Here is a 57671-nt window from a genome sequence, read left to right as displayed (position 1 = left end):
ATTTATCTTGCTCATCTTTGCAGCAGTCATTGCTGTTGCCTCCTTGGTGTACACCAATTACCTCGTTCGAAATCTTGCTCACGCCGAACGTTCAAAGGCCGAGGTATGGGCCATGAGTACTAAAAATATCATGACCATGCCCGACGTAGACGATGAGTTCATTACATTTATTTACGCTGTGAGAGACAGCTTAAATTTACCAGCGATTATTACTGACGATAAAGAAGATATCATTTTTTGGCGGAACCTCGATTCTACGAAGACCAATATTAAGCCCGGACAAAACGACAGTGTTACAAAGCATCTAAATTACGACCCGGCTTATTTTCAGAAACAGCTGGCATTTATGAAAAAAAGCCATCCCCCCATTACTCTGGAATTAGAGAACGGGCAAAAATGGCATGTATACTACAAGGATTCTTGGTTTTTGCAACAGCTAAGGGTGTTTCCGTACGTACAACTATCGCTCATTGCGCTCTTCCTGATCATTGCGTATACCGTTTTCAACTCTATCCGAAAATCTGAACAAAATCTTGTTTGGGTAGGCCTCACCAAAGAAGCTGCCCATCAATTGGGCACCCCCATTTCGTCGTTGATGGGTTGGCTAGAACTGATTCGTATAAAATTTGATGCCGAAGAAGATGATACCCTAAATGAAATGGAAAACGACATAAAGCGGCTTGAAATCGTCGCTGACCGCTTTTCAAAAATAGGGTCTACTCCCGTACTGACCAATCACAACCTCTACGAGGTCATTAAAAATTACATGGATTATTTCCGTATACGGACTAGCAATAAAATTACTTTCGAATTAAAAGGAGACAAACATCTTGAAGCAAAGCTCAATATTCCGCTCTTCGACTGGATTATAGAAAATTTATTGAAAAATGGAGTAAATGCCATTGGTACAGAAGGAAAGATAACTGTTAATATTTCAGAAAATATTGCGAAAGAAGAAATTTTTATAGACATTAGCGATACGGGCAAAGGAATTCCGAGATCTAATTTTGAATCAGTTTTCCAGCCGGGCTTCACAACAAGAAAGAGAGGCTGGGGGCTTGGGCTTAGTCTGACAAAAAGAATGGTACGGTATCACCAAGGACAAATTTTTGTAAAAGAATCTGAATTAGGTAAAGGAACAACATTTCGAATAATCTTAAAAAGCAATTTAAAATATGAAGCCACTCAAATCTGACGAATATCCAGCAGTCTATGCGCCATATATTGAGACTGTCGTCGATAACGTGTTTGATGCACTCGAAGAACAAACGCTCTCCTTTCCAGCATTTCTGGACACGATTCCTGAGGAAAGAGGCAATTTTAAATACGCCGAGGATAAATGGACCATCAAAGAAGTCGTTGGCCACGTCATCGATAATGAACGAATCATGGCCTATCGTGCGTTGCGCTTCTCCCGTAATGACCTGAAGGAGCTAGCCGGTTATGACCAAGACTACCTCATTCAGTATTCACGCTATAATGATCGTACGTTAGAAAGCTTGAGCAAAGAATTCACCTTTCTTCGCAAAGCCAATATGATGCTTTTCAACAGTTTCAATGACGCTGAATTGGAGCGTAAAGGAATGGCATCTGAGCGACTCACAAGTGTAAAGGCACTGTTATATGTTATTGCGGGACACCTCAATCATCACCGCATTATTATCCAAGAACGCTATTTAAACTCAGACGATGTCAAAAATTTGGTTTCAGCATTACAGCATTGAGGAAATAAATGTATTTTTTAACAAATACCTGTCAGGTCTCCTGGAAATTCAGGCGACAGAAATAGATGACAACACCATTACAGCGACTATGCCTGTAACAGATAAAGTCAAGCAACCCCACGGAATATTACATGGTGGAGCCTCGGTAGTGCTGGCAGAGTCTCTAGGCAGCATTGCCTCTAACCTGGTGGTTGATCCAGATAAATATCGCGGCGTTGGACTTGAAGTGAACGCAAACCATATACGTCCCGTAAGCAGCGGAATAATTACAGCGAAATGCAGTCCAATACATATTGGCCGTTCCACACATATCTGGGAAATAAAGATGTATGACCGGTTCAATAAATTAAATTGTATTTCCAGACTTACAGTAGCGATCGTTCCAAAATAATACAATTTATAGGGCTTTTGGCAACTCGAATTCCAAAACCATCAAATTTTAATCTGACAGATTAAAATTTAAAGGAGGATAAATTACAATTTATCCTCCTTTTTTTCTACGAATTAATTCCCAAAACCGCGCAAAAATATGCCTCTATTTATTTCCTATATTCAATAAATTTAAGTAGTCTTGTACGTTGGATAGTTTAAAAATCAACAAAATAGCATGCAATCGATTGCTTAACGCTACTTTTTCGACAGATTTCTACTGCGTGAACGATAACTTAACTAAATATAATTAAAAAAATGACCACTAATCCTAATTCGGGTAAAACAGCAATAGTCCCTATGCTCATTTGCTGTGCATTATTTTTTATTCTTGGATATATCACTTGGGCCAATGGCGCATTGATCCCTTTTGTACGCTTAGCATTTAATTTAGAGACCGACACACAAGCATTTTTAATTCTGTTCGCGTCGTATATTGCCTATTTTTTTCTCGCATTACCCAGTTCATGGATTTTAGGGAAAACAGGCTTCAAAAATGGATTAGTGGCCAGTCTGGTGTTAATTATTTTAGGCGCCCTTATCATTATTCCTGCCGCATCAAACCTGAGCTACCAACTCTTCTTGGTTGCTATATTTGTGCAAGCTTCAGGCATGGCGCTTTTACAGACAGCAATTAACCCTTATTTAAGTATAATCGGCCCCATAGAAAGTGCCGCCCAAAGGATCTCCATCGTAGGGATTTTCAATAAAACAGCTGGCATGATTGTTCCAGTAGTCTTGGGGAGCATCCTATTAAAAGATTACGACAGCATTTCCAGTAGAATCAAAGAACTCAAAGCAGGTGCAGAACACGATGCACTGTTAGCGGAATTATCTGAAAGGCTTCATGGACCCTACATTGGAGTTGCTATCGGGGTTGCGATTTTAGCGATTGTCGTATTTGTTGTAAAAATGCCCGAAGTTGATGTCAATAAGGAAGAAGAAGCAACAGATGACGCTGCTGTCACAAGTACTAAAAAGACAAGTATCTTTCAGTTTCCACATTTATTTTTAGGATTTCTCGCTATTTTCTTCTGCGTTGCAGTAGAAGTAATGGCAGGCGACATCATCGGAACTTATGGAAGATTATTATCTCTGCCGCCATTTTTTGTTAAGTATGGCACTACATTTACACTAGTATGTATGCTAGTTGGCTATTTCATTGGTATTATCTCTATTCCGAGGTTTGTATCGCAGCAAACCGCTTTACGTATCTGTACAATTGTTGGGATAACATTCACGGCAATTTCAGCATTTTCTACAGGACTGACGTCTTATATTTTTGTGGCCCTATTGGGTGTCGCGAATGCATTGATGTGGCCAGCAATTTTCCCGCTGGGTATAAAAGGACTAGGACGCTTTACGAAAACAGGATCAGGCATTATGATTATGGGTATTGCCGGAGGAGCAATCTGGCCTTTGATATATGGTTATTTAAAGGACACTTTACATGTTGACTTCCAACATGCATTTCTCTTTGCGATGGTTCCGGCCTACCTGTATATCTTATTTTTTGCCACTAAAGGGCATAAAATTGGAAAAGAAAACGCCTAATAGAACACCTTAGTGCAACTAGCGAAAGGGCATCTAAAAATAGATGCCCTTTTCTGTGAAATTCTTCCTATTTTTAGAAGATAGATAGAGGTGTGAAACTGTCCAAAACGCGTATACAACAAAACAAACAATGATACAGATGAAAAAAAATCTTTTTGCAATTGCCATTGCCGCAACCATGATGTTTACGGCTGGAGAATCTTTTGCTCAAATTAAGCTTCCTGCAGCCAGCAGCTCACAAACGATTACACAAGGATTAGGTATTGAAAATGTAACACTAAACTATAGCAGACCAAGTATGAATGGACGTAAGATCTTTGGTGATCTCGTTCCTTATAATCAGGTGTGGCGTACAGGAGCAAATACCAATACCACATTAACTTTTGAAGGAGATGTTACATTAAATGGCAATAAGCTTTCAGCAGGAACCTATTCGCTTTTTACTATCCCAAACAAATCGGAGTGGACCATCATCATCAGTAAAAACACAAAACAATGGGGCGCATACACGTATAAACAAACCGAAGACGCTTTACGCTTCAATGTTAAACCACAGACATTAGCCAATCCGGTGGAAACTTTTACCATCGCTTTTGACAATGTTACGCCAACGGATGCGGTTTTAAGTTTGGCTTGGGAAAAAACTGCTGTAAAAATTGCCCTTAAAGTAAACCAGCAGGATAAAATATTAGCTTCAATCGACGAGGCTATGAAAGGGGAGAAAAAACCATATTTTGCAGCCGCTCAATATTACTTTACTAATAATTTGGATCTGAATAAAGCTTTAAACTGGTTCGATGAAGCTGCTAAAGCCCAACCCAAAGCTGCACATGTTCTTTATTGGAAAGCAAAAGCTCAATTGAAAGCAGGAGATAAAAAAGGAGCGGTGGAAACTGCAACGAAAGGTCTTGAAGTGGCCACAGCTGACAAGAATGCTGAGTACATCAAGTTGAATACACAAGTGATCAATGCTGCGAAAAAATAGCGGTCTATATATAACAATGCCCCAAAAAGCAACTAACTTTTTGGGGCATTGCATTCAATGATCACTTTTTACAACTCATCTTTCAGTAGCTGCTCAAGTTCTTCCGGCGAAACGTTCATATTGACATTTCCATCTTTCGCAAAAGAGATCTCGCCAGTCTCTTCTGAAACAATAACAGCAATAGCGTCGGAGACTTCCGTTACTCCAATTGCCGCGCGATGCCTTAATCCAAATTGCAAGGGCAGATCCTCACTATCCGACAAAGGCAATACACATGATGCTGTCATAATCTTAAAATCGACAATAACGACCGCACCATCATGCAAGGGACTATTTTTATGAAAAATACTTTCAATTAAACGCTTGGAAATATGAGCATCGATATATTCACCACTACTCTGGTAATACTCCTCATCAAAATATTTTGAAAAAACCAACAATGCCCCGGTGCGCGTACGCGACATACTTCTGCAGGCTTCAATTACAGGTCTTAAATCATCCGTCAAATCCTTTTGTATAGCCTTCTTATTCCCGATAAACGACCAAAAAACCTTTTTTCGCTTCATCGATATATTCTTCCCAACATGCAGCAAAAACCGCCTGATTTCCTGCTGGAATACGACAATCAACGCAATCGAACCCACCGATATAAAACCGCCGAATATTTCTGTCAGCAAACGCATATGCATCTGCTTGACGACAATATAAACGCCATAAAACAATGCGACACCAATTAGGATATTAACAGCAATGGTCCCCCTAATCAAACTATAAATATAGTAGATAATAATCGCTACCAATATAATATCAATAACGTCCAAGAGGCGAAAGCCGCTAAATAGGCTATAGTCGATTCCATCCATACATGCAAGTTAAAAAAAAATAGATATTATTCGTATTTTTACAACACAACATACAGCAAAATGACCAGACTTTCAGTAAATATCAATAAAATCGCAACGCTCAGAAATTCTAGAGGTGGGAATAATCCTAATCTAGTCTCAGCAGCATTAGCCTGTGAACGTTTTGGGGCTCAGGGTATCACTGTTCACCCCAGACCAGATGAAAGACATATCCGCTATCAGGATGTATTTGACTTAAAAGCAGCAATTCAGACTGAGCTGAATATTGAAGGAAATTGCCAGGAGCAGAAATTTATAGACCTTGTATTGGCCAATAAACCAGCACAGGTCACATTAGTGCCAGATACCGAAGGTCAATTGACCTCCAATCATGGCTGGGATACCATTAAGAACAAAGCTTACCTACAAGATATGTGCAAATTGTTCAAAGATGCCGGGATACGTGTTTCTATTTTTGTTGATCCTGTCGAAGAAATGGTAGAAGCTGCCGCAGAAACAGGAACAGATCGTATTGAACTTTATACAGAAGGATTTGCAACGGAGTATGGTTTCGATAAAGAAACTGCTATAAAGCCCTATTTCAAAGCAGCCTTAAAGGCGCGTGAAGTTGGATTAGGACTCAATGCAGGCCATGACCTGGACCTCAACAATCTGCAATATTTCAATCAGCATATTCCGGAATTGCTGGAAGTAAGCATAGGCCACGCACTTATCTCTGATGCGCTGTATTTAGGATTAGAGGAAACGATCAAACGTTACCTCGCCTGTTTGAAGTAGTACAACTTTCGGCGAAGACCGAAACCTATAATCAGTAAACTCAAGTTATTTCAATAAAAAGGGCTTTCGTTAAGAAAGCCCTTTTTATTGCATTCAGACCATAAGGCTAGCATGTTGATTTGCTCCGATTAATGAATGCCCTTAAAGATTCGATTCCAGCGAATTTTCGAAAGTCCCGTACCAATATCATCCCAGCTCATCCAGGTAAATAAAGCCTTTCCAACAATATGATCCTCGGGAACAAATCCCCATCCCCTTGAATCTAGCGAATTATGCCGATTGTCACCCATCATCCAAAAGTAATCCATTTTAAATGTATAGTGATCTGCTTTAACATCATTGATATAGATTCCATCCGACCGCTTTTCAAGCTTATTATTCTCATACACGCGGATAGCTCTTTCATAGATGGGTAAAGTCTGCTCATTTAAAGCAACTGACCAACCTTTTTTCGGAATTAAAATCGGTCCAAAATTATCAAAATTCCATTTATATTGCGCATCATATGGATAAGCACCTTCTCCAACGGGGCTCCTTCTGATTTCTTTGACATTCGACCAGGACTTTACAATGGCCAGCTCATCTTGAGTCATGAACAACTGATAGACCCCAGGCTGCTGATCGCCACCTACTGCTTCAATTCTCAACTCCTTTAACCTTTCCATATTTAAGGGTGTACCATCCGTTAATACCAGATAGTCCAATTGACTTTCAGGAGGATCAAATCCCGGTTGATCATTTACAAAAAGCTTGGCATCTTTCATGGAAATCTTATCCCCTGGCAATCCCACACAACGTTTAATATAGTTCTCACGCTTATCAATCGGCCTTGCCTGAATCGTAAACTGCGAATTCACGGTCTGCCAGCCATACGCTCGAACAAGATCATAATAACTTGCATTTTGGTTTTCGAGGGCGACAGTATCACCAGCGGGAAAATTAAAGACGACCACATCATTGCGCTCAATCTTTTGAAATCCAGGTAGACGTTTATAAGGGAGTTCGATCAATTCAGAATATGCTTTCCCTCCTGTAATGGGCATGGTATGATGGGCAAAAGGAAAAGCAATCGGCGTATTAGGAATACGTGGCCCATAATTCAACTTGCTGACGAATAAGAAATCGCCAACCAACAAGGTACGTTCCATAGATCCTGTCGGAATCATATAAGCTTCGATCAGAAAACCACGAATAAGGGAAGCTGCGACAGTGGCAAATACGATAGCATCAGCCCATTCGCGTACCATAGACTTTTTGTATGGATATTTAATTTTATACTCTTTATAGGATTCAAGGGCTATTTCAGCACGCTTCTCTTCAGTCATTACAATGCCTTCCTGACTAGCAGCTTTCAGATTCTTAGCGTACAGGCCGTTCAAAAAACGCACATTATTATCCTTTGCCCACATGGGCAGCACGATAAAAGGGACTAAAACCGCAGCCGCATTCTCCCAAAAACGACGCTTCCCAAAACAATGGATAAAATCAAGATAAAGATTATAGAAAATAAAGACATTGACAATTGGAACGAGCAATAATATTACCCACCATAGCGGTCTCCCCATCAATTTTGCCTGAATATACTGGCTGTAAAAAGGAACGATCGCTTCCCAGCCATTTCTGCCAGCTTTAACAAACAATTGCCACAACCCATATCCCGATATTGCTGTTAAAACCGCAAATATAATTAAGCCCATAAACTACTAATTAGTACTATTTATTAAAATCAAAAATCTCTGTAACTTGATAAAAGCCTTTTTTACCATTTAACCATTCCGCAGCAACAACAGCACCCAAAGCAAAGCCATCACGGCTATGTGCAGTATGCTTAAATTCTATCTGGTCAACCTCCGAACTATAAAGTACCGTATGTGTTCCCGGAACCTCTTCAATGCGATGACTTTCGATCAAAAGTTCTTGGGGCTTTGGAATAATTTCATCTTGCTCGCCAACGACAGTATTCACCCAGTTGGTCTTCACATCACTATTCTCCAATATCCCTTCAGCAATAGTAATTGCCGTACCGCTTGGCGCATCCAGTTTGTGAATATGGTGAATTTCCTCGACTTGAACATCATATTGCTTGTAGGGTTGTAATGCCTTTGCCAACATGCGATTGATATGAAAAAAAACGTTCACACCGATAGAAAAGTTAGACCCATACAAAATCGAACCTCCAAACGCCAGACACTTCGCCTTAACATCTTCCAATTGATCATACCAGCCCGTTGTCCCTACCACAATAGGTACACCTGCTTCCAGACAAAGATTCATATTATCCAATGCTGCAGAAGGCACACTAAAGTCTATCGCGACATCAGCTCCTCTTATATCATCAGCAGTCAGGTTAGGACGATTATGTTCATCCACAACTAAAAAAATTTGATGGCCTCTTTTTAGTGCGTATCTTTCGATAATCTGCCCCATTTTGCCATATCCCAAGAGAATGATGTTCATATATTCAGAAAAAAGTATAGTTTATTTTTAAAATTAAAAAATTTCAATGAAATACCCCTATTTAAAAAACCATAATCCCTGATCTTAGAGACCGTGTAAAACTAATATTACTGAAATTCAAATTATACAATCCGTCATCAACAGTCACTTTCGATCGAAATATGAGGTCGAAGAAATCAGATTTTAATTGAATTTCATGGTCAATTTAAGTCCAACAGTGGGTTTAAACGAATAAGCTCCCGACGCGAGACTGGCATCCATTAGAGTCGGTCCAATTAAGAAAGCAGTCTTTTTAGGCTTATCATCACCAATGCTCCAACGATATTTAAGCATCGAGTCGATATAGGCTTCGGCGACGTTAAGGCCATACACTCCCAAAGTAAGAAGCACCATGAGATCGCGATCTCGCCGCGCATTATCTTTTGCACGAATGATAGACTGCTCGGAAACGTTGAGATAATATGGATCGATTGGCCTTCCAAGAGCCTTGTCTTGCAATACCCCCAACAATTCTTTATAATAGCGGTTATTAAAATCAAAGACAAGCACCGTTGTCAATAGCCCCCCATAAATTGCAGGGACCTTTATCCACCAAACGCCTCCATTTGTATATTGCCCCCATCCAGGAAGAATCAAAGAACGTTTCCAGGCTTGCTTATTTTTTGCTTCAATCGCCAGGCGGGTTGAATCTTTGAACACCACCTTCTCCTTTGCCTTAGCTTCCTCTTTCTCCCGCTTTTTACGTTCTTTCCTAGATTCTTTCTTTACAGTATCCTGTACCGATTTTTGCTTTATGCTATCTATTTTTACAGGTGTCACTTGTTTCTTCGCAATGGAATCCACCTTCTGCCCATGTACTATTGATAGCACAAACATGGCAACGATCAAGCTTATTAACTTGGCCATATTACCAATCTAATAATTCTAGAATGCGACTTAAATCATCCTCCGATTCAAAAGGGATCTCGATAGCACCTTTCCCTTTGGTACTTTTGAGATTCAATTTGACACGCGAAGAAAATTTAGATGCCAGGTCGTCTTCAATTTTCTGCAGTTGAAAAGACATCGGAGCCTTATCCTTTGCAGCCTTTTTCTTACCACCTTTTTGTAGTTCACGAACCAATTCCTCGGCCTTACGAACAGATAAACCTTGATCAATAATCAACTTAAAAATATAAAGCTGCTTATCAACTTCAGGAATATTAATCAATGCGCGAGCATGTCCCATGGTCAATGCTCCATCCCGTATTGCTGCTTGAATGACAGGCGGAAGTTTCAATAAACGAAGATAATTTGTGACAGTAGACCGGTTTTTACTCACACGCTCTCCCAGCTCTTCCTGCTTTAAATTACACTCCTCAATCATGCGCTGAAAACTCAAGGCGACTTCAATCGCATTTAAGTTCTCCCGCTGGATATTCTCAATCAAAGCCATTTCCAGCATCTGCTGGTCGTTGGCTGTACGGATATATGCTGGAATTTCGGTAATGCCAGCCAAACGTGAAGCACGGAGACGACGTTCGCCGGAAATCAATTGATAATTACCATCCGAAATTTTACGTACGGTGATGGGTTGAATTAACCCCTGTAGACGAATAGATTCCGACAGTTCCTGTAAGGCAACCGGGTCAAATTCTGTTCTCGGTTGAAAAGGATTGACAGCTATTTCTTCTACACGGACATGGCTAATACTGCCATTCTCATTCGTTGTTTTTACAGCTGTGGTTGTAACTTGAGGAGCTTCTTCCACTTGCTGATTACTTTTAGCAGGAACTTCTACACTATCGTTTAATAGCGCACCTAAACCTCTTCCCAGTCCTGTTTTACGCTGATGTGCTGCCATATTATGCGGTTACTGTTTTATTCATTTCACTAAGATGCCCGTTTTTCTGTAAGATCTCACGCGCCAAATTCAAATAATTGATTGCCCCTTTACAGGACGCATCATGCATGATAACAGAAATTCCAAAACTTGGAGCTTCGCTCAAACGGGTATTCCGCTGAATAATCGTATCAAAAACTAAATCCGTGAAATGTGTTTTCACTTCCTCGACCACCTGATTAGACAGCCTCAAACGGACATCGTACATGGTTAACAAAATACCTTCAATCTCCAAGCTCGTATTTAAACGATTTTGAACGATCTTAATCGTGTTTAATAATTTACCAAGACCCTCTAAAGCAAAGTATTCGCACTGTACAGGAATGATGACGGAGTCCGAAGCAGACAGTGCATTGATTGTAATTAAGCCCAAAGAAGGCGAACAGTCAATGATAATAAAATCATAATCATGTTTCACCTGATCCAAGATTTTTTTCATCTTGTACTCCCTTTCATGCATATTGATCATCTCAATTTCTGCCCCAACCAAATCGATATGAGCAGGCAAAAGGTCTAGATTTGGCGTTTCTGTCGATTGGATAGCCTCCCGGGGATCCAAATCATTTACCAAACATTCATATACACTTGCGGTGATTGTACGCGGGTCAAAGCCAATCCCAGAAGTAGAGTTTGCTTGAGGATCTGCATCCACTAACAATGTTTTATATTCTAAAACCGCCAAACTAGCCGCCAAATTAATTGACGTTGTGGTTTTTCCGACCCCACCCTTTTGATTTGCGATTGCAATTACTTTTCCCATCTGAATGAAAATCTTTCTTAATTAAAATGTCATTTTATCCCACATGTCACTTTTTTGAAGATCAATTTGCCAAAATCTCTATCCGCAACTCAAATTAACAGAACAAGTTCAGCATATTTCGTACTTTTGACGAAGCAAAAGCACATATCCTCAGGATGCTAAGATACAAAAAATCGAGATATGTATCCACTTTGAAATTGCGCTTTTTATAAGTACCAACAACACAATGATTTTAATAATATCCGGAACAAACCGCCCCAATAGCAAGACGTTAAAAATAGCAAAGTGCTACAAGCAAATACTTGATCGTAAGTCAATTGAAAGTGACATTTTTTCTTTGGAAGATCTACCAGCAAACATTTTAGAGACAGATCTTTATGGCAAAAGAAGCACAGCATTCGAACCTATCCAAGAAAAGGTCAGTAAAGCGGAACTGTTTATCTTCATCGCCCCAGAATACAACGGAAGTATACCCGGAGCACTCAAGCTTTTTATTGACTGCTGCACATTTCCGATCAGCTTTTACCACAAGAAAGTTGCATTGGTCGGACTATCTTCTGGACGCTATGGCAACCTCCGTGGAATCGATCATCTCACTGGGATATGCCACTATTTAAGAATGCATGTACTTCCACTCAAGATTTTTATACCCGGCGTTCAGAATGAATTGAATGATGACGGAGAGTTATTTAAGGAAGATACACTGCACTTCATCAATGAGCAGATTGATGAAATTATCCGATTCTAATAACCCCATACCAAAAGAAGCCTTCAGTATCACTGAAGGCTTCTCTCAGGTGTATAAATGCTACGCTAATAGCGGCTGAGCTAATACCCAAAAATCTCTTTTAGATCCAGCTTCTTAACTTCGCCTAATTTGGCGAGATCAGCTGGCTTAAGACTGTCTTCTTTCGCTACGATACAATAAACATAGGGCTTTTGACTCATTTCCTTTTTATGAAAAGCATGCAGATTGTCATACGTTAATTTCGGTGCTTCTTCGTAGACGACTTTACGAATATCAGTTGTATTTCCCAAGCGTTGTGCTGCCAAATAACTCCCTAAAATAGCAGCATTCAACACACGCTCACTGGCAATTGACTTTTCTAGACTAACTTTCGCGATATCCAGTCCTTTAGCACTTTCAGGCAATACATCCAACAACTCGTTCATGCCTTTAATCGCATCGTTAAACTTATCTGCCTGTGTGCCGACATAAGCTCCTACCGTATACCGATTGCCTTTTTTATACGGTTGGCCATAATAAGCATAAGTGGAATATGCCAACGCCTTTGACTCACGGATAGTCTGAAAAACAATACTTCCCATGCCGCCGCCAAAATAATTATTAAATAACGAAACTGTAGGCGTCAGGGCACTGTCGTAAGCTTCTGAACTTCTATACCAAAACACCTCAGCTTGCTTCATATCAAAATCAGCAAAAAGCACCTGATTATTGGTTGTTGGTAACTCTTCAAACACAACCGCCTTTTTTGCCGCTACGTAGGCTCCGGTACTTTGTTTTAAAGGCTTCGCTTTCGCCACAAATTCCGTAGCCGATAACGGACCAAAATAAAGCATTGTATGCTTCATATTAACCAAATCGTGCAACACCTTCACCAAGTCTTCCGCTTTTAAAGCATCCAATTCAGGATCTGTAAACACATTATTAAATGGATTTTTAGCGCCATATTTTGCATAGGATTTCAAGCCCTCCATGATTGCAGTCTTGCTTTCTTTCGCATTTGCTCTCGCTTTTTTTGCACGGGCAATATACATTTTGAAAGCTTCCTGGTCAGCAACACAATTGCGCAACAAATCTTGGATCAAGTTCAATGTGGCTGTGAAGTTTGAATTTAAACCCGAGATCGACACCATGGTCTCTTCGTTACCGGCAGACACCGAAAAATCAGAAGCTAATTGATAAAAATCTTTGCTAAACTGTTCACTTGACTTATCCTTTGTACCCAAAAATTCAAGATAACCAGCAGCTAAAGCCAATAACTTATTACCCCATTTTCCACCATCAAAACGATAAGACAGGGAAAACAGCTCATTATCTGAGTTCTTTACAGCCAGCACAGGCAGTCCATTTGCAGTAGCTTTCTGAATAGCTTTATCATAATTTACCCATACCGGCTGGATTCTATCCTCCGGCATTGCTTCAACCCGCTTTAGGAAATCAGACTGGTCGTCACGATTGACCGTTACAGGCGTAATCTCTGGTTTAACAACCTTAACCACACTGTTGTCCACCCCCTTACGTTTATAAACGACAACATAATTATTGTCGTTCAGGTATTTGTTTGCAAAGTCCACCACATCTTGCTTGGTAATCTTATTTAACTCATCCGAATACCCCACAACAGATGCCCAATCTTGACCAGAAGTAAAGGCATCCATCAATGATTCAGCGCGGTCGCCATAGCTTTCGTTCTGTTTAATTTCATCTTTCTTTGCATTATTGACAATTGCCGTTATCAGATCATCCGAGAAATCGCCTTTTCTCAATTTCGCCAATTCTTGCAACAGTAGCTGCTTTACCTCTTCCAAGCGCTGTCCCTGACCAGGATTACCTTGTAGTAGCAGCAAGGAATAATCTTTTAATACGTAAGGAAAAGCACCAGCGCCCAACAATTTTTGGTTCTTCACCAAATCCAGATCAATCAGACCCGCAGATCCGTTCGTCAAGATCTGACTCATCAAATTGAGCATGCGGGCATCCTTCGTTGCAGCACCGGGAAAACGGAATCCCATCAGCATAAACTCTGCATCCGGACCTTTGACCTCACGGACAATAGGTGTCAAAATTGGTTTTTCAGCATCAAAAGTGTAGGCAGGAATCTCTTTGGGCTGCATAAAAGCAAAGCTCTCATCCACTTTTTTAACGACCTCAGTAGGATCAAAATCACCCGACATAATAACACCCATATTATTAGGGACATAATACGTATGAAAATACTCCCGAATTGCCTTCAACGACGGATTTTTAAGATGCTCAACAGTCCCAATTGTGGTCTGCTTTCCATAATTATTATCAGGAAAAGCCGCTGAAAACATCGATTCCACTGCCTTACGATTATCTTTATCGAGACTTATATTTTTCTCTTCATAAACAGCTTCAAGCTCGGTATGAAACAAGCGCAATACCGGATTTCTAAACCTTTCCGCCTGCACTGCCAGATATTTATCCAGCACATTGCTAGGAATTTGCTCCTGATAAACAGTCTGTTCAAATGAAGTGAAAGCATTCGTTCCTTCGGCCCCCATCGACGCCATCAATTTATCGTACTCATTGGCTATTGCATATTTAGCAGCCTCTCCAGACACTTGATCAATCTCCTTATAAATTGCTTTCCGTTCGGTTTCGTCTGTTGTACTATTGTATTTCTCATAGAGCGCATCAATCTGGTCCAGCAGCGGCTTTTCTTTGTTCCAGTCTTTCGACCCAAATTGATCTGTTCCTTTGAATAGCATATGCTCCAGATAATGCGCTAAACCAGTATGATCTTTCGGATCTGTTTTACTACCCGCCTTTGTAGCGATGTACGTTTGAATACGGGGTTCCTTTTTGGTGGGACTCAATATTACAGTTAAGCCATTTTTTAACTTATAGAACCGCGAACGAGTAGGATCGTTGGTTACGTACTTGTAGGTATACCCCCCTTCAGATGCTTCTTTCCAATTAAATTTGGCGTGCTGAGCAAACAAAGCACCCCCCGCTGTTGTTAGTACAAACGTAACAGCAGTAATTCTAAATAGGTTTTTAATCATATTTCCTTTTTCTTTTCAGCTCAAACTTAGATAAATTGCTTTTTATATGCAATATAATTAAAGGCATAACCCACAATTATTTATCCATTTGATACCGTGACAAACGAAGGGAACATTTACCCTGTGTCGGATTAAAAAGCTGTAGCTAAAAACGGACAGTTTTGATACCTTTATATCCCATCCGTTTAAATACTTTTGTTACAATAGTATATCATGCTTACTTTTGCAAAAAATTTAAAAAACGCTAACGTTTTATTTCATGACATCAAGAATACTTGCTTTTGTAACCTTGGCACTGCTTTCCTTTCGTACCACAGCCCAGGTTACACCTCGAATAGAAACTTCAACAGACACTTTACAAAGCCTTATCCCAGCCAAGAAAAGACTTATATTTCAACTTGAACATGAAAGCGGCGGCGAACTTAAATTCAATGAACGCTCGAAAGAAACACTAGCTGATTCTTACTATAATGGGTTAAATTTCAGAGTAGGTTTTCAAACCCAGTTTCAAGATTCAATAAAAAGCATCTACAATGAACTGTACAACTATCCGATCTACGGTATCGGTATCTATAGCAGTACCTTTGGACAGGAACATCTGGGCCAGCCTTTTGCTGCATACGGCTTTGTGGCTATCCCCATTCGACCAAAAGTAAATTCGAGATGGAATTTCAATTATCGGATTGCCCTCGGTCTCTCCGGCAGATTCAACCCCTATAACGAAGAAGATAACCCTTTCAATCTCCTTATCGGCAGTAAAAACAACGTTTTTATTGATTTCGGAATTCAGGCCAACTATCGGTTAAACAAACATTTTCAGGTTGGTGCCGGCGCGGCATTTCACCACTTCAGCAATGGAGCACTGGCATTACCCAATACAGGGATAAATCTCGTCCCTTTGAGTTTATCCGTTTCGTATACACCAACAGACAAGCCATTTGACTACAGAAAAACGCATATTCCCCCGATGGAGAAAACCGAAGAACTACATTTCAATTATGCCTTTGGTTTCAAGCAGATCGACCGGGAGCATGATAGCCAATATTTTAAATCGATGTTGGGAGCTTACTATAGCAGACATTTGGGCTACAAATGGCGCCTCGGCGCTGGGATTGATGCATTCTATTCTGCCAGCGGGAATGACGAAAAGGTGGCAGGCGACAAAGCCGGCAAATTTTCAGCCTTATTTTCGTACGGACCAGCGTTCTACATCGACCATGTTTTAAACTCTAGATTGTATATCAACGGAAATGTAGGGGCCTACCTGCATCGCAACAAATTTAATGGCGAGAGCATGCCCGTGTACCTTAGAGTAGGTGTACGCTATAAAGTCTACAAAGATATCTTTGCTGGCGTTTCTATTAAAGCCCATGGAGGTAAAGCCGACTTTATTGAATGGACGACAGGTTACGGCATTAAGCTAGGTAAAAAGAAGAACTAACAATAAAATAACCACAAGAAATGCCCAAAGCAGACTAACTACCTGAAAGGGAATTTCGAAATCTACAGGCAATTCAATGCATAAAAAAAAGCGTTCATGATGAACGCTTTTTTTATTGTGGGGATTACTGGGTTCGAACCAGTGACCCCTACCTTGTCGAGGTAGTGCTCTAAACCAGCTGAGCTAAACCCCCTAACGAAAAAAAAGCACCATTTGATGATGCTTTGTGGAGGCTACAGGATTCGAACCTGTGACCCTCTGCTTGTAAGGCAGATGCTCTGAACCAGCTGAGCTAAGCCTCCGTTTTGGATTGGTGGAGAATACTGGATTCGAACCAGTGACCCTCTGCTTGTAAGGCAGATGCTCTGAACCAGCTGAGCTAATTCTCCGACTTTGTATGGTGGAGGCTACAGGATTCGAACCTGTGACCCTCTGCTTGTAAGGCAGATGCTCTGAACCAGCTGAGCTAAGCCTCCATACTTTTTTAAAGAACGCCGTTCCCTAATTGCGTGTGCAAATATAGCTTAAAAATTCTATTCTCAAAATTATTTTATAAGATTTTATGCCTTAACGATCACAACAAGCTAAGAAACACCGAAATAATTTTTAGTCATAGAACTTCCACGAAATTCCAAACCTAAAGTTGGCGGTATTCATCGGATAGCGCCGAACCGTGTAGTATCCGTGTGGATAGAAGTTCTGGTTTAAAAAATTATAGCTCAAAAACATGTTTACCCGTTGTATGTTTGCTGTAATCCACAAATCCATAATTGGATAAGTCGAAAACTCGATTTGCTTATATGCATTGTAAAATTGCCCTGTACCAACCGAATAATTTGGATTTGCATAAGGTGTATTAAACTTCGCATCCAAACCAATACTGTAATCAATCACTTTATAGAAAAGATTGCTGTAGTACAAACTATGCCAGGTATACAATTCGGGAACCGCCAATACGTCTTGTTGATCTGTCTTTTGATAGACAACCAGGTTGTCTAAAGTAAAATGGTTCAATTTAAATTTTTGTCCGACCGTTACCTTCAATAAATTGGCCTTATCCAATTGGGTCGGAACAATCCATTTGTCATTTTTAGGATCGTCCTGCGGATTGGGCCGCTCTGCAAAATACGTATAATTATTCATCAGGAAATATTCAACCTTACCATGAAAACCAAGCATCGGATTAGCATATTGAAAACCGAGATTCTGAATTTTAGTCTTTTTAAGATCCAAATCATTCCATTTTGCATACGTATAATTTAAATTCTCAAAAACCATCTCAGGGGACTTATTCTGTGAATACGCAGATAGCGTTACCTTTCCGATTTTATCGCCCATAGCGATATCCGCTTTGGCATCATATAAAAAATCTCCAAAATTGTGACCGAATACAATCTGATTCGCCTTCAAACTAAAATCAAGACGGTCGGAAAACTGATAGCCCAATTCGCCCTTTACGATGCCATTTTGATAAAAGCGATCAAACGTGGTGCTATCTGGCAATTTATTAATCGCCTGCGGATAAGCCGCGCGGTTATTATAATAGCGATTGGAATCGAGCTGGTTTTGCTCCACCCAGTTCATATCGTGCTGAAACGCCAGGTTTAATTTTGCCTCATTCTTAAATACCGACTTCCCACGGAGGAAAAAGTTGTATTCAAACTCATTCGAAACATTTGTAATCAGGGTCTTATCATTATTTAATGCCAAGGCTTTGTTGTTGTAGGGCAACACTGCATTCTGATCATCCGTATTCTTGAAGAAGTTATAGGTTTGTCTTCTAATACGCGTATTGTGCGCCATACTATTGGTAGGCCGAATCTCCATGGTGGGCTTACCTTTATCGATGGTATCCAATCGCCCCACGTAAAGCGACTGTCTTAGAAAAAATGATTTATCCCACCATCTGGATCGTGGAATCACATTCTTGTCAGAATTGCTAAATTTAGGGTTAAAACGATTTGGAGCCTGTCTGTTTTCAGGCGCAAACGGGCGATCTTCGGTAATAGAGCCATTTTCCATGGCATCCAACCGGTTAAATACCGCATTGATCAACAGGTTATACCGATTATTTTTTGATTCGTACCACGAGGCAATTGAAGCCTTTAAGTCGGAGTAATTCTGATTCAGGTAATAACCATCCGTTTTAGTCGAATGGAAATCCACATTCATATTCCATTGGGAATTGATATTTTGCGCTACCCGAGCCCTAAAAACCTGATCATTAAAGAAAAACCCCACCGCTGACAACTCAGAGTATCTGGCCCGTGCCCTAAAATATTGAACCGAATCAGGATTTAGTAAATAACGCTCCAATGCGGTAAAACCAGACTGAAATCCAATGTTTTTTTTAGGCTGAAACAGCAGGTCGCGCGTAGCCAGACCATAAGAACCGAGATTTACACTGGGATTCCAAGGTAAATTCTGTGGATTATAATATTGATAATTATGATGTGACGTATCAATCTGCCGTGTATAAGTGCCTTTTTTTAGCATATCCAATGTTGCATATCGGATATACTTTGCCGATAGGATAACAGAATCCTTCTTTCCATCCTCCTTGGCTCTCGCCGAATCCAATGCACTGCTCCAATCCTCTTTGCTCTGCGCAATGACATCCACGGAATAAATAAATAAAACACACCATGCGGCAAGTATGCGTACGATCAACTTCATCTAAAATTATATAAAAACCAAAAAAGCTAAATTCACCTGAATGAACCAATTACCCTTCACCCTACACAAATCCGACAACCTTCTCCCTCACCGGTGTTACATGAAGATGCAATTTATTGCAAAGCTATTAATTCTTTCAAAATTAATGTCATTTTAGGTTCCGCTTTCTCCGCAACCGCAACAATTTCCCGCAGGGATACAGGTTTAAGCTGTTCATGAAAGCCTTCATCCGTAACAACTGAAATGGCAAATACCGGCAGCCCCATATGATTGGCAACAATAACTTCCGGAACAGTACTCATACCGACCACATCCCCACCGATCAAACGCATATAGCGATACTCCGCTTTGGTTTCCAAATTGGGGCCCGCAGAAGAAACATAAACAACTTTTCGTGCAGTAATCGTATGTTGGCTCGCAATTTCAAGAGCCTGCGCGATCATCTCTTGGTTATACGGCTCACTCATATCCGGAAATCGTGGGCCAAACTCAGCCAGATTTTGTCCGCGAAGTGGATTGTCGGGCAATAAGTTGATGTGGTCTTCAATAATGCCGAGGTCACCCTTTTTTACCGCAGGGTTTAGCGATCCGGCAGCATTTGAAACAAACAATTTTTTTATCCCCAACACCTTCATAATACGGATCGGAAATGTAATCTGCTGCATATCGTAACCTTCATAGTAATGTAGCCTTCCTTGCATGGCGACCACATTACGGCCACTCAGCTTGCCAAAAATAAGCTTACCAGAATGAAATTCAACAGTTGAAATAGGGAAATTAGGAATATTGGAATACATCAGCTGATACTCGACTTCAATCTCATCAACCAATTTACCTAAACCGGTACCTAGGATGATACCGAACTCTGGAGTAAAATCTCCAATTTTTCTACGGATAAATTCCGTAGTCTCATTTATGCTATGATACATACGTACAGAAAAACTAAGTATATCAAACTTAACTTAATTTTTCTGTACGTACAAATCAAATCAATACTTGTATTTACATCTTCTCACCAATGGCGAAACTTTTTATAGCCAAAATGTATTAGTTGTGGGACAACGCGCTTTCGCTAGCTTTACCCGGCGTACTGATCAAAAGCATCACAAATGTAATAAAGCCATTTATGATAATTAGGTCCAATCCGATAACATAAGGTGTATACACCTCGATAATATAGGTCTTAAGCAAAAATAATATAGTTGGCGAAAGGATACAGATGTAAGGTACAGCCTTATCCCGCACCGCATATTTTGTAAAAATCCCAAAAACAAATAAGCCCAATAAAGGTCCATAGGTATAGCTCGCCGCGGTAAAAATTGCATTGACGACCGAATCGTCATTGATGAGCTTAAAGACCAGAATAACCAATAACATCACAATAGAAAAGCCAAAATGCACATAGTTACGCTGTTTGATCAAAGCTGGATCATTGGGGTTTTCCTTTTTATTGAAGTTCAAAAAGTCTACACAGAAAGAAGTCGTTAAGGCCGTTAGCGCACTATCCGTCGTTGCAAAAGTAGCAGCTGTCAAACCCATCATAAAAATAATGGCAGGAACGATGGTCAAATGGTTCAATGCAATTTCCGGATACAAATAATCACGCGTGGCCAACTGGGTGACATCAATACCGTTTTTAGCCGCATAGATATACAACAGAGCGCCTACAGCCAAAAAGAAAATATTAATGACCACAAAAACGCTTGTAAAAGTGATCATATTCTTTTGCGCCTCTTTAATGGTCCCCATCGATAAGTTCTTCTGCATCAAATCCTGATCGAGCCCTGTCATCGCAATGGTCACAAAAATTCCTCCCAAGAATTGTTTCCAAAAATTTGCTTTACTGCTCACAAAATCATCCCAGAAAAAGATCTTGGAGTAGCTACTTTCTTTCACGGCCTCAAAAGTATCCACAATACCAAAATCCAATCCTTTTGCCATAAAATAAATGGAAAGAATGACAGCAGTCACTAAGAAGGTAGTCTGTAGGGTATCTGTTACGATAATCGTTTTTAAACCGCCCTTATTGGTATACATCCAGATTAACACCAAACATATAACGACCGTAATCGCGAAAGGCACATTCCAGGCATCAAAAATAAAATGCTGTAATACAATGGCGACCAAATATAGACGAAATGCGGAACCTATCGTTCGGGAAACCAAAAAAATAGCGGCACCAGTTTTATAAGTGGTGTGCCCAAAACGCTCTTCCAAATAGGTATAGATAGAGGTCAGATTCATTCGGTAATAGAGCGGAAGCAATACGTAGGCAATAATGACAAACCCCACTGCATTGCCAAGAACGAATTGGAAATAGCTGAATTCCGAAGCACCGACGGCACCGGGAACTGAAATAAAAGTTACGCCGGAGAGTGCGGTACCGATCATCCCAAAGGCGACCATATACCATTTAGAATTACGGTTTGCAACAAAAAAAGTAGAGTTATCAGAAGCTCCCTTTGAGGTAAAGTGTGCAACTGCGAGCAAAACCACAAAATAGATTATTATAAAAGATAATAATATTACTGGTGACATAGTTTGTTTTTAAAATAGGTGATTAGTAGTTGGTTATAGTCAATGCGCAGCCTGATAGGATTCTATCGCCTGTCTCACATTCCCGAACTGCTCAAGCAAAGCAGCAGCTTCATCCTCGGGCGCCCCTGTTTGATCCATAATAATACGCACACCACGACCCACCAGCTTATGGTTTGACAATTGCATATCGACCATCTTATTCCCTTTGACCCTACCCAATTGGATCATCACGGCGGTGCTGAACATATTTAATACCAGCTTCTGTGCTGTACCCGATTTCATGCGGGTAGATCCAGTGACGAATTCTGGTCCCACAATTACTTCAACAGGATATTGCGCTATCTCCGCAATCGGAGAGCCACCATTGCAGACGATACATCCTGTCACAAGTCCTTTTTCATTTGCGGTTTTCAATCCACCAATCACATAAGGAGTCGTACCAGAAGCCGCAATACCCACCACAACATCGTTCTCATCGATATCATAGGCTTCCATATCCTTCCAGGCCTGCTCCAGATCATCTTCTGCAAATTCAACCGCTTTCCGAATTGCGGTATCGCCACCGGCGATCAAGCCGATGATCCATTCAAATGGCACACCGTAAGTTGGAGGTAATTCAGATGCATCTAACACGCCTAGACGGCCACTCGTACCAGCGCCGATATAAAAAGTTCGACCACCAGCCTTCATTTTCTCCACAGTGACCTTAACCAATGCTTCAATCTGAGGGATAGCCTGCTCTACAGCAAGTGGCACAGATTTATCCTCATTATTGATATTAGTCAATAATTCATGCACAGACATCTTGTCCAAATCCTGATAATTCGAATCTTTCTCCGTTGTATTTACCATTATTAGTATGTATTGTATTTCTTTATTTCAATAAATCGGGCACATCTACAAATTGATACCCTTTTCCCTTTAATATGCGAATGATATCATCCAAATGATGATACAGTTTATCTTTACGCCGGTCATCCGTTCCCATATGAATCAACAGCATAAACCCGTTAAGCCCAAATCGTGCCTCGTAGGACCACAGATTGTCGAGAATCACTTCCGATGACAAATAACGACCCCCCATTTCAGGATACGTATAATCGGCCGCTGTCCGTATTCCGGGTGTATAATTAACCGAAGATAGCCCCAACGCTTTTGCCCAATTGACCGTTTCAGTCGTATACCATTCATACGAAGGAATATAATAGGACAGATTTCGGCTATTAATACCTGCACTTTGCAATGCATTCAGATTAGCCTTCACATCAGTCACAAAAGAGTCGCGTGTAACCAATAACACACTTCTACTTCCCCAGTCGCTCACCAAAAGATGCTTATCCGAATGCCCCGAGACATAGTGATCATCCCTTAACATCCGACGCACATACGGTTTAAAGGTCGGATTTCTGAGGTAATCACCTGTCAGGAAAAATGAACCTTTTACATGATGACGTTTTAAGGCATCCAACACTGCTGCAGTACCTTCCGACAAATCATGACCAGTAAACATCAGCGCCACCTTTTGTGTTGTCGAGTCGCCCCGGACAATAGCACCAAAAATATCCTGGGTTACTTTTTTCCAATAGGCTCCTCCATGGCCTTACCCTCTTTTGAAGCAAGCAAATAAATCAGAGCAGCAGTTCCATCCATGGTCGGCTCATTGGTACTATAGTCCCCGTAATCATCGTGATAGACGGCCAAATCACTTTGAAACTCCGCATAACGATCGGGATTATTCAGCTTGATACCGATCAAATTGCGATAAGTTGATGCCATAATAGGGCCATCAACCAAACCTCCGTCGATCGGGTGCTTTCCCAGAAACGTGAATGCCGAATGCGGATCCACAGGTGTATCGCCCCAAGATGGAAGACCATAAACCATGCTTGTTCCCCAGGGATTTGTCCCAAACAACCAGTCAAAATTAGCCTGAGCGAGCTCATCAAATTGTGCATCTCCTGTCAGTTCCTTGTACCACAAACATTGGATAGCAAAAGAGACAGTCAAATTATTGCTACACCAGATAAAGGGAACTCCCCGATAAAAGGCATTTAACTCTGCTCTGCGATTAACTTCCTCAATCCCTTGCTTATAGTAAGAGACAATCTCCTCGCGATCTTGCCCTTTTAATCCTTTTGCCAGTTCATAATGTCCAAGGTTGATAAACGGATACCACTGATAGTGAGCGGCAGTATCGGTTATTATCCAAGGTGTCACCTTTTCCTGTCTGGCATATTGTAAACCCTCTTGGGCAAATTTCTTTTTCTTTGTCGCTGAAAACCCCATTGCAGCAGCCAACTGCATATCATCCACCCAATTGTCCTCTGCATAAATATAGGGCGATTTCACAGAAACCGTCTGTGTCACGCCGGGCTTAATATTGGCATAGGCATAGGCGGACGCTGATTTCTTCGACAGCAGTCTGGCATACTTCCGATCTTCCTTAGCAAACAACGTCGCCCCGAGGCGAAAAGCACTGCTAAATTTACCCGCAGTGGAGCTTGTCCCCGTCGTATTATTCATAAACTTACCGCGTTGCTGCGGCTCACCATCGATAAAATACACCGGCCTTTCAAATCCACGTCCATAATACGGATCTTCCTTGGGCATCCGCATACTGGCGTGATCCCGGTCGTCTCCAATCTGATTGTACATTTCGTTAGCCTTGGGATGCATCTTCAATAACCAATCTAACCCCCATTTTGCTTCATCCAGGACATCTGCCCGGCCATTTTTACCATCAAGCCCATTCGCCAGCTTCAGATCACCAAACACTCTTGGAAAATCACGATAGGCAGCAAGCAAGTGAAATGTTGCATTTGCCGAAGTTGTCGCATATTGCAAGTAATCAGAAGCATCGTGCCAACCACCACCAGCATCGATATGCGAACTATCTTGAATTCCCACTTTTTCTGCGTAAAGCGTAAAACCATCGTGTGTATGGCAACTATCCTGCAGAAAGGGATTGAACAATGTCCGTTGTTGACGCATATATCGCAACACAAAATCTGCGGCCCCTCTATAGACGTCCTGTGCAATTCGGAATGTTGCTGATTTTACATCGTCAGCTTTAACAAAGAAGCGTCCTGTATCTTGTACGGCAGAAAAATCAAAACGAAAACTTTGAATAAAAGGACCGTAGGCCCCATAATCTTTTCCAACAGGATGCACATACACGGTTTTACCTGTTTTTGCGTTTTTAATCTCAAAAGAACGAAGCTGCCTGATTGACTTTCCACCCCATACTGCAACCTTCTTACTTGCCGGAGTATAGCCCAATTGGTTTATTCTAATCCAAGCATTTTGCTGTGCTTTCGCAAAGTTACAAACAAAACATGCAAAAACAAGCATAAAAGCTTGACGTAAATTTAAGAAGTTTAGACATTTTTTTATCATATCAAGGCATTTATTTTCAAAAAAGATCTTTACGTCCACTTGTTTAAAATGCTAACGACACTATTTTACCATCCATTGTGCTCGAAATCACACCTTTTTGACCATTTATTGCAACGGGATTTAGCATTCCATTCGATATTTTATATTGCCATACAACTTCGCCTGTTTTTGCGCTTACTGCAGAAAGTAAACCCGAATGACTCGGCACAAACACCAATCTACCGTTTGTACTAATAGCCGACGGCGTCAACTCATAAGGCAACTTCAATGCAGACTTCCAAACAACATCCATGCTGTTTCCAGCCACCGATACACCCAACAGATCACCATCCATTGTCTTTACATAAACCAATTTACGATCTGCAGAAAGTCCCATCGACTCCCGTACTCGAATTGTATCTCTTTTTTCCCGCCAAATAACTGCTCCTGATTTCGCATCCAGCGCTGTCATAAAACGATCGGGCGCAACCACAAAAACACGATTATTTACGCCCACTGGATTACATGCAGCAGCAGAAAACATGCGATTGGTCTGTCCATTGTTCCATTCCCAGGAAAGACGACCTGTCTTGGCATTCAGGGCATAAAACTCATTACTCCATGAACCGAAAATTACATTACCCAAATAATAGGTCGGTAATGTTGACACAAATCCTTTGACCTGATCAAAACTCCATTTTACAGCACCTGTTTTAATATCCAACGCTCTAAACTTACCATCAGAACCGCCGATAAAAGCAACGCCATCGTGTAGTAATGGCGATCCCAAAACCGCCTTCTCTGTCTGCACCTTCCACAGTAATCGACCATTCCGAGCATCCACGGCATAAATTGCATGATCCGATGATCCAGCCACCACGATTCCTTTCGAAACTGCAGGCGTGGAATACACTTTACCACCAGTACGGAATGCCCACAACTTCCTGCCGGTCTTTAAATCGAGTGCAAAGATATCTCCGGCAGTGTTTGATGTAATCACGCTATTTTTGTAAACCGTCAGTCCCGCTCCGATATCACTTGCATCTTCAAAAGTCCAATTGACCTTAACTTGATTGGCATATTTTGTATTGACAGCATAACTAGGTCGTGGGTAAGTCGCGGTTTCATTTTCAAAATGATGATTGAAAAGAGGGACAACGAGCCAGGGCTTTTCCTGGGTACCCATTCCCGGGTTACGCTCTTGATAAGTGGCCTTACCGTCTGCAATGGTTACAATATTATAACCACCAATTTCCTTATTTGCCCGCAGATTAGAGCGCCCCATTACACCAGGAATTCCTTCCCAATCGTATAATTTATTGATATGCCCATGCCCACAAAACGCCAGCTGAACATTTCGAGTTTTGACCCTTTTCAAGGCGTCAAACCAGTTATTCAACGATGAATCTTGTGGATAGTGGTTAATATAGATCAATGGTAGCTGTTTATCCGGGTTCGCGGCAAAAACAGAGTCCATCCAGACCAGATTTTCGCGTGGAATCTGACCAGGGCTCATCCGCATGTTTGGACCAGAATTGGTCCCCATAAATGCATAGCCTTTGTGCTTGAAGAAAAAAGTTTCACCACCAAAAACGGTGCGAAAAGTATTCGCTCCATTTTCAGACCAATTTCCATCATGATTCCCCGGAATAACATACCAGGGAAGCTGCAAGCTATCCAAAATACGCTTAGCCAGCTTGAGCTCATGATCAGCACCAAACTCGGTGATATCACCAGACAGTATCACGAAATCAATATCTTTCACCGTATTTAGATCCTTTACTGTACGTCGCAAATCTTCCGCTCCTGTTGCACCGCCAACATGCGTATCGGTCACGTGAGCGAATTTGAAAGACTGCTGTGCAATCGAGACATTAAAAATGCAAGATAATGCAATAAAAAAGGTAATAATTGGAAACCTCATGCGTAATGTTTTCTTAAAAATAGCGTTTTTATGCATAAAACAGAAATAATATTGCGTTTTTATGCAAAAGCAATGTTAGATATTGGTTGAGATGCGCCTAGACAGCATTCGCTATTAGAGCATAAAAAAGCCTTGTCTATAAACATAGACAAGGCTTAATAGATATGTAAATTAAATTACCACCCTTTAGTTTGGGTTAACTTATAACCTTTGGCAGCATATTCATTCACCTGCTCTAATCCAACAGGCGCAATATAAGAGCGATCTGTAAATGATTCCCGGTTGCGTACGTCCTCAACGCGATAATAACCAATTAACTTATCGCCATTCGTACCATCATACGAAATGGTATTACCATTCGCATCCACCACTTTCAACAAACCTTTTTTGCTATCCACCAACAAGGCCGGCATATCTTGTTTAACATTGATCCAAGGACCCAAGAAATAGTCGTTGTTTTTGCTGAAATCCATGTAATTCAACTTCTTCCAACGCTTGATATCAAGCAGACGTAATCCTTCATAAACAAACTCCATACGTCGCTCACGTCTGATTTCCCACATCAACGGCGAAACGTCAGCATCGCGGGAAGGATCATTTGCAATGGCGCCAACTTGCAATGGAGCTGTTTTCTGAACACCCTTTGCAACCGCAACAGCGTCAAGTGGACGATTACGGATCGCATTAATGGATTTATCGATATCAGTCTGTGTCACTGCAACACCACCGAAACCTTCTGCCAAAATTTGCTTCGCCTCAACCCAGTTCAGCACAACTTCCGCCAGGCGGATCACAGGAGCATCCGAGGTATTTGTACTGGAAGCCCAAGCTGCCGGATAAGTTTTGCCCAAATAACCCAAAGCTTCTCGGGATGCAAACTTATACGCATAGAAAAGTGTCGACGAAGATGTTAGGGGTTTCTCGTAGATGGAAGCCTCAAAACGTGGATCACGCGTAAGCGCCAGATCTTTCAGCGTAAAGCTATTTGCATTTGCCAAAGAAGAACTTTGCCATGGCTTACCGTCGTTACAGATAAAAGATTTAATCAACACAAGATTAGCAGCATTACTCTGGCCTTCTGTACCATTACTATACGATCCTACACTATGCGTTGCGCTTTTCGTAGCATCATAAGCGCGGTACATAATCACCTCCTTATTAGCACTTAAATCATCCGAAGCAAATAAGCTTTTGAAATCACTGCTAAAATTATAGGCATTGGAAGCCATAACAACTTCCGCGGCTTTTTGTGCCATTTCAAGGTATTTTTTTGCTCTTTCCTTATCTAAATTGTGATAATACAAAAAGGAACCTTCAAACAACATCAGTCTGGAGATAAACGATGCCGCCACATATTTATTCAAATATTGCTTACCATCATTTGTACGCATATTATCCAGTACATACTGAAAATCGTCATACACATGATCCATTACTACCGCACGGCTGTCGCGATCCTTGTACATCAAATCCAGTTCAGTATCTTTCAATTCCTTATCATAATAAGGTACGTCACCAAACACTTCGACCAATCGGCTATACTCAAACCCTCTGAAAAAACGAGCTACCGCCATCCAATGACGGTACGTTTCATCATTGATATTCGGTTTGGTTTTGTTCTCAATACGGTCGATAAAGATATTTGCTTTGCGCACATAAGTAAAACTCCAAGTTGGACCCGCATACTCACGGATCATTTCAGGAGTTTCCATTAAAGCTATCGTGCTGGAATATTGATTTTTTCGACTTGTAGGAATCGTATTCTCAAAATTATCCTGAATATTTTTCTTCGTTAGATCATCCGAAAAATCATAACCTGTCACCGGCGCATAAGCCTTAGCGAAACCTGTATTATATCCCGTAAAATAATTGGCATAAAAACCGTTAGCGTACAGGCGCAGCGCAAGTTCGTTGCCCCAACCTTTATCATCTTCCAAGCTTGTCAACTGATTACGATCAAGCACGTCTTTATTACAGGATGATAGCACCAACGTTGCTCCAAGCGCCAAAAATGCTATTTTCTTTGTAAATTTCATTGTTGTAAATTTTAAAAATTAACCTGAACACCAAACGACACCGACTTAAACATTGGTGTACCAACACCTGTTCTACCCGAGTTATAATTTGTAGCATTAAAAATAGAAAATCCATTGATTGCCTCTGGGTCTACCGGTAAGCCGTTCAGCTTATCAAAAGTGAAGAAGTTTTCCAATGAAGTATATACTCTTGCCGTTTTGATAAATGCTTTTCGCGTCAATGTCGACGGAAAGGTATAACCCAATGTGATATTTTTAATACGTAAATACGACATATCCAATAGGTAACGGGACTGTTTAACCATATTGTTTGCATCATTGCTTGCCGCATTATTATATGCTCTCGGATAGAAAGCACCTGTATGGTCTGCCGACCAGAAATTATCAGCAATTGCTGAAGGCATAGCACCATCCGAAGCGTTATAACCAGGAATCGTCAAGAAACCATTACCCCAGATCTGACGTTTTCCAACCCCCTGCATAAATCCAGAAAGATCAAAGCCCTTATAGTCAAATCCCAAACGGAAGCCGTATTCATAACGCGGTGTTTCGTTACCGATAATCTCCATATCACCATGATCATCCAAGGTACCAGCTCCGGCATTAATCTGACCATCGCCATTCAAGTCAGTAAATTTCACGTCACCAGGACCAAATTTAAAATTACTGCTTGTCGGGAAGGTATTGTAAGCGCCGTTAGGATCTGAAAGCTTATTAAATTTCTTTTTATTAATTTCAATCTCCACCATCTTTCCCGAAGCATCATATTCAAAATCACCCGCCTGATATAATCTATCAGTACGATAACCCCAGATTTCACCCACATCTTTACCATTATAGTAATCTGAAATTACCCGCGTGTTTGTATATTGCAGAATAGTCGTTTTCGCATCCGATAACGTTCCTCTGACATTAAAGCCAAAGCCGCCTTCAAAACGATGGTTAAAATCTAAAGCGAGTTCCCATCCTTGTGTACGTAAGGCGCCAAAGTTACCCTGTGGTGCAGGAGCTCCAAAAGTTGCACTAACATCACCACTTGGGACGATCATGTTTTTAGTATCTCTTCTATACCAATCGAAAACTAATCCCAATTTATTTTTGAACATGCGCATATCCAAACCTATGTCTGTCGTTTCAATACGCTGCCACTTCAATTCACTTCTTACTGCCGAAGGAGTTCCAATCGTAAAATAACGGCTACCGTCAGCACCCAACCAAGCTACATCCCCCGGTATCATGGTCGATGTGTATAAACTTGGAGGTACAGTTTGATCACCAATAGATCCCCACGAACCTCTAAACTTCAACTGATTAAGTGTAGGTTTAGCCCATTCCATAAAACTCTCTTCCGAAGCTACCCAACCTGCCGAGAAAGATGGGAACCATTGCCATTTCAAATCTTTCGGAAATTTCGAAGAACCATCATAGCGAATGTTTGCCTCCACAAGGTATTTATTTTTATAGGCATAATTTACACGTCCGAAATAGCCTAGTTGTGCCTCCCATGCAGCATCACCTTTCGCCAATTGCGCAGACGTATTTACACCGAAACCCAATTGTGGATTACGAATATCCAATAAGTTAAATGTTTGCGAAGAGTTCATATCATAATCCAACGTCACACGGTTAACACCGGCAATAAATTTGAAATCATGATCATCGTCCAGATTTAAATCATAGGTCGTGAACGCATTGATAGTATTATTACGACGAGCACCTGAAGCTCTCAAAAAGTGATCAGGATTTGCTCCATTAGCCGTATACGTATAGTAATTCAGATCATATGCAGCCATCGCTCCTGTAGCACCTGCAGCAACCACCTGACCATCAGAATTTACATAGATCGGATTACCCGAAGCATCTTTTCTCGCTACACCCGCAACCCAAGAATCTGCCGCAGTAAAACGTGTACCAGGCTGCGTTGTGATTTCCTCTTGATTGGAGAATGTGTAATCAAAATCAACTTTCCAGTTCTTCTTGATATTCACAGTTGCTCCTAAATTCAAATTGATGTAGTTATTTTGGAAACTCGCCGTATTTGCGGAAGACGTCTCGCTCCATGGGCTACGAATCATATTACCTCTGTCGTCATACCCCATCGGATACAATGAGCTCCAGCGATAGAGATACAACCACGGATCTGCGGTCGTTGAACTTGTTGTATAAGGGTACTCTTTTTTACGGCGCGACACCATAGCACCACCGCGCACCGTTAAATATTTATTAATATCAGAGGATATGCGCAATGCCGCATTTGTACGGTTAAACTTGTCATGATCCGTTGTTTTCATCATACCAGACTGACTCAACAACCCCATGCTCAAATTATATTGTGTCTTACCCGATGTACCCGAAATACTTAAATCATGCTGAGAAGTAGGGGCAGCCTTACGGATCATATAATCCTCTACGTTGTAGGTACGAACACCATACTTTTTAGTAGGTTCGGCAGGATTGACATACCAATCACGGCCATAAACAGTAGGATCATTAGCACCAATGGAGTTACCGTAATTCTTTTTCCAATCCAATGCCCGCTGATAGCTTTCGCGGTTAATTTTGTAAAAAGCACCTGTCTCAGATTCCCCGACACGTTCAGCTGCTTCCAAAGAGTATTTGAGCGCATTCACATCGCCCATATTATAATCTACGGCAGAGTTCTGGAAGGAGAAGTTATTGGAATAATTGATATTGAAGCTATCGCCACCCTTTGCTCCTTTTTTTGTGGTAATCAATACCACACCAAATGCAGCTTTAGCACCATAAATAGAAGAAGCAGCTGCATCCTTCAGTACCGAAATAGACTCGACATCAGCAGGATTAACCAATTGGATACTTGGAATCTCCACATTATCCAATAAAATAAGCGGACTAGATCCCCCAGCAATCGAACCCATTTGACCACGGATTTTCATCACCGGATCGGAACCAACTTCTCCACTAGGCACCACAACAGTCAGACCCGGTGTCGTACCTTGAATACCGCGGCCAACATCTGCAATAGCACGGCCCTGAAGATTATCCTTTACATTAATAGTAGAAACAGCACCAGTTAAGTTACCTTTTTTCTGAGTACCGTACCCCACCACCACAACTTCATCCAACGCTTGATTATCGTCGGCTAGCGTCACATCAAGCGAACCTGAAGTTACGGAAACTTCCTTCGTCACGTATCCAACAGATGAAAAACGCAACTTGCTCCCCACGGCAGCTGTAATTTTAAATTGTCCTTGAGCATCGGTCTTTGTTGACGCAGTACCGCCAATCAAAAATACACTTACCCCAGAGACTGGACCTTTTCCATCCTTTACAGTACCTTGCACCGTATTTTGAACCGCACCTTTTGCAGAAGAACGTAGAAGAGCGCTTGTTAAATTACCACTGTTCAACGTACCTTCTTTCTTTGTAAAAGAATAGGATTCAGAAGGAAAACTCAATCCAAGAGCAACAGAAAATAGTACAAATTTTCTCATTGATTATAGAGTTTTAAAATAAATGATTCTAGTTAATATTTGTTAGTTATTGCTATTCAAAATCAGTGTAAAGCAGATACTTTTGACGCATTTGCTTATATGCTTTTAAGTCATCGGACCACGACGCACGAATCTGTTTCTCGGATTGACCAGCAAGGATCTGCTTTCGTAATTGATCAGTGCCTGCCAGTTTATCAAAAAATTCAGGCCGTGCAAAAAAAGTGGATTTATCCGGCGTCTTTTGATAAAAATCCAATAGATATTTTAAGGTGAATTTTTGACTCGCTGGATCTAAAGCCCGTAGGTCTATACCATAATTTGTAGCCCCTTTTCCTTCCACATGCTTCGACATACCATGGCGTTCGCCGGGGGTAAACGTAAAAGAACCGTATACCGGATTTGTATATCCTAAAACCTGAAAAGGCCAATCTGTACCACGTCCTACCGAAATGTCAGTCCCTTCGAAAAGGCACAATGAAAGATATAAACGTACAGACAGGGGATTGGGTAAACTTGGCGAGGGAACTACGGGCAAATCATACATTGTTTTGTGATCCCAGTTTTGCACCTTCACAATCTGTATATCCGCCTGGCGCCCATTCTCCAACCAACGTTCTCCATTGATCATCTGTGCAAGCTCTCCAATAGTCAGACCGTGAATCATAGCTATCTTATGCCAAGACACATCGGATTTAAATTTATCGTCATGCCTTACAGGACCATCTACTTGATCGCCATTTGGGTTTGGGCGATCTAGAATGATCAGTTTTTTATTATGTTTTGCACAAAGTTCCATGACACGATGCAATGAAGTGATATAGGTATAAAAACGCGCACCCACATCTTGTAGATCGAAAATCATGACATCAATGGAATTCACAATGGAATCCTGCTTTTTATTGCCACCATATAATGTAAACAAAGGCAAACCTGTTTTCTGATCCACATCATTCCCAAACTTCTCGCCACGTTCAACATTACCACGGAAACCGTGCTCAGGAGCAAAAGCAAACTTTAAGTCAACTTTGTTCTCCATCAATACATCAACAAGATGCTTTTTATCGGAACCAACAATCGAGGTTTGATTCCCCATAATACCTACCTTCTTACCTTTTAATTGAGGCAGATATAAATCGAGCTGGTCCGCTCCTGGCAGAATCACATTCTCCGCAGCCCCCGCTACGCGTATCCCATTTGCCGTATTGACCTGAGCAGACTTTAGTGAACTGCCGCAAGAGACAAAACCGGCAATCGAAATCACAAAGGCAAGTTTTAATAAGGTAGTTTTCATCATAAATAGACTTTTAGCTCATGCAGAAATGCAGTTTTATGCATGAATAATTGAAAATCAGGATAAAAGTAAGTAGAAGTTTTCGTTTTTAAAACAAAACTTGTCATAAAAACGCAAAAGAAAGTAAGTATTCACTTTTATATTGAATACTCAAAACTCTTGAACGTTAATAAAAAACGATAAAAAGATGGATTAGACCAAAACACAAGGAGCTCTTTAACAGTAACTTAAGAAGAATCTTACAATAGATAGTATGCTTATAAAAGCGCAAATAGAAGCGACAAATGCAACAAGTATGATACAATCAACACTATTTAACAACGTGGCAAAATACAGCAAACCCGCAAAACATAGCGCACTTTGGGTATAATTTAGAATTATATTGCGAAAGCAAGCAAGAAAATGCTATAAGTGGAATTTCGCTTTCCAGTTTTACTTAAGGAAGAGAATTTAATTTTAAATCATTCAGCTCGGATCGCAATTCATTCATGAATTTATCACCCGGATCGTCTTTACCTGTAATATAATTTGGATCTGTCTCTTTCCACCAACTTGTCTTTTTAAAACGCTGATATTCATGGTGTCCCAAGACGAATTCTATCGGGTATTTTTTGCTGAGATAGCGAATCAGTTCTTCATTAGCTTTCAGTTGTGCATTGGTTAGTGGAAACTGACGGCTACCGATATTCTCGATACCGATCGCACAATAGTTGAGCCCTATTGTATGTCGCGCAAAGATAGAATCGGGCAGAAATTGGTAAATAGTGCCATCACGATCAATGACAAATTGGGAAGATACATTCAAAGCACTTGCTTTGGTCAGCTCAGGTCTTCCCGGCAGTTTCACCGGATTGAAAGTGTTGAATGTTGCTTTCACACTATTGTTTGCAGTCCAGTGCACAACAACCATTTTAGGATGAATAATCGGGGCTGACTGGGTTAGACCATGTCTATTTTTCAAATAATCCAAGGAAAGCTGTATTCGTTCCTGATTCCAAGTAATTGGTTTTTGAATGATGTTGGGAGATTGGGCGAAAAGACACCATGAACAAAACAATTGTCCTAATAAAACTATTTTTCTCATAAATAACCAAATATAAAAAGACCTACTTTATGCATTAATACTTTACTTATATAAATAAAAAAGGGGAGTTCCCCTTTTTTATTTATTCTTTGACGTTGAACCATAAAGGCGTAAGTAAACGATATTTTTCCGTATTATTTCCGACCGCATCTGGATTTCGTGTTTGCTCATTGCTTTCGTAAATCATTGCTTGTATCCATTGGTTTTGATTATTTAAGTCAAAGATTGTCGCATTTAAATTGGTAGGTCTCTTTAAACTTGGCCCATAGATTACAGAATTATAATCCATCCTCCTCATATCAACCCAAGTTTCCGGATTCAAACAAAGTGATATATATTTCTGTCTCATTATATGACTTAATCCGTTATCAAGCATACTAAAATGTTGAGAAAGGCCATCTGCTACTTGAGCGTTCCAGTATTTAGTAATATCAGCTGCAGAAACGCCTAATTTTCGCATATTAGACTTAACACCTTCTTCGTAAGCAACTAATGCACCATTAGAATCTCCCTTTCTCAACTTTGCTTCTGCTTCGATTAACTTTACCTCCGAATAGGTAATGAAAGCAAAAGGAGATGTAGTATTTGTGTAATACCCACTTTTACTAAACCTTCCATAATCCTCCGGTTTTACCTTAGTTTTGTCACCTTGACTACCATCAGCAAGAACCCCTTGACCGTTGGTTATAAAATCACCAGCGCCGGGCCCTCTATATTTTCCGTCAGATGCTGCTCCCTTCATTATTTTGCTTATTCGAGGATCTTCGTATAATTTATTAGAGACAGGAAACGCAGTTAACATATTAACAAAAAATTGTGTCCAAGCGAAATACCTTGGATTAGTTTCACTTTCAAATCCACCCCAACTCGACCATGGGTTCTCATCAATTAATTGACCTCCGCTTAAATAAGGGAATTCAGCATCCATTCCATCTGCGTCAAATCCCTTTGCACAAGCTGCTATAATTTCATCAGCATTATAGATAGCAGATTTTTTACTGAGATGATTATAATATCTAGCTTTCAATGACCAAGCAAACTTAATCCATTTTGACACATCTCCTTGGTACAACAGATCACCTTTTTTTGCATCTAAACCTCTCTTATTATTGGGGTTTTCAAGAGCAGTAATAGCCTCATCGAGGAGTTTTTGAATCCGCTCATAAACCTCTTTTTGTGTGTTAAATTTAGGCTTTAATACAACTTGATCTTTACCGTTATAATAATCATCCACTACTATACTCCCATACTGACTGGTCAGCAACCCAAAATTTAATGCTAACAATATTTTCCCTACACCGACAAAATGAGGGTTTCCTTCTTCTTCGCCTAAATTAATTATATCGACACAATTAGGCATTGTATTCACATAGGCATTTTGCCACAGGAAGTAAGAAGCCGTAAATCTCCAATTTGCAGCAGCATATCCTCCAGAACTTGCGGTCTGAAGTCCTCCATATTGCATTACCCCTGCTAGCTCCCTCGTTCCCCGCCATTGAGCAGCACCACTGGATGTTGTTATTGCACCAGCCAGACGGCTGGCAGCCTCTACTCTAGCTGGATTATTTGGATCTTCATTGACATCCAGATACTTACTACAAGATGATAATCCCATCCCAATTGTAATTATGTAAAAAATGCTATATTTTTTTAATTTATTTTTCATAAGTTTTAAAAGGAAAATTTCAACCCTAAATCAATACCTCTTGTCGCAGGAACACCAAGGTTATCAAAACCAAATGAACCGGACCCACCGACACCTGCACCACTACCTGATACTTCAGGATCGACGCCAGAATAATCTGTGAATAATAATAAATTTCTTCCTGTCAATGTAAATTGTAAATTCTGCAATTTCAATTTCTTCGCCAATGAAGATGGAGCTTTATAATTTAAGCTAACGTAACGCAAACGAACCCAACTACCATCCTCAACAAAATTTTTGGAATTTTTTGCATATAAGGTCTGATAATAATCTTGATTCAAAGGAATTGCCAAACCATTAACTTGTCCAGTAGATTCTATAACCCCTGGTATCACCATATTATCACGATTTTGCGTTAAAGGGCTCAAACCAGAGTTCACGAGAGTATAAGCAGTTGCATTAAAAACATCACCGCCTTGACGGAAATCCCACATAAAAGATAAACCAAAATCTCTATACTTAAATGTATTTGTAATTCCTGCTATCCAATCGGGATTGCGATCACCAACCAACTGCATAGAAGATGCAACTTGTGGACGACCATTATTATCTAATAAATACTGTCCTTGATCGTTTGTTTTCCAGACATTACCGTTTATTCCAAAGACTGTACCATTCAAAAAAGCCGCAGCCTGCGCGGCATTATCCGTAACCCAAGCATCCGACAACTCTACACGATCTAAACTACCTGGCAAACTCAGGACTTTCGCCTTATTTGCACTAAAATTTAAATCTAACGACCATTGAAAACTTTCTTTCTTTATCGCCTGAATATTGATTATACCTTCCCATCCTTTGTTTTCTATTGCTCCCCCGTTGAGGTAAGCAAGAAATGAGCCTGAAGACGGTGGTGTCCTGGTACCTAAAATCTGATCATCAGATTTAGTTTTATACCAAGTTACATCAAGCCCCACACGATTATTTATAAATCTTAAATCTACGCCTACTTCATAAGAATTTGTGAACTCTGGCTTCAGATTAGGATTGCCAAAATAATCGGTAATATTCGTAATGAATCCCCTAGGATTTATTGTAAAATCATTTATATAAGTACCCAAAGTCGTTCGTAAAACGTGGGCAGGAGCATCTTTTCCAACCTGTGCCCAGGCTCCACGCAGCTTTGCATAAGATAAAATCCCTGTAGATTCACTTGCATAAATTTCTTTAACAAGGTCAGTTAGCACAACTGATGTGCTAATAGAGGGATAAAAGAAAGAATTATTCGACTTTGGTAGTGTTGAGGACCAATCGTTTCGTCCTCTAAGATTCAAATAAACTATATTCTTCCAATCCATATTTAAATCTCCAAATACCCCCATTATTCTTCTCCTATTAATGGACTTGGAAACAGTACGATCAGCCTGAATGCTATTATTAATTCCGACAAAATCTGGATCAATAAAATTAATAGCCGTTGAAGTAGTTGTTTGCCTATAAGTGGACTCCAAATTATGTCCTACAGTCAAATTAAAGTTGAAATCACCATAGCTACGCTTCGCATTTGCTAAAAACGTTGAGGTCGTAATTTGATTATTAGCTGTCGATTCAGCCAAATAACCTGTTACACTCGTTTGGGATGTTGGAGCAGTTACACTCTGGAAATTCTCAGTATAATAATCTGTACCAATACGATAAGTTAAATTCAACCAGCTTAGTGGGTCATATGAAATATCCCCGACTGCCATAAAACGATTCACCTTATTCGTTATTGGTTTCTTATTTATTGTCCAATAAGCATTATCTACAGCACCATCCGAATTCTGGCTCAATAATTTTTGGGTTCCATCAACATTGACATATTCTTTCATATCAACATTCATCGGCCAATATATTGCCCCCATAACACCATTAGCACTACCTTGAGAAAAATATGTTCTTCCAGAATTTATATAGTTCATATTCGCTCCGATTTTCAAGTTATCGAAAATCTTATGATCAGCGTTTAAACGAAATGATTTTCTGTCGAAATCCATATTTTTGACAATTCCATTCTGGTTCAACAAAGAAGCAGAAGCATAAAAAGATGACCTTTCTGTGCTTCCTCCTGCTGTCAAATCGTGAACTTGAGAAACTGATGTTCGAAAGAATTCACCTAAATTATCATATATCTTATCTGATTGATCAAATTTTGGTCCCCAAGACAAATAGCTCTGTGGATCAAATTTGCCTTGTAGTCCTTGTTTATAAATTGACTGCAATTCGGGCAGCTTATTTACATTATCAATCGAAAAAGTTGTTCCGTAAGTTATTAGACCTTTTCCTGAGGATCCTTTTTTAGTTGTGATTACAACAGCCCCACTAGCCGCTCTTATACCATAAAGAGCTGCTGCAGCAGGCCCTTTCAATACGGAAATGCTCGCAATGTCTTCAGGATTAATATCGACCCCACGATTGGAAGCCGGTGCGGTACCAGCTCCCAACCCACCTTGGGAGACAGGAGTTGTATTATCGATAGGTATCCCATCAACAACAAATAGAGGTTGATTATTACCACTTAACGAGCTCCCCCCACGGATCATAATATTTGCTGAGGCGCCAGGTGATCCTCCTGAATTCGTAACTTGCACACCCGCTACCTTACCCTGAATAGCGTTAACGACATTTGCTTGATTAGATTCAGATATTTCTTTAGAACTCACATTTTGAACAGCGAAGCCTAAACTTCTAGCCTGCTGCTTGATTCCCATTGCCGTCACAACAACTTCTTCGAGAGCTTCCTCGCTACCAGAAAGTGCAACATTGATCGTCGCATTTGTGCCAACTAATTGTTGCCTTTCTTGAGAACCTACTGCTCTAAAAATCAAAATATCACCTGGCTCTGCACTGATCGTAAAACTGCCATCGGGCTTCGTTTGTGTACTGACAGCTTTACCTTTGATACTCACGGTGACATTGGCCATGTTACCTCCATCAGAAGCATTCGTCACTTTACCCGTTACAGTTTTGGTCTGCGCCCACAAGCTAGTGGAGAGCATCACCCCTGAACAGAATAAGAGAAATTTTTTATTCATGGTTTTTAGTTAGTTGTTAATAATTGCCCGCGACAGGAGGTTCCAGTCCACGGTTTTTTCAATTGCTACACAATACTATGAAAAGCATCGTATTTATGCAAGTTTATGCGCAATTATTTAAAAAAGAAATGACAACAAACACATTAACGCACAATTTAACAACAAAAAAACTGGCATTCCACCTCAAAATAGATACAAAACCGCACAGCTTAGCAAAATAAAAGCAAAACATCTCATAAAAACATCTAAAATCTTTATTAAAAGCGCCCATAGAACCTGTTTTACATTATTTGATGGTAAAAATATAGGCATAAATATAAAAAATCACCAATACATGCATCATCCAATAAATACCAGCGCGCTTACGCAGGCTTCCCCTGTCTACCACAATTTACGTTAACAAATAGATACCATTTTCGGAGATCCTTCGGTGCTTGTTCGGTACTTCCTCGGTACTTGCTCGGTGTTTCTTCGGTTGTAACCGAAGAAACACCGAGCAAGTACCGAGGAAGTTACGTAAAAATAACGAGAGAAGGCCGAACTTGATATTGACAAATACGTATTAGTTTGTTAACTTAAGGGAAAAATAAACACTAATTGATATCGATTATGGCAGTCATTAAAAACGGTGCCAACGGCACACTTTCGGGGAAAGCAGGATCAATAGTTTTTGTTACAAATGGAAACAAAACCTATGCAAGGGGCTTACCAAAGAAAAACACAAAAAAGCCTACTGTGAATCAAATCCAGTCGCGTTTAAGGTTTTCTCTCATCCAAAAATTCAGCTCCTCAATGCTCTATTTGTTACGGATCGGATTTAAAAACTATAACCCCAATAAAAAGGCTTATAGCAACGCCATGTCCTATAATCTTAATAATGCTATAGAAAAAACCGCAACGGGCTATGCCATCAACTATGAAAACTTCCGTATTAGTAAAGGAATCCTTAATCCGATTACCTCCTATAGATTTGAGATAGATAAAGAGACAGAAACATTCACCCTCTTCTGGGATTATGACACAAAGCTAAGTGTAGCTTCTGGCCTCAATGCAAGCAGCTGTCGACTGATTCTATCTGGCCCAGAAGAACTTGCATTTGCCAATGAGGGCATGAATACGCTTGTCCAACAAAAACAAACGGTAAAACTTCTAAGACAAGAGCATATTGGCACCTACCACATCTATGTGTTCTTCCATAAATCAGATGGAAGCGACGAATGTACAGACAGCAAATATCTAGGTACTGTCGAATGGTAGTGAAGCCTTCAATCTGCTACGGAGCAAGATTGATCTGTACATCAAAGTGTTTCTGAATATAAGCTTGCTGCTCGGCAGAGTCTGTTTCCATGTCGTGAATGGCACGATCTCTTTCTTTGTCAACTTCCATCTTCACCACACAGCGGTAGAACCGAAATATGTCTTTTTCAGTCTCCAGTATTAACCTCGGTACGCGGGCTGGCCTCCCTGTTTCATCTTTGGCCACCATCGTAAAGTAGGAGGAATTACAATGTTTGGTTTCGCCCGTCTGAATGTTCATCGCTTCTACTCGAATACCGACTTCCATAGATGAGTTGCCCACGTAATTTACCGAAGCGATCAAGGTAACGAGTTCGCCCACTTCAATAGGCTTCAAAAAATCCACTTTGCCAACCGAAGCCGTCACACAATAATGCGCTGAAAATTTGGAAGCAACAGCAAATGAGATCTGATCCATCAAGGACAAAATATAGCCCCCGTGAATTTTACCGCCAAAATTAGCATTGGATGGCAACATCAGCTGTGACATCCGAATCACAGAATCGCTTACTGTTTTATAGATTTCCTCCATACCTATAAATGTACATCGGATCGGTTACAATTCAAAGCAAAACATTGACAACTTGGTAAACACGGTTGGGGATAGTTAATTTCTCAAAAAAGGGATATCCGTAATACAGATATCCCTTTTCTTTAATCCTGATGGTCTGGAAACCACTTATTTTATATGCTCAGCAGCATACGGTCCTTCATTACTCAGACGATCGACAGCTTTTACCGCAACATACTGAAGCTTTTTGTTGTTCGATGTCATTGGGATCTCTTTACTCGTGACTCCAGTATCCAAAATCTCGTATTGCCATACCCCCCCATAGTTGAGATACAATACCCATTTTGCAACCTGATCAATTTGCTGATGCTGCCACTTCGCAAAAATATTTCCACCTTGCGGCGTTAGTAACAAGGATGGTTTCAAAAGTGGATTTGCATTTAACCAGGGACTTGTTGGCACCAGCGCTTTCACCTGGTAGGGTCCATTAACCAAAGCCTGTGTCATGGCCGGGTTTTTGGTCAGCCCTGCCAAACTCCAGTGGATTACACCCTCCCGATTATCAGGCAATAGTGTCCGTGCAGCCTCTACTTGATTAACAATTTCTTGAACATATTCTGTCCCGCGCCTGCCCACTGTATTGATACCCGGCCAAAGGTGGCGTCCCAAGGTATTTTCACTTTCCCACCATTTTAACAGCGCGGTATAACTCTGCTTAGCGGGTTGTATCGGCCAATACAATTGGGGAGCAAAATAGTCGATCCAACCTTTGTTCAACCATAATTTAGCATCCGCATAAAGCATATCATACTGACTCGATCCCTGGATCCCTGCCGGATAACCTGGTTTCCAGATGCCGAACGGGCTGATCCCAAATTTGACAAAATTCTTTTCCTTTTTAATATCTTTATAAATACGCTCGATAAAGGTGTTTACACTATTTCTCCGGAAGTCACCTCGGGAAAGCGTACCACCATTACGTTTGTATTCATTGTAACTATCCAAATCTGGAAAATCCTGGCCACCATTATATTCAGCATAAGGATAGAAGTAATCGTCAAAATGTACGCCATCGATATCATAACGTTTGACAATATCCATTACTACACGAGCAGCATGGTCCTGGGTAGATTGTTTGGATGGATCAAACCAGTAATACCCTTGTTTGAGTTTGACAACAGATTCGGGCATTTTACGTGCCATAGAAGCAGACGTAACAGCACCGCCAGCAGTATGATGTGCACGGTAAGGGTTTAACCAAACGTGAAGCTCGATCCCTCTTTTATGTGCCTGTTCTACCCAAAAATCTAGGGGATCATAATAAGGAGATGGTGCCTGCCCTTCTGTTCCCGTCAAAAAATATGACCAAGGCTCAAGATCACTTTTATAAAATGCATCTGCTGATGGACGCACCTGAAAAATTACTGCATTAAAATTATTATTTTTCAAGAAATCTAAAATACCTATAGCTTCCTGTTGCTGCTCTGCTGTACTCAGGTTATTTTTGCTCGGCCAATTGATATTGGCAACAGAGGCCACCCAGGCTGCACGAAACTCACGGGGTAAAGCTGGGAGATTGACGACAATGTCCTTCTTTTTCTCTGCAACTGGCTGCGCTTTTGTCTCAACTGTATTTTTCACCCGTTCGCGCTTAGGTAATGTGGGAGGATCCTTTTTTACAATTTCGACATTGGTCGTTGTGGTATTGACAGGCTCGTGTTTCTTATTTTTCTTGGATGAACAAGAAGATAAAACAAAAAGTGCTGTCGCTAAAAATAATAGGGAACGTTTCATCAATCTATAGAATAGTGTTTTTTCAAAATAACGAACGAAGATACATATAATATTAGTCAATCTTGGACAATGGGCCAATCTTCTGCGAAATGGATCAGCGCTTTAACTCGCCTTTAAAGATCACCTGTTCCAGCTGAAAATCGTCATTAAAGACAATGACATTCGCTATGCTTCCTGCATTTAGATTTCCGATATCCGCTCGCTTTAGCAGGTTTGCCGGATACACCGTCGCCATTCGGATCGCTTCATAGAGTGGTATGCCCACCTTTTGCACCGCATTTTTCACGCCCTCAAATAAGGAGATTGCCGCCCCCGAAATGGTTCCGTCCGGCAGCGAGTAATAGCCATCATTCAGTACATGCTGATAGATATCTTTATCGCAAGCGGCTACAGCATCGGTAATCATAAACAGACGCATTCCCATCTGACGTTTCGCAATTTTCACAGCTTCAAAGCTGACGTGATGCCCGTCGACAATAATACTTGCCCGCGCTGTCGAATGGTTAAAAATCGCGCCAACCAACCCAACTTCGCGATGGTGCAAAGGCGACATGGCGTTAAATAGATGGGTACTTGTTGGGATCCCAAGATCATAGCCGCGCGTTCCTTCTTCAAATGTAGCATCACTATGCCCAGCACTGAGCAGCAAATTATAACCCTGTAAATGCTGTAACAAATCGTCTGATATACATTCGGGTGCTATGGTCATCATCTTGACAACCTGATTTCCCGCCAAGAGCTCGTCAATCTTTTCCTTTGTAGGCTCGATGATTAATTCCGCAGGATGCGCACCTCGTTTTTTAGGATTCAAAAAGGGACCTTCTAGATGTAACCCTAAAAATGCATCGTGCCGGAAGCCTTCTGCCACGCGAATGGCATCCTTAAAGACGGGTATGGTATTGGTCGCCAGGGTCATCATAAAAGAAGTCGTGCCTTTACCGACCAAGCCCTCGGCGATGCGTTCCAAAGAGGCTACACTACGCTCGGCGGAATACAAGTCCGATCCGTCGCCATACAGTTGCAGATCGATCAGTCCTGCACAAATATTACACCCATTGACTGGATAACTGGTGTAATCCGTAGGCACATCATGCTTATCAACAATTGCGGCAATTTTACCTTCATTAATCAGTAATGCTTTTTCTTCAAAGATCGCCTCACCAGTATATATCTTACCTCCAATTAACGCTAGCTTATTCATAGATTTTTATTTCGTTTACCAATTTACCAAAATTCGAAAATATACTGTCCCTTGTAAACGATTTGTTTCACAGTCGATAAATGTACGCTCAAAGTTTTTGATCTTTTCATTTTAACTTTCTAATTTACTGTTGTAACTTAGTTCCATGTACTTATTTAGAAAGCGCAATGCAGAACGCCCGACGAATGGGAATATAAAAGCCATGCATATTATTAATGCAACGGCCATTATTGTCTTTTTATTGGGACTGATCTACAAAATATTTTTTACTTCCTAAACACTGTAATTCATGTCAAAAAAAGAAATCTTCAATACGGACAAAGCTCCGGCTGCAATAGGCCCCTATAACCAGGCGATTAAAGCTGGCAATACATTATATGTCTCTGGGCAAATCCCACTGGTTCCCGAAACAATGGAGTTAATTGCATCTGGTATAAAAGACGAGGCGCATCAGGTGCTGAAAAATATCGAAGCTATCCTGACAAATGCTGGATATACTTTTGAAGATGTTGTCAAAGCATCCATTTTCCTAAGTGATATGGAAAATTTTGCTTTAGTCAATGAAGTCTATGCTGAATATTTTAAAGAAGCCCAGCCAGCCCGGGAGTGTGTTGCGGTAAAAACATTGCCGAAGCATGTAAATGTCGAGATTTCAGTCATTGCGTGGAAAGATTAATCCGTGGAAAATAGCAACGAAACAGCAAGCCGCGGAAAATATCTTTTCGCGGCTTTTTTGGCTCCCTTTATTTGGGGATTTATGTCTATACCTGTAAGGTGGATACGTGGCTATCCTGCCGAAGATATCCTTTATTTTAGAATTATCACCGCCCTGTTGGTCTTATGGGTATACTTGCTTCTTTTTCGGAGAAAAATGCTAGCAGCTGATATTCGCAAATTTGGGCTTCTGTCACGGGCAGACAAGCTCATTCAAACGGGCCTTATGCTTGTAGTCTCCGCGCTGATTTTTGGGAACTGGTTTACTTACATCTATGCTGTCAACCATGTGAGCATTCAATCCGCCGCATTGGCCTATCTGACCTGCCCCCTAATTACCGCGGCAGGAGCCTATCTCATGCTCAAGGAAAAATTGACTGGATGGCAAAAAACTGCACTTTTCATCGCTTTCAGCAGCGTATGCCTACTGGCAAGAGGTTCATTGAATGATGTCCTATGGGCGATTACTATCGCATCCTGTTACGCGTTTTATCTGATCGTGCAACGGGTATCGACAGGCTTTGACAAGCTCAATCAATTGGTCCTTCAACTCAGTATATGTGCATTGTTTGTGATACCCAAACTGATCTATAATCATCACACCATCCCTAATGAGCCCGTGTTTTGGGGCACCATAGTGCTCATCGCATCTCTGTTTACGATCATCCCTCTTTTTTTGAGCATGTATGCCCTCATCGGCATTTCATCCACCACGACTGGTGTTCTTTTGTATATTAATCCGCTGATCGCATTTACTTTGGCAGCGACCTACTTTCACGAACCTGTCCCATTCATTAAGTATGTAGCTTATGGTATAATATTGATTGCGATAGCTATTTTCAACATTAGTAATTTGCGAAAGAGTAAAATGAATTAATTAAACTATACAGGCATAGTAAAAATTAACAATATTCTTTACAATTTCTCTGTAAATAAACATTTAAGAATACCTGATTTTTAACGTTAACATAATTCATGTATGTGAAATCAGTTTCCACTTCATAATTGATTTTAAAAAAGGTTGTTAGTTTTATCACAGTACTTTAAGAGTATACTTTTTCTGTACGATCAAGGCCTCAAGCACCCGATTTTATGTACCTGTCTTGTACCGACACTCCAGCATAGCTGTGCATTGCAAATATCTCATAAAACTGAAAAATCTAAAATTAGTATAGTAATTTTAAAAGAACAGAACTTCTCTGGTGCAAGCTTTTATTGCCAACTTTTCTATTTACCAACGGCCATCTAGGGCGCTGATCAATCCTCATCAATCATACCCTTCTAATGATACCACAAGAGCTCCCTTACCAAGTATATTGATATTTAGTGTACTATAAATTTGATTAAAATGATAAATTAAAAATTAAAATTTTCAAGGGCCTTTACTACTGTCGTTATAATATATCAAAAAAGAACTATATTTGTCCTTTAGGATGCATCCCCACCTATTGTTAGTAAACTCACCTAATCTTTAAAAGCATGCAAACGCATGTTTCTATCTCCCCCTTTTACATAGGCACATCTTGACTTCTCTGAAATGATTATTCGCTACCTAGCTCATTGTATTGCTAAGAGACTGATCTTTGCCCCCGTATTTAAATCCAACAAATCCGGATGCACCGGTGATATTAAAGTGTGTAGCTTATTCAAACGATAAGACTAATGAGTTAAATTTTAAACATTAAACATCGCCTTGGTCCCCTTTTTGTCCTACCGGATCAAAAGCAGCAAGAAAAACCATTACCTCACTCTTTTTTTGCCGCAATAATGAGTAGTATTTGTTGCTATTAACATACAAGTTAATCATTTTGCAATTGATTGGATAAAAATCCGCTTATTGCTAAATTTTTCTCCATCTATTATTAAACATAGAATATTTCTAATTCGTTTTGAAGGCTGCACTGTTGATATAAATTATCATAAATTCAAATAAGTATTGATAATAGCAATACACAAATGTGTAGTAATATGTTTAATGAAAAGTAAATTAATATAATTTAATAACTTTGCCGCTTAATTTTATAAAAAAAAACACGTGAAAACTATTAAAAGTATTATCCTACCGGTAACATTGATCGGCTTACTGGCCACATCGTGTTCCAAAGTAAAAGATTTGGTACCAAATGAGGAAAAAGAAATCAACACCCAAGCCAAAGGTTTCAAAAAGTACACCTTTGAACCTACAATATTTAACTTATCCAATTTTGAAAAGAATGGAATACAAGGGCTGTTCAACAAAACAAAGCAAAACTCCATGACCTTTCTAAGGGACAGTACATGGGCTAACGGAAAAGGGAAAACTGATTTTTATGAATCTACCGAAATACCAGCTGTCCTAGACGAAACCAGAAGACAATTATACCTTGGAGCTATTATTAAAGGAGAGGATGCAATTAATGTTGACAATGTTAAAACGGTCTTTATTTCTCCACAACATCGTAATCCAATCACTATATATGTAAACTTCCCTACTGACAGTATTTATAGAACTACCTTACCATCAAAAAGAGTAGAGAATGAATATTTGAGAAATGCGCTAAAAGCGGGTTCCGGTATCCAAATTCAATCGTTTACCTATGAACAGAGCCAATTTCAGAAGACTGAGGAGCTGAAAAAATCATTTGGTGCAAATTTGGATTTAGGAAAAATATTGAAAATTGACTATTTGGATACACTTAGCAAGTCCAGTTTCAAGACAAAAGTGCGCGCGGAATTTACGCAAGAAAACTTTTCTGTTAATATAGAACCACCTATATATGAACCTTTTTTAAAGGAAAGCTTTGATATTAAAACAATTGGACCATACGAACCGTTAATTGTAAGTTCAGTAACCTATGGGCGCAAGGGAATATTCATCATGGAGTCTGATTCATCTTATTCAATGGTAAAACAAACATTGAACGTAGCTTTCAACCTTTCAGCCGAAATGTTAGGTTTATCCGCTACGGAAAAATTGGGTGATAAATTTTATGCAGAACTTAATTTACGACTTACCAAGGAACAAAAAGCAATCATCCAAAATGCAAGAATAAAGGTTTATATAGTCGGAGTAGATGGAAAAAGCACCGTTGAGGCAGTAACAGGAGGTCTAGCGGGATTTGCAAAGGTAATTGCCCAAAATGGAAACTTTACACCAGAAAATCCGGGAGCTATTTTGTATTATTCATTGAACTATTTACGTGATTTTGGAACTTTCAGGAATAAGTTTCAACTGAATATTACATATTAATTTCCTATAATAATCAACAATGGTCATGAGAAGAAAACTGTATATTCTATCCATCTTATTCTTTCTAGTAATAATCGGATGTAAAAAGGACACTCCCTATCAAAAGAGCGCCGATATGGAAAAGAGTAAAAAAAATTTACTATCAAATTATTTTAAAGATTTAAAAATCGAGCCTATCGCACCGGTTATTGTTGAAAACAAGAAACTTGAAGCAGAATCCTTATCTGGCAAAAGTAAAAAAGCTGTTTTGACCCATCTACGGGACACAACAACCGCATCGGGAGTCGGGACCGTTTCATATTATGAGTCTGACGAAATGATAGTAACCCCATCAAACTCGAGTTACATCTATCCGGGGGCCATTTTAAAAGCATCCTCGATAGCAACTGATAAATTTGAAACTCTTTTCGGCTATGATAGAGCGCCAATCAGTGTGCAACTTTCATTCCCATCAAGCAAATCATTTGGAACAATACCAACTGCAAGTCTAGCGAATAGCAGGATGTTTTTAAGAGACGCTTTGATGGCACCGGACTTTTCCGGCGAGACCATTGTTGATTTTACTCAATACTTTGCGGGATTCAATAAATATGAAGAAGTCAAGCTTGCATTTGGCTATAATGTAAATGAGAAAAAATTATTTTCTTCGACAAACACTTCATTTAACGAAAGCTCTAATTCAACCAGATATTTTTCGAAATATGTTGCCAGCTATACTGTCAAAAATTTCACCTTTGATATGTCTGATCCAGTAGAGGGAGAACTTATTGATATTAAATCAATTCCGCCCAATTTATTTAATGGTTTTTCTCCAGTCTATATCAATTCGGTTACTTATGGTCGCTTTGGTTTACTAGTACTGGAATCCAATAAGCTCGGTAATGATATGAAAAGTGTCTTCGAAAAAGTCGTTAAGAAAATTTTGAAAAAAACGACAGAATCATACACACAAGAAGAAAAATCGCTGTTCGCTGGCAGTAGAATAACAATTTATTTATTAGGGAGCAAAATAGGGAGTAATACAGTTCAGTTATTGTTGGATCCTGATCCGGAGAACCTCTCAAATTTTATATCAGAAAACGTGGGAACGTTTACAGCCAGTGATCCAGGTGTACCGATCTCCTATACTGCCAAGTACCTAAAAGACAATTCTAGGTTTAAAACTGTTTTCAATATTCAGCGCTATTAATTATCTAGAATTCATAATGTCCAAGTAGTTTAGCTCGCGACTTAAAAAAATGAAAATTAAAATGAATAAAACACTAAAAAGTTATAAAAAAAGAAATATCCAAAAAACCCAAAATATATTATATTACTTCTGCCTGCTTTTAGTTGTTTGGGGATGTTCAAAAGATCATTTTGATGTTCACAAAACTACACTTGACGATAGCTTGAAGGCATTGAAAGATCCAAGATTAGATCCGTTCACCATAAACACGAATGCATTTCCCAAACCGATCGATACCCATGGATTCGTAAAAAAAAGCAGCACCGACAACCCATCTAGGAGTGGTGGCAAACGTGCTTGGGTAGAAAGGGAACCTGACACGATAGACGTGAAAGGTTCTCAGATCTTCCTGTATCAGAAATATAAGGCACAGATGTTTACCATTGTGGAACCAGAGATGAGCAAGATTATCTATCCGGGTTCAATTATTGATGGTAGAAGTGTAGATGGTCCGAATTTTGATCCCAAAATGTTACTTGGAATCTCAGATCATATTCGTCCAGTCACTATATCTACATCTATGCCTATTTCGCCAGATAAAGTTGCTTATACAAACTTACCCAGGCCCATTGCAGAAAGAGCACTATTTAATGCAGCTTTGAATGATTTAGAGCGCTTATATCCCGATGATATCGGCGCCGCCAAATTGGACGTGGATAGAGATACTTTTCGCGTCTATGAAGAATTAAAGACGCTATATGGTTTTAATAAAAAAATAGATGCATTCTTAGTCGACACGAAGACAATAAAACAAGGCGAGAATCATATGATTGCCTCAAAATCGGCTATGAAGATCCGGTTTGCACAGGAAAATTTCACTATAGATGTCGAGGACTACAATGGGTATGATAAATTATTCGATCCTAGAGGGTTAGATATGCAGAAAATTACAGGCGGTGTGACCCCTCTTTTTGTCAAAAGTGTAACTTATGGCAGAATGGGAATCATGGTGATTGAATCTGGATATAGCAGCGAAAAATTATACAAGGCCGTCTATAAACAGATTGATATCCTTAAAGGCATTATTGGGCTCGGCAGAGATATGACCGAAGAAGAGAAGAAAATAATCAACGAAGCTTCCATTAAAGTCAAATATACAGGTGTCGGATCGGACTCATCCCCAGCGGAAAAAATCCAGGGGCTGGCAGGATTTATTCAGACCTTGACTGCCAATAGTACCTATTCAAAAGAAAACCCCGGTGTGCCAATTGCATTTCAGTTAGCGCTGCTAAAAGAAGGCAATGAACTTTTCGCAGCACCATTTCAAATTAATTATGGACCTTTTGATAAGCCATATTTAAGGATTGAGTACAGAAACTTTAAACAGGAAGTAAAAAAACCAGGACTATATCAGGGAAACTCCCATCCTAGCGTGAATTTGAGCACTCAATTATCATGTAGAGCCGAAGCCTATTTAGCATGTTATCAAGATCCGGGCGCTACGATAAGATTAACTGTACCAAACTTTTTAGAGTTTAAATATGATATCATTAAACACACAAAATCTCAAGGAAATTACTTTGGTCGACTTTACGGAAACGGTGAATATACAATACCAAAAAATACGTTTTTTAAAAATTATGGTTTCGAAGCTAAAATAGAGGATGCTCTTTCAGAAAAACATTATTATCAAGAAGCGGATAATTTCACAGGATATCCTAAATCGCGAGAGATACTTATTCAAAACAACACATTCAAATTAAAGCCGAATGCCAATTATTATCATGTTTTACCGGAATTATTTAACGATTATAAAAAATTTGAAAAGTTAGAGTTTAATGACCTATAGAATATTAAAACTAGATTAGGAGCAACAAAGAATGAAAGCTAAGTCGATTAATATTTTTGTGACTAGTGTAATAGTAATTTTATTGTACTCTTGCAATAAAAAAGACATTCCTATTTATGACATTTCATCCAATCAGCGCAAAATAGTAGAGAAGTTAGATTCCATCTATCTCATTGCTCAACAAGTATATTTATGGAACGATCAATTGCCCGCAATTGATCGTTTCAATCCCAAAGCATTTTTTTATGCACAAACAAATGAAATCAACCTCTATGAAAATGAAATTTTTCAATTAACACGTTATGCAAAAGATCCAACAACAAATGAACTTTATGAGTACAATCCTTTCAGTCCAAAATTGCCAAAATACTCTTCGATAGTTCAACCGATGACTTCTAGCGATGAAAACATAGCAAAGGATTATACCCTATCAAATCCCTTTGGTATTTCTGTTGCCGTTGAAAATAATAATGTTAGACTTATTTATGTAGATCCCAATTCACCTGCAGGGAAAGCAGGGTTAACCAGGGGAATGCAAATTATGACTATAAATGGAGAGAAGGTCATTTCAGAAAAGTCCTTTATCAAACAATGGGAAATTGCACTTAATCTATCCTTTATCAAATTTGAAATACTTGATCTAAATCTAGGAAGAAGAGAAGTCCGATTAAATGCAGCTATATATGAAGAAAATCCTATTATCAAAAAGTTAGTATTAGACAGAAACAAAACTAAAATCGGATATTTAGCCTATAACAGTTTTACTTCTGAGGAAAATACCAAAAAGGTTCTAGAACCCGCATTTTTAACATTCAAACAATCCAATGTCTCAGAATTGATTGTCGATCTGAGATACAATCAGGGAGGCTTTCAAACTAGTGTTAATTTTTTCGCGAACTTGATTGCCCCCTTGTCAGTGGACAAGAAAATTATGTATTCCGAACGTTATAACGATCTAATGCAAATGGGGAACGCTGACATTTTAAAGTCCCAATACGTTCTAGATCAAAATGGAAATGCTACTTATGAGAATGGTAGACTGATTACCCTGCATGACTTAGATTATACAGAAGGAGCCAATACCAACTATTTCAGCAAAGAATCAGGCTTGCATGGTCTTAAAAAAATCTATTTTATCGTTAGTGACATTACCGCATCAGCGAGTGAGCTGTTAATTAATATTTTTAAACCATATCTGGATGTGCAAATTATAGGTGTATCAAGAACGGGCCAAGAAAAGGTGCAGACTTATGGTAAACCAATCGGCTTTTTCCCAATTAAAGTAAAGCAATTTGACCTTTACCTGAGTACGTACCAACTTTTAAATTCGAAAAATGAAGGTCATTATTTTAAAGGTATACCCGCCGACCGAACTGTGATAGATAATATCGAAGCTGATTTTGGTTCTCTGGCAGACCCTGCTATAAATTCAATTATTAACAGTAGTACCCAAAAAAGGCTCAAAAATTCAGAAAAAAAAGAGTTTTCCAATAGACGACATCCTATTTATTACTTCAATAATGACCGCCTGAAAGGAAATCTAAAAACAGTTAAGGATCTCAAACTAAAAAAGCAGTAAATGGCTCTAATTTAAATAATACAACCCTCGAACAGAACAAAAAAAGAAAAAAAACGTACATAACTAATAAACAAACAGTTATATAAAAAATAACACCATTTGTATCAACTTTATTTCTTAAAATTTTTGATTTGCCATCAACAGTAGTAAATTAGCATCTAATTAAAGGAATCACACGCCTCTAATCCCATCGATTTAGAGTATTGAATACTATACAATAATCACTTGCTTCAATCTCCAGCAATATTCAATACTGTTTCCCTAACCAAAATGCTAAATGGAATTAGCCCGCTCCATTAGAACTTCACCGTTATGAAAATACGTATATAAAAAACTGAATATAACACATATACTATATGAATAACAAATTATACTCTACTTTGAGGGTGTTGGGTATTGTTCCGACAATGCTTTTTTCATCATCCTTATTGCATGCGCAAACCAACCAGATAAAGGGAACGGTTGTTGACGCTAAAACCAAAGCCCCTATTCCAGGCGCCACAATTAAAGTGCTGGGCACTTCCAATGCAAGTTCTACAGATGTAAAAGGCGCATTTCAGATCAATGTAGATGACAAAAATCGCATATTGAACATCAGTACTGTCGGTTATGAAAATAAAACGGTAACATTGGGTCCTGGAGAAACGACAGTAACGGTGAGTTTAGAAGAACAAACACAGCAGTTGGAAAGTGTCGTGGTCACCGCACTAGGTATTAGCCGTGCACAAAAATCATTAACATACTCAACACAACAGGTCAATGGTGACGAATTGAACAAAGTCAAAAGCACCAACTTGGCAAATAATTTAAACGGTAAAGTAGCCGGCGTTAATATTGCTTCCAGCTCTTCAGGACCAGGTGGCTCGGCGAAAGTTATTTTGCGTGGTAACAAGTCGGCCTCTGGCAACAACCAGGTACTTTATGTTGTCGATGGGGTTCCGATCAATAACCAGACAGTAGCTTCACAACCTGGAAATATCTATGGGGGTGATCGTGACGGTGGAGATCCAATCGCTTTAATCAACCCAGAAGATGTAGAAAATATCTCTGTATTAAAAGGAGCCTCAGCAGCTGCATTATATGGCAGTCAAGCCGCCAATGGTGTTATTTTGATTACAACCAAATCTGGCAAACAAGGCCGTACTACTGTCAATTTTTCATCAAGCGCGCAGCTAGAGCAGGCTGTATCGTTACCTGAGTTTCAAAGCCAATACGGACGAGGGTCAGGTGGTAAAAGCAATACAACCAGTTTATCAAGCTGGGGAGACAAAACCAACGGTGCTAACTATGACAATGTTGGCGAATTTTTCCGCACAGGTAGCAACTTCACCAATTCATTGACATTGTCTGGAGGTAACGAAAAAAATCAAACGTACTTCTCCTATGCAAATACGCTTGCAAAAGGTATTCTCCCAGAAAATGACCTGATGCGTCACAATTTCAATTTAAAGGAAAGTGCCAAATTCTTTGATGATAAACTAACAGTAGAAGGTAGTGCAAACTATATCACACAAAAACTGGATAACGCCCCTTCCTCTGGATTTTACTTCAATCCTTTAATCGGGCTGTACCTATTACCACGCAACCTAGATATCGCTGACTACAAACAATTTGAAACGTTTAATAGTTCCCGGAATCTATACGATCAAAATTGGTACACTTTAAGTGACGTAGAAACAACACAGCAAAACCCATGGTGGATAGTCAATAGAAATCCAACCCGTTCAACGCGGAATCGTCTCCTACTAAATGGTAGCGCTAAATATCAGATTGCACCTTGGATCAATGTCCAAGCCCGTGGGAGTTTAGACCGCACAAGCGAAGTATGGGACCGCAAAGTATATGCAGGCACACCAACGCCCCTCGGTAGACCAAACGGTAATTATGATTATACAAATACAACGATTACACAGCAATACGGGGATTTGATCGCTAACATGAACTTTCACATCAATGACAAATTTCAAATTACAGGATTGGTTGGTACAAGTATCACGGATTGGAAAACGGAGGGTGTTAACTATTCAAGCGGGACCGTTGGTTTAGAATACCCAAACCAGTTTATTATTCAGAACTCAACAACACCAGCCCCGTCCACTTTGTCTAACAATCGCAGACAGTTACAATCAATATTTGCAAGTACAAATCTATCTTATGACCAATGGCTTTATCTCGATCTTACAGCGCGTAATGATTGGTCAAGCACATTAGCGTTTACAGACTCCAAATCTTTCTTTTATCCATCTGTAGGACTAGGAATTGTGTTAAATGACAAATTACAGTTGCCTGAATTCATTAACTTGGCAAAGATCAGAGGTTCTTATGCAATTGTAGGAAATGACCTTCCTCCGTATACAACGTTATTGACCAATACCGTGGGTTCTTACTCCGTATTGACCTTAAATGATATCGCTTTTCTTAGAACATTAAAACCGGAGAAAACACATTCACTGGAACTTGGTACCGAATGGCGTATGTGGAACAACCGTTTGAATGTGGATGTAACTTATTACAAGACGAATACTAAGAACCAGTTTTTCAAAATTGCGGCCAATCAAGCATCTTTATATAATCAATTTGCAATTAATGCCGGAGATATCCAAAATCAAGGGGTTGAGGCATTAGTTTCAGTTGATGCGATCAAAAATGACAGTTTCACTTGGAACACCAGCCTAAACTTCACCTACAATAAAAACAAGATTATCAAATTAGACGATCGTGTAACAGAGTTTGCACTAACAGGCGCTGGAAATTTCGGCAACTATGCCTCAAAATTCCAAGTTGGTGGTTCTTTCGGCGACATCTACGGAAAGGATTTTGTTCGTGATGTCCAAGGTCGGATTGTCGTGGATGGCGATGGAACACCTCAAATAAATTCGGATTACGTCAAATTAGGAAATTCGAATCCAATCTGGCAACTGGGTTGGAACAATACGTTTAACTACAAGAATTTTAGCCTGAGTTTTCTGATCGACGGTAAGTTTGATTATCAAGTAATGTCATTAACGCAAGCTTTGCTCGACGGAAATGGTGTATCGAAAGTAACTGGAGATGCTCGTGCAAATGGCGGAGTAACTATCAACGGTGCCACATCAAACGGAACACCTGTCACAAATATTGATGCCGAATCATGGTATAGTAAGACAGGGGGTATAAGTCCTGCAAGTAGCCAATACATCTATGATGGAACAGTGGTTAGATTACGCGAATTAACCTTTGGCTATAATTTTAATATTAAAGATAGTTTCTTTAAAAAACTTCGTATCAACGCCGTAGGAAGAAATCTCTTCTACATCTCCAAAAAGGCTCCTTTTGATCCAGAAGTAGCCATGTCAACAGGCAATTCGTTAAGCGGGATAGATATTTTTATGATGCCTGCAACCCGTAATTACGGACTTACGTTAAATGCAACTTTTTAAGAATACTCACATGAAATATACGTTCAATAATATAAGCAAATTTATCGCTACAGGGTTACTCATTGGAGGTACCTTAAGCGGTTGTACCAAGAATTTTGAGGATTACAACAAAAATAATATCGGATTGACCGACGCGGAACTAGCTGCTGGAGGAAAAGACTTGGAGATATTGTTTAAAAGGCCGCAGATGGCAATATACAATTTCTCTGGCGGTGGAGATCCCAATTCCTTTCAATTGCAACAAAACCTGAATGCAGACGTTTTTTCAGGATACATGATGCCAGCCACAGATTTTAAGCTAAGCAACCTTAATTACGCGATGAAAAGTGAATGGAATGGGGAAGCTTATAAAGCTCTTTATCTCAGTGTAATTAATCCTATTGACAAATTACAAAAAAACGGACTGGATAAAACGTATCCTGCTCTTGGAGCGGTCGCAAAAATCCTTAAAGTAGAAGCCACCAGTCGTGTTACTGATATATATGGGCCAATTCCATACATCAAAGTTGGATCAGCGGAGGAAACTACCCCTTATGATAAACAATCTGATATTTATGCGGCATTCTTTACTGAGCTAGAGCAGGCAGTAGAAGCATTAAAATCATTCAATGCCCAGAGTCCTATGACTAACAAAATTGAAGCAATTGACTTGATTTATCCAAATATGGATAATCAGACACGATTTAAAAATTGGCTTAAACTAGCTAACTCACTTCGGCTACGTCTTGCTATGCGCATTGTAAAAGTAAATCCGCAATTAGCAAAAACACAAGCTGAAATAGCATTAAACCCTATCAATGGCGGCGTTTTGGAAAACAACACAGAGAATTTTAAAGTTACAGTACCAACCAATGGCACATTTACCAACCCCCTCTGGTTCATTTCTAAAAATTGGACTGACACGCGCATCAATGCAACACTCACATCCTATATGGTAGGACTAAAAGATCCAAGGATCGCCAAATATATGTCCCCCGTTACCCCAGTATCAACAGATACTTTACTCCTTGGCTCTAAAGGAAAGTATATCGGTATCCGTGCAGGAGGAGTCAATATAAAAAAGGAAACACACCTAAATTTTTCTGCACTCAATACAGAAGGAAATACACCTACACTAACTGCAAACACAGCTCCCGTCCTAATGACGGCAGC

At 39.9% G+C, this 57671-nt stretch carries 41 protein-coding genes and 4 tRNA genes (2 of these 45 running past the window's edge); 18 read left to right on the top strand and 27 right to left on the bottom strand.

All coding sequences use genetic code 11. The annotated features are described in order from the left end of the window. The 5 genes from B2W36_RS20040 to B2W36_RS20020 all read left to right on the top strand — a co-directional run. On the top strand, positions 1-1195 hold the 3' portion of the coding sequence (locus B2W36_RS20040) for a sensor histidine kinase (RefSeq protein ID WP_209578562.1). Its footprint begins 35 nt before the window's first position; 1195 of the gene's 1230 nt are visible here — the last part of the coding sequence; the start codon falls outside the window, past its left edge; its stop codon occupies positions 1193-1195. After that, a complete protein-coding gene (locus B2W36_RS20035; protein ID WP_209578525.1) occupies positions 1176-1724 on the top strand; it encodes a DinB family protein in 549 nt (182 codons plus the stop codon). The genes B2W36_RS20040 and B2W36_RS20035 overlap by 20 nt, the downstream gene beginning before the upstream one ends. Further along, entirely contained in the window at positions 1690-2115 is a 426-nt protein-coding gene (locus B2W36_RS20030) for a hotdog fold thioesterase (protein WP_293889362.1), read from the top strand. Before B2W36_RS20035 ends, B2W36_RS20030 begins: the two co-directional genes overlap by 35 nt. Before the next feature lie 296 nt (positions 2116-2411). Then, positions 2412-3707 carry a sugar MFS transporter gene (locus tag B2W36_RS20025; protein ID WP_293884135.1) on the top strand — a complete coding sequence of 432 codons (1296 nt, stop codon included), beginning with the start codon at positions 2412-2414 and terminating at the stop codon, positions 3705-3707. 139 nt (positions 3708-3846) lie between these two features. Next, on the top strand, positions 3847-4692 hold the full coding sequence (locus B2W36_RS20020) for a DUF2911 domain-containing protein (protein WP_209578523.1): 846 nt from the start codon (positions 3847-3849) through the stop codon (positions 4690-4692). A 68-nt stretch (positions 4693-4760) separates the two neighbouring features. On the opposite strand, the gene cdaA is transcribed toward B2W36_RS20020, so the two are convergent. Then, positions 4761-5555 carry a diadenylate cyclase CdaA gene (gene cdaA, locus B2W36_RS20015; RefSeq protein ID WP_209578522.1) on the bottom strand — a complete coding sequence of 265 codons (795 nt, stop codon included), beginning with the start codon at positions 5553-5555 and terminating at the stop codon, positions 4761-4763. Positions 5556-5615: 60 nt separating this feature from the next. On the opposite strand from cdaA, the gene B2W36_RS20010 reads away from it, so the two are divergent. Continuing rightward, positions 5616-6332 carry a pyridoxine 5'-phosphate synthase gene (locus B2W36_RS20010; RefSeq protein WP_209578521.1) on the top strand — a complete coding sequence of 239 codons (717 nt, stop codon included), beginning with the start codon at positions 5616-5618 and terminating at the stop codon, positions 6330-6332. Between the two features lie 128 nt (positions 6333-6460). On the opposite strand, the gene lepB is transcribed toward B2W36_RS20010, so the two are convergent. The 5 genes from lepB to B2W36_RS19985 form a co-directional block, all read right to left on the bottom strand. Beyond that, complete coding sequence (gene lepB / locus B2W36_RS20005; protein ID WP_293884139.1) at positions 6461-8029, bottom strand: signal peptidase I; 1569 nt, start codon at positions 8027-8029, stop codon at positions 6461-6463. A 16-nt stretch (positions 8030-8045) separates the two neighbouring features. Then, positions 8046-8789 (bottom strand): 4-hydroxy-tetrahydrodipicolinate reductase, encoded by a 744-nt coding sequence (gene dapB / locus B2W36_RS20000; protein WP_293889361.1) that lies wholly within the window; start codon positions 8787-8789, stop codon positions 8046-8048. 183 nt (positions 8790-8972) lie between these two features. Continuing rightward, positions 8973-9695, bottom strand: coding sequence for a DUF5683 domain-containing protein (locus B2W36_RS19995; protein ID WP_293889360.1), 723 nt, complete (start codon positions 9693-9695; stop codon positions 8973-8975). A gap of 1 nt (position 9696) precedes the next feature. Then, the gene (locus B2W36_RS19990; RefSeq protein WP_293889359.1) at positions 9697-10632 is read right to left on the bottom strand and encodes a ParB/RepB/Spo0J family partition protein; all 936 of its coding nucleotides are present in this window, start codon (positions 10630-10632) and stop codon (positions 9697-9699) included. Position 10633: 1 nt separating this feature from the next. Further along, positions 10634-11431: a ParA family protein gene (locus B2W36_RS19985; RefSeq protein WP_209578516.1), complete on the bottom strand. Its 798-nt coding sequence runs from the start codon at positions 11429-11431 to the stop codon at positions 10634-10636. Positions 11432-11657: 226 nt separating this feature from the next. On the opposite strand from B2W36_RS19985, the gene B2W36_RS19980 reads away from it, so the two are divergent. After that, on the top strand, positions 11658-12179 hold the full coding sequence (locus tag B2W36_RS19980; protein WP_293889358.1) for an NADPH-dependent FMN reductase: 522 nt from the start codon (positions 11658-11660) through the stop codon (positions 12177-12179). Between the two features lie 80 nt (positions 12180-12259). Here the strand turns inward: B2W36_RS19980 and B2W36_RS19975 are convergent, their stop codons facing one another. Beyond that, a complete protein-coding gene (locus tag B2W36_RS19975) occupies positions 12260-15205 on the bottom strand; it encodes a M16 family metallopeptidase (RefSeq protein ID WP_293889357.1) in 2946 nt (981 codons plus the stop codon). A 259-nt stretch (positions 15206-15464) separates the two neighbouring features. Here B2W36_RS19975 and B2W36_RS19970 point away from each other — a divergent pair, with 259 nt between their 5' ends. Then, positions 15465-16646, top strand: a complete 1182-nt coding sequence (locus B2W36_RS19970; protein WP_293889356.1) for an acyloxyacyl hydrolase — start codon at positions 15465-15467, stop codon at positions 16644-16646. Positions 16647-16764: 118 nt separating this feature from the next. Here B2W36_RS19970 and B2W36_RS19965 read toward each other — a convergent pair. The 17 genes from B2W36_RS19965 to B2W36_RS19885 all read right to left on the bottom strand — a co-directional run bounded on the left by B2W36_RS19965 (position 16765) and on the right by B2W36_RS19885 (position 39759). Then, positions 16765-16839, bottom strand: a tRNA-Val gene (locus B2W36_RS19965). A gap of 34 nt (positions 16840-16873) precedes the next feature. Further along, a tRNA-Val gene (locus tag B2W36_RS19960) sits at positions 16874-16948 on the bottom strand. A gap of 9 nt (positions 16949-16957) precedes the next feature. Further along, positions 16958-17035: transfer RNA gene (locus B2W36_RS19955), tRNA-Val, on the bottom strand. Between the two features lie 9 nt (positions 17036-17044). Continuing rightward, positions 17045-17122, bottom strand: a tRNA-Val gene (locus tag B2W36_RS19950). A 130-nt stretch (positions 17123-17252) separates the two neighbouring features. After that, on the bottom strand, positions 17253-19322 hold the full coding sequence (locus B2W36_RS19945; protein WP_293889355.1) for a putative porin: 2070 nt from the start codon (positions 19320-19322) through the stop codon (positions 17253-17255). A gap of 113 nt (positions 19323-19435) precedes the next feature. Continuing rightward, positions 19436-20251: a purine-nucleoside phosphorylase gene (locus tag B2W36_RS19940; protein ID WP_293884152.1), complete on the bottom strand. Its 816-nt coding sequence runs from the start codon at positions 20249-20251 to the stop codon at positions 19436-19438. A 118-nt stretch (positions 20252-20369) separates the two neighbouring features. Continuing rightward, positions 20370-21860: a sodium:solute symporter gene (locus B2W36_RS19935; protein ID WP_293889354.1), complete on the bottom strand. Its 1491-nt coding sequence runs from the start codon at positions 21858-21860 to the stop codon at positions 20370-20372. A 39-nt stretch (positions 21861-21899) separates the two neighbouring features. Then, positions 21900-22712 carry an N-acetylmuramic acid 6-phosphate etherase gene (gene murQ, locus B2W36_RS19930; RefSeq protein WP_209578509.1) on the bottom strand — a complete coding sequence of 271 codons (813 nt, stop codon included), beginning with the start codon at positions 22710-22712 and terminating at the stop codon, positions 21900-21902. A 22-nt stretch (positions 22713-22734) separates the two neighbouring features. After that, positions 22735-23370: a polysaccharide deacetylase family protein gene (locus B2W36_RS19925; protein WP_293889353.1), complete on the bottom strand. Its 636-nt coding sequence runs from the start codon at positions 23368-23370 to the stop codon at positions 22735-22737. A 59-nt stretch (positions 23371-23429) separates the two neighbouring features. Further along, complete coding sequence (locus B2W36_RS19920; protein ID WP_293889352.1) at positions 23430-25256, bottom strand: glycoside hydrolase family 9 protein; 1827 nt, start codon at positions 25254-25256, stop codon at positions 23430-23432. A gap of 43 nt (positions 25257-25299) precedes the next feature. Continuing rightward, on the bottom strand, positions 25300-27159 hold the full coding sequence (locus B2W36_RS19915; RefSeq protein WP_293889351.1) for a PQQ-binding-like beta-propeller repeat protein: 1860 nt from the start codon (positions 27157-27159) through the stop codon (positions 25300-25302). A 176-nt stretch (positions 27160-27335) separates the two neighbouring features. Next, on the bottom strand, positions 27336-29195 hold the full coding sequence (locus B2W36_RS19910) for a RagB/SusD family nutrient uptake outer membrane protein (RefSeq protein WP_293884161.1): 1860 nt from the start codon (positions 29193-29195) through the stop codon (positions 27336-27338). An 11-nt stretch (positions 29196-29206) separates the two neighbouring features. Beyond that, entirely contained in the window at positions 29207-32668 is a 3462-nt protein-coding gene (locus B2W36_RS19905) for a SusC/RagA family TonB-linked outer membrane protein (protein ID WP_293884163.1), read from the bottom strand. A 52-nt stretch (positions 32669-32720) separates the two neighbouring features. Next, on the bottom strand, positions 32721-33962 hold the full coding sequence (locus tag B2W36_RS19900; RefSeq protein WP_293884165.1) for an exo-beta-N-acetylmuramidase NamZ family protein: 1242 nt from the start codon (positions 33960-33962) through the stop codon (positions 32721-32723). Positions 33963-34395: 433 nt separating this feature from the next. After that, on the bottom strand, positions 34396-35043 hold the full coding sequence (locus B2W36_RS19895; protein ID WP_293889350.1) for an N-acetylmuramoyl-L-alanine amidase: 648 nt from the start codon (positions 35041-35043) through the stop codon (positions 34396-34398). An 82-nt stretch (positions 35044-35125) separates the two neighbouring features. Then, positions 35126-36709 (bottom strand): SusD/RagB family nutrient-binding outer membrane lipoprotein, encoded by a 1584-nt coding sequence (locus B2W36_RS19890; RefSeq protein WP_293889349.1) that lies wholly within the window; start codon positions 36707-36709, stop codon positions 35126-35128. 5 nt (positions 36710-36714) lie between these two features. Further along, entirely contained in the window at positions 36715-39759 is a 3045-nt protein-coding gene (locus B2W36_RS19885; protein ID WP_293889348.1) for a SusC/RagA family TonB-linked outer membrane protein, read from the bottom strand. A gap of 609 nt (positions 39760-40368) precedes the next feature. Between B2W36_RS19885 and B2W36_RS19880 the strand changes: the two genes are divergently transcribed. After that, the gene (locus B2W36_RS19880; protein WP_293889347.1) at positions 40369-41016 is read left to right on the top strand and encodes a DUF6266 family protein; all 648 of its coding nucleotides are present in this window, start codon (positions 40369-40371) and stop codon (positions 41014-41016) included. A 16-nt stretch (positions 41017-41032) separates the two neighbouring features. On the opposite strand, the gene B2W36_RS19875 is transcribed toward B2W36_RS19880, so the two are convergent. The 3 genes from B2W36_RS19875 to nagA form a co-directional block, all read right to left on the bottom strand. After that, the gene (locus tag B2W36_RS19875) at positions 41033-41587 is read right to left on the bottom strand and encodes an acyl-CoA thioesterase (protein ID WP_293889346.1); all 555 of its coding nucleotides are present in this window, start codon (positions 41585-41587) and stop codon (positions 41033-41035) included. Between the two features lie 147 nt (positions 41588-41734). After that, complete coding sequence (locus tag B2W36_RS19870; protein ID WP_293884179.1) at positions 41735-43360, bottom strand: glycoside hydrolase family 10 protein; 1626 nt, start codon at positions 43358-43360, stop codon at positions 41735-41737. A gap of 94 nt (positions 43361-43454) precedes the next feature. Next, complete coding sequence (gene nagA / locus B2W36_RS19865) at positions 43455-44561, bottom strand: N-acetylglucosamine-6-phosphate deacetylase (RefSeq protein WP_293884181.1); 1107 nt, start codon at positions 44559-44561, stop codon at positions 43455-43457. A gap of 145 nt (positions 44562-44706) precedes the next feature. Between nagA and B2W36_RS19860 the strand changes: the two genes are divergently transcribed. The 9 genes from B2W36_RS19860 to B2W36_RS19820 form a co-directional block, all read left to right on the top strand. Next, positions 44707-44838, top strand: coding sequence for a DUF6728 family protein (locus tag B2W36_RS19860; protein ID WP_293884183.1), 132 nt, complete (start codon positions 44707-44709; stop codon positions 44836-44838). Positions 44839-44850: 12 nt separating this feature from the next. Continuing rightward, positions 44851-45237, top strand: coding sequence for a RidA family protein (locus tag B2W36_RS19855; protein WP_293884185.1), 387 nt, complete (start codon positions 44851-44853; stop codon positions 45235-45237). 3 nt (positions 45238-45240) lie between these two features. Continuing rightward, on the top strand, positions 45241-46152 hold the full coding sequence (locus tag B2W36_RS19850) for an EamA family transporter (RefSeq protein ID WP_293889345.1): 912 nt from the start codon (positions 45241-45243) through the stop codon (positions 46150-46152). A 1158-nt stretch (positions 46153-47310) separates the two neighbouring features. After that, positions 47311-48504, top strand: a complete 1194-nt coding sequence (locus B2W36_RS19845; RefSeq protein ID WP_293884189.1) for a thiol-activated cytolysin family protein — start codon at positions 47311-47313, stop codon at positions 48502-48504. A gap of 25 nt (positions 48505-48529) precedes the next feature. Beyond that, positions 48530-49693, top strand: coding sequence for a thiol-activated cytolysin family protein (locus B2W36_RS19840; protein ID WP_293884191.1), 1164 nt, complete (start codon positions 48530-48532; stop codon positions 49691-49693). A gap of 61 nt (positions 49694-49754) precedes the next feature. After that, complete coding sequence (locus tag B2W36_RS19835; protein ID WP_293884193.1) at positions 49755-51521, top strand: thiol-activated cytolysin family protein; 1767 nt, start codon at positions 49755-49757, stop codon at positions 51519-51521. Positions 51522-51579: 58 nt separating this feature from the next. Next, positions 51580-53100, top strand: a complete 1521-nt coding sequence (locus tag B2W36_RS19830; protein ID WP_293884195.1) for a S41 family peptidase — start codon at positions 51580-51582, stop codon at positions 53098-53100. A 356-nt stretch (positions 53101-53456) separates the two neighbouring features. After that, entirely contained in the window at positions 53457-56519 is a 3063-nt protein-coding gene (locus B2W36_RS19825) for a SusC/RagA family TonB-linked outer membrane protein (RefSeq protein ID WP_293889344.1), read from the top strand. A gap of 10 nt (positions 56520-56529) precedes the next feature. Beyond that, positions 56530-57671, top strand: partial view of a SusD/RagB family nutrient-binding outer membrane lipoprotein gene (locus B2W36_RS19820; protein ID WP_293889343.1) — the 5' portion only. Its footprint extends 535 nt past the window's final position; only the first 1142 of its 1677 coding nucleotides appear in the window; its start codon is at positions 56530-56532; the stop codon falls past the right edge of the window.

The sequence above is a fragment of the Sphingobacterium sp. UBA3549 genome (genome assembly GCF_002376635.1).
GTDB lineage: Bacteria > Bacteroidota > Bacteroidia > Sphingobacteriales > Sphingobacteriaceae > Sphingobacterium.
This window is presented reverse-complemented; position numbering and strand designations above follow the sequence as displayed.

Coding starts and splice junctions, on each gene's coding strand:
- dapB (WP_293889361.1), bottom strand. CDS start 8,789: ATGAACATCATTCTCTTGGGATATGGCAAAATGGGGCAGATTATCGAA.
- B2W36_RS19920 (WP_293889352.1), bottom strand. CDS start 25,256: ATGATAAAAAAATGTCTAAACTTCTTAAATTTACGTCAAGCTTTTATG.
- B2W36_RS19880 (WP_293889347.1), top strand. CDS start 40,369: ATGGCAGTCATTAAAAACGGTGCCAACGGCACACTTTCGGGGAAAGCA.
- B2W36_RS19890 (WP_293889349.1), bottom strand. CDS start 36,709: ATGAAAAATAAATTAAAAAAATATAGCATTTTTTACATAATTACAATT.
- B2W36_RS19855 (WP_293884185.1), top strand. CDS start 44,851: ATGTCAAAAAAAGAAATCTTCAATACGGACAAAGCTCCGGCTGCAATA.
- B2W36_RS19825 (WP_293889344.1), top strand. CDS start 53,457: ATGAATAACAAATTATACTCTACTTTGAGGGTGTTGGGTATTGTTCCG.
- B2W36_RS20020 (WP_209578523.1), top strand. CDS start 3,847: ATGAAAAAAAATCTTTTTGCAATTGCCATTGCCGCAACCATGATGTTT.
- B2W36_RS19835 (WP_293884193.1), top strand. CDS start 49,755: ATGAATAAAACACTAAAAAGTTATAAAAAAAGAAATATCCAAAAAACC.
- B2W36_RS19870 (WP_293884179.1), bottom strand. CDS start 43,360: ATGAAACGTTCCCTATTATTTTTAGCGACAGCACTTTTTGTTTTATCT.
- B2W36_RS19915 (WP_293889351.1), bottom strand. CDS start 27,159: ATGAGGTTTCCAATTATTACCTTTTTTATTGCATTATCTTGCATTTTT.
- B2W36_RS20010 (WP_209578521.1), top strand. CDS start 5,616: ATGACCAGACTTTCAGTAAATATCAATAAAATCGCAACGCTCAGAAAT.
- B2W36_RS19885 (WP_293889348.1), bottom strand. CDS start 39,759: ATGAATAAAAAATTTCTCTTATTCTGTTCAGGGGTGATGCTCTCCACT.
- B2W36_RS19925 (WP_293889353.1), bottom strand. CDS start 23,370: ATGTTTACTGGTCATGATTTGTCGGAAGGTACTGCAGCAGTGTTGGAT.
- B2W36_RS19985 (WP_209578516.1), bottom strand. CDS start 11,431: ATGGGAAAAGTAATTGCAATCGCAAATCAAAAGGGTGGGGTCGGAAAA.
- B2W36_RS19940 (WP_293884152.1), bottom strand. CDS start 20,251: ATGTATCATAGCATAAATGAGACTACGGAATTTATCCGTAGAAAAATT.
- B2W36_RS19910 (WP_293884161.1), bottom strand. CDS start 29,195: ATGAAATTTACAAAGAAAATAGCATTTTTGGCGCTTGGAGCAACGTTG.
- lepB (WP_293884139.1), bottom strand. CDS start 8,029: ATGGGCTTAATTATATTTGCGGTTTTAACAGCAATATCGGGATATGGG.
- cdaA (WP_209578522.1), bottom strand. CDS start 5,555: ATGGATGGAATCGACTATAGCCTATTTAGCGGCTTTCGCCTCTTGGAC.
- B2W36_RS19980 (WP_293889358.1), top strand. CDS start 11,658: ATGATTTTAATAATATCCGGAACAAACCGCCCCAATAGCAAGACGTTA.
- B2W36_RS19860 (WP_293884183.1), top strand. CDS start 44,707: ATGTACTTATTTAGAAAGCGCAATGCAGAACGCCCGACGAATGGGAAT.
- B2W36_RS20030 (WP_293889362.1), top strand. CDS start 1,690: ATGTCAAAAATTTGGTTTCAGCATTACAGCATTGAGGAAATAAATGTA.
- B2W36_RS20025 (WP_293884135.1), top strand. CDS start 2,412: ATGACCACTAATCCTAATTCGGGTAAAACAGCAATAGTCCCTATGCTC.
- murQ (WP_209578509.1), bottom strand. CDS start 22,712: ATGGTAAATACAACGGAGAAAGATTCGAATTATCAGGATTTGGACAAG.
- B2W36_RS19840 (WP_293884191.1), top strand. CDS start 48,530: ATGAGAAGAAAACTGTATATTCTATCCATCTTATTCTTTCTAGTAATA.
- B2W36_RS19990 (WP_293889359.1), bottom strand. CDS start 10,632: ATGGCAGCACATCAGCGTAAAACAGGACTGGGAAGAGGTTTAGGTGCG.
- nagA (WP_293884181.1), bottom strand. CDS start 44,561: ATGAATAAGCTAGCGTTAATTGGAGGTAAGATATATACTGGTGAGGCG.
- B2W36_RS19900 (WP_293884165.1), bottom strand. CDS start 33,962: ATGATGAAAACTACCTTATTAAAACTTGCCTTTGTGATTTCGATTGCC.
- B2W36_RS19970 (WP_293889356.1), top strand. CDS start 15,465: ATGACATCAAGAATACTTGCTTTTGTAACCTTGGCACTGCTTTCCTTT.
- B2W36_RS19935 (WP_293889354.1), bottom strand. CDS start 21,860: ATGTCACCAGTAATATTATTATCTTTTATAATAATCTATTTTGTGGTT.
- B2W36_RS20035 (WP_209578525.1), top strand. CDS start 1,176: ATGAAGCCACTCAAATCTGACGAATATCCAGCAGTCTATGCGCCATAT.
- B2W36_RS19975 (WP_293889357.1), bottom strand. CDS start 15,205: ATGATTAAAAACCTATTTAGAATTACTGCTGTTACGTTTGTACTAACA.
- B2W36_RS19945 (WP_293889355.1), bottom strand. CDS start 19,322: ATGAAGTTGATCGTACGCATACTTGCCGCATGGTGTGTTTTATTTATT.
- B2W36_RS19905 (WP_293884163.1), bottom strand. CDS start 32,668: ATGAGAAAATTTGTACTATTTTCTGTTGCTCTTGGATTGAGTTTTCCT.
- B2W36_RS19875 (WP_293889346.1), bottom strand. CDS start 41,587: ATGGAGGAAATCTATAAAACAGTAAGCGATTCTGTGATTCGGATGTCA.
- B2W36_RS19995 (WP_293889360.1), bottom strand. CDS start 9,695: ATGGCCAAGTTAATAAGCTTGATCGTTGCCATGTTTGTGCTATCAATA.
- B2W36_RS19895 (WP_293889350.1), bottom strand. CDS start 35,043: ATGAGAAAAATAGTTTTATTAGGACAATTGTTTTGTTCATGGTGTCTT.